This window comes from Streptomyces laurentii (assembly GCF_040635425.1).
In the GTDB taxonomy this organism is placed as follows: Bacteria; Actinomycetota; Actinomycetes; order Streptomycetales; family Streptomycetaceae; genus Streptomyces; species Streptomyces laurentii.
The window spans coordinates 1-56,848 of sequence record NZ_JBEYHT010000035.1 but is presented as its reverse complement, the minus strand read 5'-3'; the positions used below and the strand labels follow the sequence as shown (position 1 = coordinate 56,848).

At 72.5% G+C, this 56,848-nt stretch carries 49 protein-coding genes (1 of these 49 cut by a window edge); 24 read left to right on the top strand and 25 right to left on the bottom strand.

The window, feature by feature from the left end; translation table 11 throughout:
- The 3 genes in view from ABZ693_RS21725 to ABZ693_RS21715 are tightly spaced (at most 7 nt apart) and all read left to right on the top strand, a layout consistent with a single transcriptional unit that may run on beyond the window.
- Positions 1-51: the end of an albusnodin/ikarugamycin family macrolactam cyclase gene (locus ABZ693_RS21725; protein ID WP_359879662.1), read on the top strand. It extends 1,764 nt beyond the left edge of the window; 51 of the gene's 1,815 nt are visible here — the last part of the coding sequence; its start codon lies beyond the left edge, outside the window; its stop codon occupies positions 49-51.
- Positions 44-775 (top strand): lasso peptide biosynthesis B2 protein, encoded by a 732-nt coding sequence (locus ABZ693_RS21720; RefSeq protein WP_359879659.1) that lies wholly within the window; start codon positions 44-46, stop codon positions 773-775. Before ABZ693_RS21725 ends, ABZ693_RS21720 begins: the two co-directional genes overlap by 8 nt.
- A 7-nt stretch (positions 776-782) precedes the next feature.
- Positions 783-1,334 (top strand): GNAT family N-acetyltransferase, encoded by a 552-nt coding sequence (locus ABZ693_RS21715; protein ID WP_359879709.1) that lies wholly within the window; start codon positions 783-785, stop codon positions 1,332-1,334.
- Positions 1,335-1,375: 41 nt separating this feature from the next.
- On the opposite strand, the gene ABZ693_RS21710 is transcribed toward ABZ693_RS21715, so the two are convergent.
- From ABZ693_RS21710 to ABZ693_RS21695, 4 genes are all read right to left on the bottom strand, one after another.
- Positions 1,376-2,371, bottom strand: a complete 996-nt coding sequence (locus ABZ693_RS21710; protein ID WP_359879656.1) for a helix-turn-helix domain-containing protein — start codon at positions 2,369-2,371, stop codon at positions 1,376-1,378.
- Positions 2,372-2,691: 320 nt separating this feature from the next.
- Positions 2,692-3,378 carry a hypothetical protein gene (locus ABZ693_RS21705; RefSeq protein ID WP_359879652.1) on the bottom strand — a complete coding sequence of 229 codons (687 nt, stop codon included), beginning with the start codon at positions 3,376-3,378 and terminating at the stop codon, positions 2,692-2,694.
- Positions 3,375-3,971, bottom strand: coding sequence for an RNA polymerase sigma factor (locus ABZ693_RS21700; protein ID WP_359879649.1), 597 nt, complete (start codon positions 3,969-3,971; stop codon positions 3,375-3,377). Before ABZ693_RS21700 ends, ABZ693_RS21705 begins: the two co-directional genes overlap by 4 nt.
- Before the next feature lie 704 nt (positions 3,972-4,675).
- Positions 4,676-5,215: a hypothetical protein gene (locus ABZ693_RS21695; RefSeq protein ID WP_359879647.1), complete on the bottom strand. Its 540-nt coding sequence runs from the start codon at positions 5,213-5,215 to the stop codon at positions 4,676-4,678.
- 129 nt (positions 5,216-5,344) lie between these two features.
- On the opposite strand from ABZ693_RS21695, the gene ABZ693_RS21690 reads away from it, so the two are divergent.
- Positions 5,345-5,959 carry a hypothetical protein gene (locus ABZ693_RS21690; RefSeq protein ID WP_359879644.1) on the top strand — a complete coding sequence of 205 codons (615 nt, stop codon included), beginning with the start codon at positions 5,345-5,347 and terminating at the stop codon, positions 5,957-5,959.
- Here the strand turns inward: ABZ693_RS21690 and ABZ693_RS21685 are convergent.
- Genes ABZ693_RS21685 through ABZ693_RS21675 form a run of 3 tightly spaced genes read right to left on the bottom strand, consistent with a single transcriptional unit; the run spans position 5,956 to position 8,365 of the window.
- Entirely contained in the window at positions 5,956-6,744 is a 789-nt protein-coding gene (locus ABZ693_RS21685) for an enoyl-CoA hydratase/isomerase family protein (RefSeq protein WP_359879641.1), read from the bottom strand. The two genes, ABZ693_RS21690 and ABZ693_RS21685, sit on opposite strands and share 4 nt — an antisense overlap.
- Positions 6,741-7,166 carry a Zn-ribbon domain-containing OB-fold protein gene (locus ABZ693_RS21680; protein ID WP_359879639.1) on the bottom strand — a complete coding sequence of 142 codons (426 nt, stop codon included), beginning with the start codon at positions 7,164-7,166 and terminating at the stop codon, positions 6,741-6,743. The genes ABZ693_RS21685 and ABZ693_RS21680 overlap by 4 nt, the downstream gene beginning before the upstream one ends.
- A 44-nt stretch (positions 7,167-7,210) precedes the next feature.
- The gene (locus tag ABZ693_RS21675; RefSeq protein ID WP_435842495.1) at positions 7,211-8,365 is read right to left on the bottom strand and encodes a lipid-transfer protein; all 1,155 of its coding nucleotides are present in this window, start codon (positions 8,363-8,365) and stop codon (positions 7,211-7,213) included.
- A gap of 89 nt (positions 8,366-8,454) precedes the next feature.
- Here ABZ693_RS21675 and ABZ693_RS21670 point away from each other — a divergent pair, with 89 nt between their 5' ends.
- Entirely contained in the window at positions 8,455-9,996 is a 1,542-nt protein-coding gene (locus ABZ693_RS21670) for a FadD3 family acyl-CoA ligase (protein WP_359879633.1), read from the top strand.
- 306 nt (positions 9,997-10,302) lie between these two features.
- Here ABZ693_RS21670 and ABZ693_RS21665 read toward each other — a convergent pair whose 3' ends face one another.
- The 3 genes from ABZ693_RS21665 to afsR form a co-directional block, all read right to left on the bottom strand.
- Positions 10,303-10,452, bottom strand: coding sequence for a hypothetical protein (locus tag ABZ693_RS21665; protein ID WP_359879631.1), 150 nt, complete (start codon positions 10,450-10,452; stop codon positions 10,303-10,305).
- 306 nt (positions 10,453-10,758) lie between these two features.
- Complete coding sequence (locus ABZ693_RS21660; RefSeq protein WP_359879628.1) at positions 10,759-10,962, bottom strand: hypothetical protein; 204 nt, start codon at positions 10,960-10,962, stop codon at positions 10,759-10,761.
- Positions 10,963-11,196: 234 nt separating this feature from the next.
- Complete coding sequence (gene afsR / locus ABZ693_RS21655; RefSeq protein ID WP_435842497.1) at positions 11,197-14,292, bottom strand: SARP-family global regulator AfsR; 3,096 nt, start codon at positions 14,290-14,292, stop codon at positions 11,197-11,199.
- A gap of 310 nt (positions 14,293-14,602) precedes the next feature.
- Between afsR and ABZ693_RS21650 the strand changes: the two genes are divergently transcribed.
- Positions 14,603-15,820, top strand: a complete 1,218-nt coding sequence (locus ABZ693_RS21650; protein WP_359879623.1) for an amidohydrolase family protein — start codon at positions 14,603-14,605, stop codon at positions 15,818-15,820.
- A 62-nt stretch (positions 15,821-15,882) separates the two neighbouring features.
- On the opposite strand, the gene ABZ693_RS21645 is transcribed toward ABZ693_RS21650, so the two are convergent.
- Positions 15,883-16,020, bottom strand: coding sequence for a type II toxin-antitoxin system VapB family antitoxin (locus ABZ693_RS21645; protein ID WP_359879707.1), 138 nt, complete (start codon positions 16,018-16,020; stop codon positions 15,883-15,885).
- 706 nt (positions 16,021-16,726) lie between these two features.
- Here ABZ693_RS21645 and ABZ693_RS21640 point away from each other — a divergent pair.
- From ABZ693_RS21640 to ABZ693_RS21615, 6 genes are all read left to right on the top strand, one after another.
- Positions 16,727-17,647: an LLM class F420-dependent oxidoreductase gene (locus ABZ693_RS21640; protein WP_359879620.1), complete on the top strand. Its 921-nt coding sequence runs from the start codon at positions 16,727-16,729 to the stop codon at positions 17,645-17,647.
- 13 nt (positions 17,648-17,660) lie between these two features.
- Positions 17,661-18,422: an SDR family NAD(P)-dependent oxidoreductase gene (locus tag ABZ693_RS21635; RefSeq protein WP_359879617.1), complete on the top strand. Its 762-nt coding sequence runs from the start codon at positions 17,661-17,663 to the stop codon at positions 18,420-18,422.
- A gap of 130 nt (positions 18,423-18,552) precedes the next feature.
- Positions 18,553-19,677, top strand: coding sequence for an LLM class flavin-dependent oxidoreductase (locus tag ABZ693_RS21630; protein ID WP_359879616.1), 1,125 nt, complete (start codon positions 18,553-18,555; stop codon positions 19,675-19,677).
- A gap of 153 nt (positions 19,678-19,830) precedes the next feature.
- Complete coding sequence (locus ABZ693_RS21625) at positions 19,831-21,582, top strand: N-acyl-D-amino-acid deacylase family protein (protein WP_359879613.1); 1,752 nt, start codon at positions 19,831-19,833, stop codon at positions 21,580-21,582.
- Entirely contained in the window at positions 21,579-23,057 is a 1,479-nt protein-coding gene (locus ABZ693_RS21620; protein ID WP_359879611.1) for an aldehyde dehydrogenase family protein, read from the top strand. Before ABZ693_RS21625 ends, ABZ693_RS21620 begins: the two co-directional genes overlap by 4 nt.
- A gap of 287 nt (positions 23,058-23,344) precedes the next feature.
- On the top strand, positions 23,345-24,910 hold the full coding sequence (locus ABZ693_RS21615; protein WP_359879608.1) for an APC family permease: 1,566 nt from the start codon (positions 23,345-23,347) through the stop codon (positions 24,908-24,910).
- An 83-nt stretch (positions 24,911-24,993) separates the two neighbouring features.
- Here ABZ693_RS21615 and ABZ693_RS21610 read toward each other — a convergent pair whose 3' ends face one another.
- Together ABZ693_RS21610 and ABZ693_RS21605 are read right to left on the bottom strand one after the other, a co-directional pair.
- Positions 24,994-25,197 (bottom strand): hypothetical protein, encoded by a 204-nt coding sequence (locus tag ABZ693_RS21610; protein WP_359879605.1) that lies wholly within the window; start codon positions 25,195-25,197, stop codon positions 24,994-24,996.
- 156 nt (positions 25,198-25,353) lie between these two features.
- Positions 25,354-26,112, bottom strand: a complete 759-nt coding sequence (locus ABZ693_RS21605) for a GNAT family N-acetyltransferase (protein ID WP_359879603.1) — start codon at positions 26,110-26,112, stop codon at positions 25,354-25,356.
- Positions 26,113-26,148: 36 nt separating this feature from the next.
- Between ABZ693_RS21605 and ABZ693_RS21600 the strand changes: the two genes are divergently transcribed.
- The 4 genes from ABZ693_RS21600 to ABZ693_RS21585 all read left to right on the top strand — a co-directional run bounded on the left by ABZ693_RS21600 (position 26,149) and on the right by ABZ693_RS21585 (position 31,479).
- On the top strand, positions 26,149-26,616 hold the full coding sequence (locus ABZ693_RS21600) for a hypothetical protein (RefSeq protein ID WP_359879600.1): 468 nt from the start codon (positions 26,149-26,151) through the stop codon (positions 26,614-26,616).
- 94 nt (positions 26,617-26,710) lie between these two features.
- Positions 26,711-27,544 (top strand): LLM class F420-dependent oxidoreductase, encoded by an 834-nt coding sequence (locus ABZ693_RS21595; protein WP_359879598.1) that lies wholly within the window; start codon positions 26,711-26,713, stop codon positions 27,542-27,544.
- A 182-nt stretch (positions 27,545-27,726) separates the two neighbouring features.
- Entirely contained in the window at positions 27,727-30,363 is a 2,637-nt protein-coding gene (locus ABZ693_RS21590) for a bifunctional FO biosynthesis protein CofGH (RefSeq protein WP_359879595.1), read from the top strand.
- Between the two features lie 150 nt (positions 30,364-30,513).
- Positions 30,514-31,479: a hypothetical protein gene (locus tag ABZ693_RS21585; protein ID WP_359879592.1), complete on the top strand. Its 966-nt coding sequence runs from the start codon at positions 30,514-30,516 to the stop codon at positions 31,477-31,479.
- A 30-nt stretch (positions 31,480-31,509) separates the two neighbouring features.
- Here the strand turns inward: ABZ693_RS21585 and ABZ693_RS21580 are convergent, their stop codons facing one another.
- The gene (locus ABZ693_RS21580) at positions 31,510-32,571 is read right to left on the bottom strand and encodes a helix-turn-helix domain-containing protein (protein WP_359879590.1); all 1,062 of its coding nucleotides are present in this window, start codon (positions 32,569-32,571) and stop codon (positions 31,510-31,512) included.
- Positions 32,572-32,823: 252 nt separating this feature from the next.
- Between ABZ693_RS21580 and ABZ693_RS21575 the strand changes: the two genes are divergently transcribed.
- Positions 32,824-36,519, top strand: a complete 3,696-nt coding sequence (locus ABZ693_RS21575) for a S8 family peptidase (protein ID WP_359879587.1) — start codon at positions 32,824-32,826, stop codon at positions 36,517-36,519.
- Positions 36,520-36,747: 228 nt separating this feature from the next.
- Positions 36,748-37,866, top strand: a complete 1,119-nt coding sequence (locus tag ABZ693_RS21570; protein WP_359879584.1) for an ADP-ribosylglycohydrolase family protein — start codon at positions 36,748-36,750, stop codon at positions 37,864-37,866.
- 209 nt (positions 37,867-38,075) lie between these two features.
- Here the strand turns inward: ABZ693_RS21570 and ABZ693_RS21565 are convergent, their stop codons facing one another.
- From ABZ693_RS21565 to ABZ693_RS21555, 3 genes are all read right to left on the bottom strand, one after another.
- On the bottom strand, positions 38,076-38,276 hold the full coding sequence (locus ABZ693_RS21565; protein ID WP_359879581.1) for a DUF397 domain-containing protein: 201 nt from the start codon (positions 38,274-38,276) through the stop codon (positions 38,076-38,078).
- A 233-nt stretch (positions 38,277-38,509) separates the two neighbouring features.
- Complete coding sequence (locus ABZ693_RS21560; RefSeq protein WP_359879580.1) at positions 38,510-39,382, bottom strand: helix-turn-helix domain-containing protein; 873 nt, start codon at positions 39,380-39,382, stop codon at positions 38,510-38,512.
- A gap of 387 nt (positions 39,383-39,769) precedes the next feature.
- Entirely contained in the window at positions 39,770-40,477 is a 708-nt protein-coding gene (locus ABZ693_RS21555) for a GOLPH3/VPS74 family protein (RefSeq protein ID WP_359879576.1), read from the bottom strand.
- A gap of 219 nt (positions 40,478-40,696) precedes the next feature.
- On the opposite strand from ABZ693_RS21555, the gene ABZ693_RS21550 reads away from it, so the two are divergent.
- Together ABZ693_RS21550 and ABZ693_RS21545 are read left to right on the top strand one after the other, a co-directional pair.
- Positions 40,697-43,078 carry a D-alanyl-D-alanine carboxypeptidase family protein gene (locus ABZ693_RS21550; protein WP_359879574.1) on the top strand — a complete coding sequence of 794 codons (2,382 nt, stop codon included), beginning with the start codon at positions 40,697-40,699 and terminating at the stop codon, positions 43,076-43,078.
- Positions 43,079-43,204: 126 nt separating this feature from the next.
- Positions 43,205-45,070 (top strand): DUF8823 domain-containing protein, encoded by a 1,866-nt coding sequence (locus ABZ693_RS21545; protein ID WP_359879571.1) that lies wholly within the window; start codon positions 43,205-43,207, stop codon positions 45,068-45,070.
- A 9-nt stretch (positions 45,071-45,079) separates the two neighbouring features.
- Here the strand turns inward: ABZ693_RS21545 and ABZ693_RS21540 are convergent, their stop codons facing one another.
- On the bottom strand, positions 45,080-46,663 hold the full coding sequence (locus tag ABZ693_RS21540) for a sensor histidine kinase (protein ID WP_359879568.1): 1,584 nt from the start codon (positions 46,661-46,663) through the stop codon (positions 45,080-45,082).
- 5 nt (positions 46,664-46,668) lie between these two features.
- The gene (locus tag ABZ693_RS21535; RefSeq protein ID WP_359879566.1) at positions 46,669-47,352 is read right to left on the bottom strand and encodes a response regulator transcription factor; all 684 of its coding nucleotides are present in this window, start codon (positions 47,350-47,352) and stop codon (positions 46,669-46,671) included.
- A gap of 94 nt (positions 47,353-47,446) precedes the next feature.
- Between ABZ693_RS21535 and ABZ693_RS21530 the strand changes: the two genes are divergently transcribed.
- Positions 47,447-48,880, top strand: coding sequence for a DUF2079 domain-containing protein (locus tag ABZ693_RS21530; RefSeq protein ID WP_359879563.1), 1,434 nt, complete (start codon positions 47,447-47,449; stop codon positions 48,878-48,880).
- Positions 48,881-48,883: 3 nt separating this feature from the next.
- Here the strand turns inward: ABZ693_RS21530 and fxsT are convergent, their stop codons facing one another.
- On the bottom strand, positions 48,884-50,833 hold the full coding sequence (gene fxsT, locus ABZ693_RS21525) for an FxSxx-COOH system tetratricopeptide repeat protein (RefSeq protein ID WP_359879706.1): 1,950 nt from the start codon (positions 50,831-50,833) through the stop codon (positions 48,884-48,886).
- 172 nt (positions 50,834-51,005) lie between these two features.
- Positions 51,006-51,440 carry a hypothetical protein gene (locus tag ABZ693_RS21520; RefSeq protein WP_359879560.1) on the bottom strand — a complete coding sequence of 145 codons (435 nt, stop codon included), beginning with the start codon at positions 51,438-51,440 and terminating at the stop codon, positions 51,006-51,008.
- Positions 51,441-51,651: 211 nt separating this feature from the next.
- Here ABZ693_RS21520 and ABZ693_RS21515 point away from each other — a divergent pair, with 211 nt between their 5' ends.
- Positions 51,652-52,104 carry a nuclear transport factor 2 family protein gene (locus tag ABZ693_RS21515; RefSeq protein WP_359879557.1) on the top strand — a complete coding sequence of 151 codons (453 nt, stop codon included), beginning with the start codon at positions 51,652-51,654 and terminating at the stop codon, positions 52,102-52,104.
- 97 nt (positions 52,105-52,201) lie between these two features.
- Here ABZ693_RS21515 and ABZ693_RS21510 read toward each other — a convergent pair whose 3' ends face one another.
- The 4 genes from ABZ693_RS21510 to ABZ693_RS21495 are packed head-to-tail and all read right to left on the bottom strand — an operon-like array spanning position 52,202 to position 54,736.
- Positions 52,202-52,351, bottom strand: a complete 150-nt coding sequence (locus ABZ693_RS21510) for a hypothetical protein (RefSeq protein ID WP_359879555.1) — start codon at positions 52,349-52,351, stop codon at positions 52,202-52,204.
- A 51-nt stretch (positions 52,352-52,402) separates the two neighbouring features.
- The gene (locus ABZ693_RS21505; RefSeq protein WP_359879554.1) at positions 52,403-53,362 is read right to left on the bottom strand and encodes an MBL fold metallo-hydrolase; all 960 of its coding nucleotides are present in this window, start codon (positions 53,360-53,362) and stop codon (positions 52,403-52,405) included.
- The gene (locus ABZ693_RS21500; protein WP_359879552.1) at positions 53,359-53,898 is read right to left on the bottom strand and encodes a flavin reductase family protein; all 540 of its coding nucleotides are present in this window, start codon (positions 53,896-53,898) and stop codon (positions 53,359-53,361) included. The genes ABZ693_RS21505 and ABZ693_RS21500 overlap by 4 nt, the downstream gene beginning before the upstream one ends.
- A 52-nt stretch (positions 53,899-53,950) precedes the next feature.
- Positions 53,951-54,736, bottom strand: a complete 786-nt coding sequence (locus ABZ693_RS21495) for an SDR family NAD(P)-dependent oxidoreductase (protein WP_359879550.1) — start codon at positions 54,734-54,736, stop codon at positions 53,951-53,953.
- A gap of 263 nt (positions 54,737-54,999) precedes the next feature.
- Here ABZ693_RS21495 and ABZ693_RS21490 point away from each other — a divergent pair, with 263 nt between their 5' ends.
- Positions 55,000-55,557, top strand: a complete 558-nt coding sequence (locus ABZ693_RS21490; RefSeq protein ID WP_359879549.1) for an SRPBCC domain-containing protein — start codon at positions 55,000-55,002, stop codon at positions 55,555-55,557.
- The gene (locus ABZ693_RS21485; RefSeq protein ID WP_359879547.1) at positions 55,554-56,726 is read left to right on the top strand and encodes an acyl-CoA dehydrogenase family protein; all 1,173 of its coding nucleotides are present in this window, start codon (positions 55,554-55,556) and stop codon (positions 56,724-56,726) included. Before ABZ693_RS21490 ends, ABZ693_RS21485 begins: the two co-directional genes overlap by 4 nt.
- Positions 56,727-56,848: the final 122 nt, after the last annotated feature.

Here is a 56,848-nt window from a genome sequence, read left to right as displayed (position 1 = left end):
GACGCCTCCATGTGGACAACCAGCCCCGCAAGGAGCGAGCCTCATGACTGATCTGCCCGCCTCCGCCGCCCTGCCGCCGCAAGTCCGTGCCGCTGACTTCGGGCACGTCCTGGTCCTCGTCGATTACCGCACCGGCCACGTCCAGGGCCTGCTGCCCGCCGCCGCCGAACGCTTCCGCGAAGCTGCTCGCACCGGCCGGCCCGCACCGCTGCCCGACATATTGGCTGCCCAGCTCCTGGACGCCGGACTCCTTGCCCCCGCACCGGTGGCACGGCCGTGGAAGGTGATCGAGGCTGCCACCGCGCCCCCGAGCTGGGGCGGCACCGAGCACCCCGCCGGCACCACCCGCCCCGCTCCCGTCCCTCAGCGAGCCCTGCTCAGCGCTGCGGGAGCCCTCGCTGCGGTCGCCGCCGTCAAGACGGCCGGGAACTCCCGCACCACGATGCTCCGGGTGCTGCGTGCCGTTCACCGGGCCGCGTCAACCTGCCGCCGCCCGGCCACTCTCGAACAGGCGACGGCCGCCGTCCTCGCCGTCCGCGCCGCCGGACGGCACTCCCCGGGCCGGGCCGCCTGTCTGGAGGAGTCCGCCGCCGCCGTGCTGCTGCTGGCCGCCCGGCGTCTGGCTGTCACCTGGTGCCACGGGATCGCCGCTGACCCCGTACGGCTGCACGCCTGGATGCAGACTATGGACGGCACCCCGGTCGCCGAGCCGCCCTCGACGCTCGCCTACACGCCCATCCTCACCATCGGAGGCCGCCATCAACGCCAGCCCTGAACCTCTCATCTGGGTCCGCGACGCGACCTGCGGCCTTGGCCCCTACCGCGCCGACCTCGTGGAGACCTATTGGCGGTGGGAGCAGGACCCCGCCCTGCTCGTCGGCTACGGCCGCCAGCAGCCCGAAGCCCTGGAAGCGCGCATGGAAGGCATCGCCCACCAGCTCCGCGGCGACAACATCCGCTTCACCGTCTACGACCTCACGGGCGACACCCCTGTCCCGGCCGGGGTCACCACCCTGCTGCCGGACCCGTCGGTGCGAACCGCCGAGTACGTGGTGATGCTCGCCCCCGAAGCCCGCGGCAAGGGCCTGGGTACCGCCGCGACCCACCTGACCTTGGACTACGCCTTCCACATCACGAACCTGCGGATGGTCTGGCTCAAGGTCCTCGCCCCGAACAAGGCAGGCGTCCGTGCCTATGAGAAGGCCGGCTTCCACCCTGCCGGCACGCTGCGCGAAGCCGGGTACTGGCTCGGCAAGGTATGCGACGAACTGATCATGGACGCCCTCGCCGCCGACTTCACCGGCCCCTCCGCGATCCTCCCCCTCATGCGATAAACGACTGGCCAGTAAGCCGTTCCGAGGCATCACCTGGGGATCTAAGCGGCGGGGAGGGATTCCGCTTCGAGGCGGCAGTCGCGGCACAGGCCCGGTTCGGGGGCGCGGAAGACGCGGTCGCAGCCGTCGCAGTCCACCCAGTCGTCAGGGGTTGGGGCCGCCGCCCGGGTGGCCGGGAGCGGGGGCGGGAGCAGGACGGTGAGGCGGTGGGCGAGGAGGGCCGCCGGGCTGTGGAGGGGCTCGGGCAGGCAGGCGGAGAGGGTGCGCAGGGCCGCGTCCGGGTGGGCGCCGTTGTCGAGCCAGGCGGTGAGACCGGGAGCCAGACGCTCGATGTCGCGGGCGGAGAGCAGCAGCCGGGGGTCGTGGAGCCGGAGGCGCGCGAGCAGATCGGCGGCGGGGCGGTGGCGCGAGGGGAGCGGGGTGGGCTGTACGGGTCGGGGTTCGGGGTCGGGGTCGGGCACGGGCGCGGGCTCCGGCGAGGGCGCGGCTTCCGGTGTCTGCTCCGGCCCGTCGTGCTCCGGCCCGTCGTGCTCCGGCTCGTCGTCCGGCTCCTCCGGCTCGGGCTCGAAGTCCGGCTCCCAGACGGGTACGGGCTCGGCCTCCGGCTCCGGTGCGGGCGGGGGCGCGGGGGTCTCGCGTACGGCCTCCCGTACGACGTCTCGTACGGCCTCCCGTACGGTCTCGCGTACGGCCTCGGGCTCAGCCTCCGGGAAGTTGTACGAGGTCGTGCGCGGCACGATCCGGCCGTCCGGCAGCCGCTCGCGGGTACGGCCGAGGTAGCCGTACGTCTCCAGCTCGCGCATGGCCCGGGCGACGCGCATCTCGCTCTCCGGGAAGCGCGACGCGATGGCCTTGATGCCGACCGAGGCGCCTTCGGGCAGCGACTGGAGGTAGACCGCCAGCCCGATCGCGATCAGCGACAGCGCGCGGTGCTGGGCGAGGTGGTTGCCGACGATCGTGAAGCGGCTCGTGTGGCGGACCTTCACGTGAACGAGGCCGAAGGCGTGCGAGGGCACGCTAATGTGCGGGGAAGCCATCGGGAAGTTGTGACCTTCCTCGGTGGTCAGGCCCTCGATCGGGATTCGCAGTCCCGGCCGGGGGCCGACGCATGTCTGGGGTTGTCGCGGTGAGCATATGCCCGACAACCCGCTCCAAATCCAGTCCACTTGGCCTAAATCACCCGTCAGGGTGACGGGGTCTCTGGGGTTGCCGGGGAGGCTGGAGGGGAAGGGCGGGGTTCTTCCCCACGTACTTGAAGTCATTTACGTCGTGGGCATCCACGTCGCGATTCCCCGCGTCGTGAAAACCCGCGACGCGGATGGCATATGCCCTCGCGCTCGCCCCAAGTGACGTGTTCCTACGGATTGGTGCCCGGGGCGACGTACCCCGCGCCGATGCCGTTGTCGGACTCCGGGACGCACTCGGGGACTTCGGTCACCACCGACATCGAGAGCGTGCCGATCCCGCCGTCGCCCGTCAGCGTCGGCACGAACAGCAGGTGGTCGCCCTCCGGGACGGCGCTCGGCCTGATCAGCGAGAAGCGCCCGTCGATCCCGCGGCCCCCGTCCTCTCCGGGTTCGGGGAACACCTTCGAGGAGTCGAAGCCGACGTCGTAGGGGACCTTGGTCGTGCACGAGGCCGAGAACGTCGTCACCACCGCGGGAACACCCGCCTTCCGCAGGGTGGCCTGCAGCCCGGCCACCCCCTTGGCGCTCATGACCTTCACGGCGATCATGCCGTCCGGGGCGGACTTCACCACGTAGTCGGCCGTGACGATGTCGATCTTCTGCCCGCCCGACGGACCGGCGGGGGTCCGCTCGCCGGACGTCCCGCCGGCCAGGGGCACGGCGACGGCCACGGCCGCGGCGGCCGCCGCGGCGCCGATGGCGAGGGTCAGCCGGGGGCGCCGGACGAGGGCCGGGGCGCGGCGGCCGGTCGGGGCGGTGGCGTCGAGAGCGGCCAGGGCGGCCGCGCGGGCGGCGAGTTCGCCGGCGAGCTGCTGCTTGAAGTGCGCGGGGCGCGGGGGGCGCGGGTGGGTGTTCACTGGGCGGCCTCCAGAACGGAATCGCGGCGGTCGGGGTGCTCGGGGTGCTCGGGGTGGTGCGGGGCGGTGGCGCGCAGTGCCTTACGGGCGCGGTGCAGCCGGACCCGGGCGGTGGCCGAGCTGATGCCCAGCGCCCGCGCCGCCTCGCGGACGGTCAGCCCGTCCAGGGCGACCAGGCCGAGCAGCTCGCGCAGGGGTTCGGACAAGGAGGCGTGGGCGGCCGCCATGTGCCGGGCGGCGCGGGCGGCGTCGATCCGGCCCTCGATGGCGCTGATGTCCTCGTCGTCCAGCAGCCGCCGGCCGCCGATCCGGGCGACCGCGCGCTGTTCACGGGTGCTGCCCCGGAAGTGCGCGGAGAGGGTGTTGCGGGCTATGCCGTACAGCCAGGCGACGGGCGTACCGCGCCGGGCGTCGTAGGTGTGCGCGTTCTCCAGCGCGGCCACGAAGATGTCCGCCGTCAGGTCGGCGGCCAGGTGCGGACTGTCGACGCGCCGGGTGACGAAGCCGAGCACCGTGTCGAACTGCTGCTCGTAGAAGGCGGCGAACCCGGCGGGGTCGCGCGCGGGTGGTGCGCTGGGATGCTCCGCTGGCACAGAGGGCTCCTAGGGGCAGTGCGGCGTGTAATGCCTTACACCCCTACTTGGACGCGGCGCTCCGAAGTGTTACATCACCGGCCGAGAGCCCGTCGTTCGCCGGAGCCGGAGCCGGAGCCGGAGCCGGAGCCGGAGCCGGAGCCGGAGCCGGAGCCGGAGCCGGACTTGACGGATGTCCGTCCGGACCAGGCCAAGGGCCGGGCGTCGCGCACAAGCCCTCTATACCGGGTTCCTGATGGGCGGCCGGTAGGCCCTTCGCCGGTCAGGGCTACTCGATGTCCGTGACCAGCTGCGTGCGGGCCGTCTCGAAGAGTTCCCGCTGTCGGGTGAGACGGTCGCCGCCAGCCCTGCGGGAGGGCGGGCGGCGTCGACGGGGCCGCGGAAGTCGCCGAGGCGGTCGAAGTTGTTGAGGGGGTCGGGGAAGTCGAAGGATTCACGGAGGCCGTGGCGGGGGAGCGCGCATCCGTGTGCGGGCGCGGCGCCGACGCGCCGTGGAAGGGCGGCACTCCGAAGATGCCGAGCAGGATGCCGGCCACCGCCGCCATCGCCGAGATCAGGGCCGCGATCTCCCCCAACCGCCTTACGGGAGTGCCGCCTTGTCCCGGATCATCCGCCACCTGCCCCCCGCTCACCGTCGCGCACACGAGTGCCTCGGATCATCATTGAACGGGACGGCGGCCCGCGCCGGAAGACGGCGGCTACGGCTACGGCTGCGGCGGCCGGTAGTCCGATGGCGGTGACGGCGGGGGCGGCGGCGGGTTCTCGTCGTACCGGGTGCCGGTCGCCGGGGGTACGGAGTCCACCCGGCCCGCGTGCCGCGCCCGGTACGACGGGCGGCGGCCGGACATGACGGCCGCGCCGACGAGCAGCAGCACGCCGCCGCCGACGGCCATCGCGACCCCGTCGCCGAGTCCGCGCCCCTGGGAATCGAGGGAGAGTCCGTTCTGGACCTGGGCCACGCGCACCATCCACAGGACGGTGAACCCGAGCACGATCAGTCCGGCGAGCGCGACGGCCAGGCGCGAGCGCAGGACCACGCCGACCACGGTGACCAGGACGGCGAAGGCGTACGGGAGAAGAATCGAGCCGATGACCTCGGCCCGGACGTCCGTGATGCCCCCGAACAGATCCTGAACGCGGTAGTCGCGGCCGGGACGGCCGTCGTACCAGGCACGGAAGGGGCTCCATACGGCGGCCGTCGCTCCTGCGAGTGCCAGGACCGAACCCACGATGTTGCGGATCACCGTGCGGCCTCCCTTCGGTCGGCTCTCGGTCACGACGCTACGCCGGGTCCTGGGGGGTGTCCTGTCGAGCGGACGGCGACGCTAGGGTGACGCGTACACGTCTTATCGAGCGGGTGGGGGAACGGGGAAATGATCCGCACCAGGCTGAAGCTCGCGGCGACCCTGACGGTGGTCGTCCTCGCGCTGACCGGCTTCCAGACCGGACGCGGCGGTCACGGCAGTCACGGCGGCAGTGGCGGCGGCAGCAGCGACCACGGCAAGAGCGACGACTCGGGCGGCGGCTGCTCGACGTCGAGCAAGAAGAACCACTACGACGACGATGACGACGACTACGGATCGGGGTCCGGCTCCGACTCCGGGAACGGCGACGACAGCTCCTCGTCCTCGCCCTCGCCGACCGCCTCCGTCGCGCCGGACGTCGAGGTCGTCGTGGTCGACTGCGTGAAGCCGGCCGAGAAGAAGCGGAAGAACCGGGCGGCCCGGAAGGCCGACACCACCGCCACCGTGCGGGTGAAGGCGAAGCCAGGGGTGACGGGCCTGTACCGGGTCGCCCTGACCTTCCAGGAGCGCGAGAACGTGCCGGTCGACAGCGGCGAGATCCTGGTCTCCGTCGACGGCACGAGCGAGAAGCTGTACGACGTCAAGATGAAGAACCCGGGGTCCGTCGACAAGGCGAAGATCTGCACCGTGGGCAACGTCTGGGAGGACGAGACGGCCACGATCCCGCCCGCCCAGCCCCGCTAACGGATCCTGACCCCGGCTTCCTCTCCCTTGACGCGCCGGGTGAACAGTCCGGCCTGCCGTTCCGGCGGCAGGTTCCCCAGCGCGATCAGGTGCGGGGCGTGCGCCAGCGCCTGGGACCTGGTGGGCTCGCGGGCCGACCACAGGGCCCGTACGGTGCCCTGCACGGCCTCGGTCGGGTACGCGGCGAGGGTGGCGGCCGCCTGCCGCGCCGCCGCCAACGCCCCACCCCGTACGGTCAGTTCGGAGACCAGCCCGATGGTGTGCGCGCGCTCGGCGGAGATCCGTTCGGCGGTGCCCATCAGTGCCATCCGGGCGGCCTCCCCGTACGGCATCCGCTGCGCCATGAGGATCGACTCGTAGGCGCTGACCATGCCGTACGTGGTGTGCGGGTCGAAGAATTCGGCGCCCTCGCCCGCGATCAGGAACTCGGCCTCGCCGAGCAGGTAGAAGGCCCCGCCGCAGGCCATGCCCTCGACGGCGGCGATGACCGGCTTCCACAGGTCGTTGGACTTGGGTCCGATGGCGAGGAGTGGATCGTCGATCGTGAACGGGGAGGCGGGCTGCGGCAGTTCGGCGACCGAGGTGCGATCGACGCCGGTGCAGAAGGCTCGTTGGCCGGCGCCGGTGACGACGATCGCGCGGACGTCGTCCTCGTACCGGAACCCCCGCCAGGCGTCGGAGAGTTGGCGGGCCATGGCGAGGGTGAGGGCGTTGTGCCGGGCGGGCCGGTCGAGGGTGACGACGGCGACTCCGGTGCCGGTGTCGCGTTCCACCGTGATCGTCATCCGCGCTCCAGGAGCCAGCGCGGCACGGTGATCCCGTCGATCTCGGCGAAGACCACCTTCACGGGCGCGCCGATACGCAGCCGGGCCGGGTCGACGGAGTCGAGCGGGGCGTCGGGGGCGGCGACGACGTTGCCGGCGAGACGGATGCGGGGAGAGTCGGAGAGTTCGACGAGGACCGCGTTGTAAGGGGCCTGGGCGGCGTAGTCGGGCAGCAGCGGCGGGTGGGGGACGACGAACGACCAGATCCGGCCGCGCCCGGACACCCGGCGCCAGGTGCTGTCGAACGACTGGCAGTACGGGCAGCAGGGGCGGGGCGGGAAACGCGGCTCATCGCAGGCGCCGCAGGTCTGGACGCGCAGTTCGCCCCGGGCGGCGTACTCCCAGAAGGGCGCGCCGTCCTCGTCGATCACGGGTGTGAGCATCGGGAACTCCTCGATTCTTCAAGCATGATGCCGGGGCGGGGGCCTCAGGTCCGGAGGAGGACAGCCGAGGTGGGGACGCCCTCGCCGGCGGTGACCAGGCAGGTCGAGGCGCCGGGCACCTGGGCGGTGGAGTCGCCGCGGAGCTGCTTGACGCCTTCGGTGATGAGGTTGAAGCCGTGGACGTACGCCTCGGACAGGCCGCCCCCGCCGGTGTTGATCGGCAGCCGGCCGCCCGTCTCCAGGGCGCCGCCCTCGGTGAACGCACCGCCCTCGCCGCGCCCGCAGAAGCCGTAGCCCTCCAGGGAGAGCGGGACGAGGGGCGTGAAGGCGTCGTAGATCTGGGCGACGTCGACGTCCGCCGGTCCGAAGTCGGCTTGTTTCCACAGGTGCCGGGCGGCGGTCCAGGCGGGGCCGGAGAGCGGGTCGTCGGTCCAGTAGTTGACCATGCCGTGGTGCTGGGCGGGCAGGCCCTGGGCGGCGGCGTGCACGTAGACCGGCCGGCGGCGGCAGTCGCGGGCGCGCGCGGCGGAGACGATCACGCAGGCGAGGGCGCCGTCGGTCTCCAGGCAGTTGTCGAAGAGGCAGAGGGGTTCGCTGATCCAGCGGGAGGTCATGTACATCTCGCGGGTCAGCGGGCGCTCGTACATGATCGCGTCGGGATTCTGGTTGGCGCGGTTGCGGCAGGCGAGGGCGACGTTGAAGAGATGGTCGCGGGTGGCGCCGTACTCGTACATGTAGCGGCGCGCGAGCATGCCGATCTCGTCGGCCGGCCGCAGCAGCCCGAACGGCCGGGTCCACTGCCCCGGGGTGGCCAGCTGGGCGCTGGTGTTCGTCCAGGGGCGGGGGCCCGAGCCGCGCTTGCGGGACCGCCAGGCGACCCCCACGGTGGCCTGCCCGGTGGCGACGGCGGCGGCGAGATGGCCGATCGTGGCGCACGAACCGCCGCCCCCGTAACCGACCTTGGAGAAGAAGGTGACGTCCCCGGCGCCGATGGCCTTGGCGACCTCGACCTCGTCGGTCTCCTCCATGGTGTACGAGGCGAAGGCGTCGACCTCGGCGGGCGCGATGCCGGCGTCGTCGAGCGCGGCGAGGATCGCCCGGCAGGCCAGGGTCTTCTCGGACTCGGGGAGATGTCTGGCGAAGGGCGTCTGGCCGATGCCGACGATGGCTGTGCGGTCCTTGAGCACGGCAACCCCCACGGTGCGCCTCATTGCTGACAGTCCGTCAGGCTACCGTTAATCTGACGATGAGTCAGGTAGCTGGTGTCGGTGACCGGAGGTGGGCGGCCATGGAGTGGGAACCCGGTTCGGTGGGGGAACTGGTGCGGCGGGCGGCGGCGCGGTACGGGCCGCGTGAAGCGGTCGTCGAGGGCCGTACCCGGATCACGTACGCCCAGCTCGGCGCCCGGGTCGAACGCGCGGCGGCCGCCTGCCTCGCCGCCGGGATACGCGCCGGCGACCGGGTCGCCGTCTGGGCGCCGAACTCCCTGGACTGGATCGTCTCCGCACTCGGCGCGGTCACGGCCGGCGCCGTCCTCGTCCCCCTCAACACCCGCTTCAAGGGAACCGAGGCGGCCGACGTCCTGGCCCGCTCGCGCACCCGCCTGCTGTTCATCACCGGCACCTTCCTGGGCACCTCGTACGTGGCCTCCCTGCGCCGCTCGGGCGTCGAACTGCCCGCGCTGGAACGGGTGGTGGTGTTCGGCGACACCGCACCGGACGAGCCCGGCTACACCACTTGGCGTTCCTTCCTCGCGGGTGGGCGGGGGGTGGACCCGGCGCGGGTACGGGCGCGGGCGGACGCGGTGATGCCCACCGACCCCTCCGACATCATCTACACCTCCGGCACCACCGGCCGCCCCAAGGGCGCCGTCATCACCCACGAACAGTCCCTGCGCTGCTACACGGTGTGGAGCGAACTCGCCGGCCTGCGCGAGGGCGACCGCTACCTGATCGTGAACCCCTTCTTCCACACCTTCGGCTACAAGGCCGGGGTGCTCGCCTGCCTGCTGCGCGGCGCGGTGATGATCCCGCAGCCCGTGTTCAGCGTGGAGACCGCGCTCGCGCACATCGCCGCCGAACGCGTCACCGTCCTGCCCGGCCCGCCCACCCTCCACCAGTCCCTCCTCGACCACCCCGCCCGCGCCGCCCACGACCTGTCCAGCCTGCGCCTGGTCGTGACCGGCGCGGCCGTCGTCCCGCTGCGCCTCGTCGAACGGCTGCGCACCGAGCTGGGCGTCGGCACCGTCCTCACCGCGTACGGCCTCTCCGAGGCGAGTGGACTGGTGTCGATGTGCCACCAGGACGACCCGCCCGAGACCGTCGCCCACACCTCCGGCCGCGCCATCCCCGGCACCGAACTCCGCCTCTCCGAGGCGGGCGAGATCCTGGTCCGCGGCCCGCACGTCATGCGCGGCTACTTCGAGGACCCGGAGGCGACCGCCGCCGCGATCGACCCGGACGGCTGGCTGCACACCGGCGACGTCGGCGTCCTGGACGAGGCGGGCAACCTGCGGATCACCGACCGGATCAAGGACATGTTCATCGTCGGCGGCTTCAACGCCTACCCCGCCGAGATCGAACAGCTCCTCGGCCTCCACCCCGACATCGCCGACGTCGCCGTCATCGGCATCCCCGACCCCCGCCTCGGCGAGGTCGGCAAGGCCTTCGCGGTCCGCCGCCCCGGCGCCCGCGTCACGGCCGACGACCTGATCGCCTGGTCCCGCCGCGAGATGGCCAACTACAAGGTCCCCCGCGAGGTCGAATTCCTCCCGCACCTGCCGAGAAACGCGAGCGGAAAGGTGCTGAAGGGGGAGCTGCGGGCGCGGTAGGGGAGGGGGCGGGGTGCGCCCGGGAATGAGTGGCGGCCCGAGACGCCAAGAGGCCCGGACCGGTCACCCGGCCCGGGCTCTCCCCCTTGGGCGCGCGCATGCGTGCGTCTTCCCCCACCCCGGTGACGTCCGGTCCCCACCGTTCGCCCCCGAGGTGCGCCGATCATGCCGCAGGCGCGGCGGGGGCGCGAAGCGGAGGGGGCGAATTCGTCAGGTTGCCGCTGGTTTCCGAGCGGGCGGGTGCCCCATGTGGAAGAGCCCTGAACCTGCGAAACAGGTCAGGGCTCTTCCACGCGGCGCGACAACTCAGTCGCCGATGCCGGCGACGGTGGCGTGGAGGTCGTACGTGGACGCGTCGTTCATCGCGTGCATGTCGGCCAGCGCGGGCGTGGCGGTACCAGCGGCGACGGCGACGGCCAGGGCGATTCCGGCCAGAAGGCGCTTGGTGCGGGTCATGTCGGACTCCTCGGAAGTGTGTATCCGTACAAAGCGACCCTCGCACGCGCGGGTCAGGCAGAACAGCTGATCCGCTTCGCTTTGTCGGATCATCCACTGGCAGTGGCCGAAACACGACGGAGGGGCCGGGCTGATGCCCGACCCCTCCGTTCCGGTCTTCCGGTCGCACCCACCCCACGTGCCCGGCAGGTCCCCCAACCCCCTCGGGCATCCCCCGTAAGGGACACGGCGCGCTCATGTCCGGATGACCACGGCCCCGGCGACTCCCCCGATGGCGACGCCGGAACCGTCCTCGTGTGGTGCGGTCTACTTGGCCGGCTCCGTGGTGGCGTGCATGTCCATCGTCGTGATGGCCGCCTCGCCGTCGCCGACGACCTTGGCGGTGATCGCGTCGACCGCCGGCTCGGACGTGGCGTGCATGTCCTTCGTGACGATGGCCTCCGCGGTGCCGCCGGTGGCGTGCATGTCCTGAGGCTTCACGGACGCGTCCTTCTCGAGCGAGTCGCTCATCTCTTCAACTCCTGCATCTCATACCTGGAATCCGGTGCGACCCATCCGGCCGCTCCCCCGTGACCAGCCGGAATGAATCACTTTTGGCCGCTCACCCTAGTTCTCCGAGGTGAGGGCTGTGCCGGCGACCCGTCTGCCCCCCGACGCGGCGGATCGACAAGAAGAACGATGCCCGACGGCGATAAACGAATGATGAACGCCCAGGCGAGTGAGGCGGTGCGTGTCCGTCGGGGCTCAGGCCGCGGCGGCGGGCGTCAGCAGTCGACGGACGCCGGCCGCCTCCGGTGCGCCGAGGGACTCGAAGGTATCGAGTGCCTCCTGCCAGCAGACCTGCGCACGGCCCGGCTGTCCTATGCCCTGAAGCGCGTGCCCGAGCACGGTCAGGACGTTACCGCGCCGCCACGCACCGCCGATTCCGCTGAGGACGGTGAGCGCCATTTCGGCGTTGGAAGCCGCCTGGGCATGGCGCCGCGCCGCGATGTCCACCTCGGACAGCCGGAAGAGCGTCATGCCTTCCCACAGCCGCTGCCGGCTGTCGCGGAAGACCTCCAGGGCCTCGCTCAGCCGCTCCACGGCCTTGTCCAGACGCCCGGCTTCGGTGAGTGCGAGGCCCAGCGCGTAGCGGCCGTTGGCGCCGCGCAGCGAGTGCCCCATCGAGTCGTAGATATGCGTGCCCTCCTCGGCGAGGGCGATGGCCCGCGCCGTGCGTCCCGTGGCCAGGTGGATGCGGGACAGGTTGCACAGCGCGCTCGCCTCGCCGGGCAGGTCACCGACTCCCCGGAACCGTTCGATGGCGTGGGCGAGGTGCACCTCGCCCTCCTCGAACCGGTTCTGGTACAGCGCGATGATGCCCCGGGCGTTCGCGGACCAGCAGCCCGGCACGGGGTCACCGGCTGCTTCCGCGTAGGGAAGAGCCAGTTCGGCATCGCGGTCGGCCTCGGTGAACCGGCCGGCGGTGTGGTGGACACCTGCCAGCGCCGTCAGCGCCCGGCCCTCGGCCCGCGCGTCACCGAGAGCGTGGGCGGCTTCCCGGACGAACGAGCCCACTGCCTCGAACTCCTTGGAGTTGGCGCCGGACTCGCCGAGATCCAGCGCTGCCCACAGGAGGTCGACCGCCCGGCGCACCGTGCCGGGGGCGGACGCCGACTGGCGGACGCAGGCGAGGAGGCAGTCGGCCTCGGCGTAGAGCCAGTCCTGGGCCGCGTGGCGGTCGGTGAAGGTGAGACCGTCGAAGGTCGTCGGCTCCAGGTGGTCGACGAGGCGGTCGCCAGGGCGCTCGATCGCGTACACGCGGGCCGCCGTCGACAGGTAGAAGTCCAGCAGCCGCGACAGCGCCAGCTCGCGCTCCACCGGGGGCTGTTCGTCGCGTTCGGCGCATGCACGCGCGTAGAGCCGGAGGAGGTCGTGGTAGCGGTACCGGCCCGGGGCGGCGGACTCCAGGAGGCTGGTGTCGACCAGGGCCTCCAGCAGGTCCTCGGTCTCCCACTCGGGCAGGTCGAGGACGGCCGCGGCGGCCGGCAGGGAGATGTCGGGGCCGTCGGCGAGGCCGAGGAGGCGGAAGGCGCGGGCCTGGGCCGGTTCCAGCTGGCCGTAGCCGAGTTCGAAGGTGGCCTTGACGGCGAGGTCGCCCGCCTGGAGTTCGTCGAGGCGGCGGCGCTCGTCGGCGAGCTTCGCGGCGAGGACGGAGACCGTCCAGGTGCGGCGGGCGGCGAGCCGGGAGGCGGCGATACGGATGGCCAGCGGCAGGAACCCGCAGGCGGCGACCACGTCGAGGGCGGCCTCCCGTTCGGCCCGCACCCGCTCCTCGCCCACGATCCGGGTGAAGAGCTGGAGCGCCTCCTCCGGCGACATGACGTCCAGGTCCACCAGATGCGCGCCGGCCAGGTCGAGCATGCGGATGCGGCTGGTGACGAGGGCGGCGCAGCCGGCCGTGCCGGGCAGAAGCGGCCGGATCTGTGCGGCGTCTCGCGCGTTGTCGAGGAGGACGAGGACGCGGCGGCCGTCGAGGGTGGAGCGGTAGAGCGCGGCGCGCTCGTCCACGGTGTCCGGAATGGCCGAATCCGGGGTGCCGAGCGCGCGCAGGAACGCGCCGAGCACCGTCTCCGGCGCCGCCGCCCGGGCGCCCGCACCCTGGAGGTCGACGTACAGCTGCCCGTCCGGGAAGTGCGGCCGGGCGGCGTGCGCCACGTGTACGGCGAGGGTCGTCTTGCCGACGCCGCCGATGCCCGCGACGGCCGAGACCGCCATGACGGAGCCCTCGGCGGTGGCGAGCTGGTCGCCGAGCTCGCGGACGAAGGCGTCGCGGCCGGTGAAGTCGGGGACGGTGGCCGGAAGCTGTGCCGGCCGGGCGATGGTGGCGGCGGCCGGGGCGGATTCCTCGACCGGGCGGGCCAGTTCGGCGTCGGCCTGGAGGATGCGCTGCTGGAGGCGGGAGAGTTCGGGGTTGGGGTCGACGCCGAGTTCGTCGGCGAGGAGCCGGCGGGTGTCGGCGTACACGGCCAGTGCCTCGGCCTGCCGCCCGGACCGGTAGAGCGCCAGCATGAGCAGCTCGCGCAGCCGTTCCCGCAGGGGGTGGGCGGCGGTGAGCGCGGTCAGTTCGGAGACGGCCTCGGCGTGGGCGCCGACCTCCAGGTCGAGGTCGAGCCGGGTCTCCAGGAGCCGGAGCCGCCACTCGTCCAGGCGGGTGCGCTGGGTCTCGGCGTACGGCCCGGGTACGGAGGCCAGTGCTTCGCCGTCCCACAGGGCCAGGGCGGCGTTGAGCCGGTCGCGGGCCTCGCCGCGCTGTCCGGCGGCGCGGAGCTTGTCGGCCTCGTTGGCCAGGTCCTGGGCCTCGCCCAGGTCGAGGGCGGTGGCGCCGGCGGTGGCGCGCAGCGCGTAGCCGCCGGACTCGCTGACCAGCACGCCCGGGCCGAGGACCTTGCGCAGCCGGGAGGCGTACGTACGGACGGCGGCCAGCGCCTGGGACGGCGGTTCCTCGCCCCAGATGGCGTCGATCAGCTCGGAGGCGGTGGCGGTGCGGCCCTCGCGCAGCAGGAGGGCGGCGAGCAGGGCGCGCTGCTGCGGGGAGCCGTTGGGCAGGGACTGGTCGCCGAGGGACACGCGGACGGGTCCGAGCACGCGGAAGCGCAGCGTGGCGGCGTCGTTCTCGCCACCCGCCGTCCTCGCGGCCTCGTCCGAGGCCACGCCCGTGGTCACATCCGTGCCCGTGCCCGCGTCGGCCGTCGTCTCCGCCGCCGCATCGCTGCCCGTGCCCGCGCCGGTGGCCGCGGACACCTGCGTGCCCGTGCCCGCCGTCGCACCGGACACGACCGGATCGGTCGCCTCCGCCATGCCCGCCGCCGTACCGGCCGCGCCCACGGAGGAAACCGCGGTGTCGCCCGCGGTGTCGCCCGCGGGGCCGTTCACGCGTGTGCCCGCGTTCCGGCCCGCTTGCCCGCCGGATTCCTGCTTCGGAGTCCGCTGTCCCGGAACTCGCGGCCCGTCCTCACGGTCCATAGCTCCCCCTGCCCGTACCGCTGGTTTCGCCCCCGACAGTCTGCCTTGTCCGGAGGGGATGCGTCAGCATCGGGTCGCGCCGTTCCGTGGGCGCGCTCCCGACCATTTACTGACGGATCGTCAGATCAGCGCTACCGTGAAGCGCATGGAGAGCTTCCCCACGATCATCTCGGTGGACGACCACACCGTGGAGCCCCCGCACGTCTGGCAGGACCGGCTCCCGTCCCGTTACCGCGACACCGGACCCCGTATCGTCCGCGCGCCGCTGAAGGAAATGACCTTTCTGGGGGGAAAGTTCGCCCCCGTGATGGGTGAAAAGGGGGACGAAGGCCCCCTCGGCGACTGGTGGGTGTACGAGGACCTGCACCGCCCGCTCACCCGCCTGGACACCGCCGTCGGCTACGACCGGGACGAGATCCGGCTGGAGGTCATCACCTACGAGCAGATGCGCCCCGGCTCCCACGCGGTGCCCGCGCGTCTCGCCGACATGGACGTGAATCACGTCCAGTCCGCCCTCTGTTTCCCCACGTTTCCGCGTTTCTGCGGACAGACCTTCACCGAATCCGCCGACCGTGAACTCGGACTCCTGTGTGTCCGCGCCTACAACGACTGGATGGTCGAGGAGTGGTGCGGCCCCGAGGCGCGGGGCCGGCTGATCCCGCTCACCCTCATCCCGCTGTGGGATCCGGAGCTCGCGGCGGCCGAGGTCCGGCGCAACGCGGCGCGCGGCGTGCGCGCGGTCGCGTTCTCCGAGATACCGCCGCACCTCGGGCTGCCGTCCGTGCACACCGACCACTGGGATCCGTTCCTGCGCGCGTGCGACGAGACCGGCACCGTGATCGCCATGCACATCGGCTCCTCCAGCCGGATGCCGTCCACCTCCGCCGACGCGCCGCCCGCCGTCGGCTCCACCATCACCTTCGCCAACTGCTGCTTCTCGATGGTCGACTGGCTGATGAGCGGCAAGTTCGAGCGCTTCCCGAACCTGCGGATCATGTACGCGGAGGGCCAGATCGGCTGGATCCCGTACATCCTGGAGCGCGCCGACATCGTGTGGGAGGAGAACCGCGGCTGGGGCGGCGTCGCCGACAAGGTGCTGCGCCCGCCGTCCGAACTCTTCGCGGGGCACGTGTACGGCTGCTTCTTCGACGACGCCTTCGGCCTGCGCAACCTCGACGCGATCGGGGTCGGGAACGTCCTGTACGAGACGGACTACCCGCACTCCGACTCCACCTGGCCGAAGTCCCGCGAGGTCGCCGAGAGGCAGATGGCCCACCTGACCCCCGATGTCGTCGAACGCATCGTCCGCGGCAATGCCATCGACCTGCTGGGACTCACGGCGGACGGCCTCTGGCACCCCTGAGCGGAGGGACCCTCGTTGTCCCGGGGGTCGGTGGGGGTTGTGTGCGCCAGGACGTCACGGTCTCACTGTTCGCCCAGGCCCTTGATGCGTGCCGCGCGCTCCTGTCGGTCGATGTAGAACCGGAGGGCGAGATCGACGGCCTCGTCCGTGGTTCTCGCCTTGGACTGAGCCATCACGCGGCGCAGCGCGTCCTCGTCGATGTCGATCCAATCCGTAGTCGCTTCGCACCTCTCTGTGACGCCGATGGCGCGTCAAGGGTCGCATACCACTGGGTCGCGCCGCTCTGGTCTCACGGCGGGCCGGGATGGGGTAGGCGGCCGTCTGACCCTTGCCCGATGAAGTGCGATGCCCTGGACGTCGTCGAGCGCATCGTCCGTGGCAACGCCATCGACCTGCTGGGACTCACGGCGGACGGCCTCCGGCGCCCCTGACCGGAGGCCGTCCCTCGGGTGCGGCCCAGTCCTGGGGCGTCCTCAGCCGCATCCGGAGTCAGGTCCTTCATGTAGCCAGGTCCTTCATGACATCGGCCCCTTCTCCATGTGAACGGGTGAGACGCACCCGACATGAAGGATTCCGGCGCTCAGAGCACACCAAACCGCCTGTGAGTGACAAGAGAGGGCGTTCCGCTCGAATAGCCCATGAGGGGGCGGCTCACGCGCGCCGTGCGCGCCGTGTGCTCCTGTCGCGCCGGGTCCATGTCACCGGCGATGCTCCTCTGCGTCACAGCCGTGTCACGCCGCGTCTCCCTGTGGTGGCCGTGGGTACATGGAGTCGCATGGCGTCACACCTCTTCGCGGAACCCTCCGCCACACGGACCACCCCTCCCCGCCTCTTGTCTGATGGAGAGTCAGGTACGAGCATGGCCCGCCTGGGTATATGACGTGGCGTCAGATAAGGGGGAGTCCCATGGTGGTCTACGGGATGCAGTTACCCGTCCAGTCGCAGAGCACTCTCTACGCCGAACCCTGGGAGGCCGATGCCGGGCCCGACGATCTGGTGGCCGTCGCGCGGGCCGCCGACGCTCACGGCTTCGACTACATCGCTTGCTGCGACCATGTCGTCATCCCGCGGCGGCTCGCCGGCGCGATGGGGACCGTCTGGTACGACCCGGTCGCCACCCTCGGCTACCTGGCCGCCGCCACCGAGCGGGTGCGGCTGCTGTCGCACGTCGCGGTCGTCGGACTGCGGCATCCGCTGCTCACGGCCAAGGCGTACGCGACCCTCGACCGGCTCTCCGGGGGCCGGCTGGTCCTCGGAGTCGGAGCCGGGCACGTGGCCGAGGAATTCGCGGCGGTCGGGGCCGACTTCGCGGGGCGCGGCGGCGTGCTCGACGAGACGGTCGACGCGTTGCGGGCCGCGCTCGGGCCCGAGGAGTACCCGGAGCACGCGGGCGAGCGCTTCGCCTTCCGGGATCTCGCCCTCGCGCCCCGGCCCGCCCAGGCGCGGGTGCCGCTGTGGATCGGCGGCTCCTCGCCCGCCGCCCTGCGCCGGGCCGCGCTCAAGGGGGACGGCTGGCTGCCGCAGGGAGACCCGCGCGACCGGCTGCCCGAACTGATCGGCAGACTCCGGAAGTTACGCGCCGAGGCGGGGAACGAGGACCCGGTCGTCATCGGCGCCATCACCGAGCCGCTGTACGTCGGCGTGCCCGGCTGGGACACCGGACGGCGCACCCTGAGCGGCGATGCGCACATGATCGCCGCATCCCTGCGCGCGTACGGCGCGATGGGCGTGGAACAGATCCAGGTGCGGTTCCGCTGCCGGAGCCGTAGCGAACTCACCGACCAGATGGCGGCGTTCGCCGCCGAGGTCGCTCCCCATCTGAACTGAGGAGTGTGGCTTCATGGGCAAGCTGGACGGGCGTGTCGTGGTCATCACGGGTGCGGCGCGCGGACAGGGTGAGCAGGAGGCGCGGCTGTTCGCGGCCGAGGGGGCGCGGGTGGTCCTCGGGGACGTGCTGGACGAGCCGGGCCGGGCGGTGGCCAAGGACCTGGGCGAGGAGCGGGCGGCGTACGTCCACCTGGACGTGACCCGCGAGGAGGAGTGGGCGGCGGCGGTGGCGGCCGCGAAGGAGCGGTTCGGCCGGGTCGACGGACTGGTCAACAACGCCGGGATCGTGCGGTTCAACGAGCTGGTGTCGACGCCGCTGGACGAGTTCCAGTCGCTGGTGCAGGTCAACCAGACCGGCTGCTTCCTGGGCATCCGCGCGGTCGCGCCCGAGATAGTCGCGGCCGGCGGCGGCACGATCGTCAACACCTCCTCGTACACCGGGATGACCGGCATGGCGGGCGTCGGCGCCTACACCGCGACCAAGCACGCGGTGCTCGGGCTCACCCGGGTCGCGGCCCTCGAACTCGCCGCCGGCGGCGTCCGTGTCAACGCGATCTGCCCCGGCGCCATCGACACCGCCATGAGCAACCTGGAGGGCGTGGACCCGGCGGCGACGGCCGAGCTGTACCGCACCCGGGTGCCGCTCGGCCGGATCGGACGGCCCGAGGAGGTGGCGTCGCTGGCGTTGTTCCTGACCTCCGAGGACTCCTCGTACATCACCGGACAGCCGTTCGTGATCGACGGGGGATGGCTCGCGGGTGTCAGTCTGTTCTGAGCGCCGGGCCGCCGGGCCGTGTATCTGACGAGCCGTCAGGTGTATTGACGGGTCAGGTACGCGGTGCGAGAGTCGGGCACATCAACGAATCTGACGGAGCGTCAGAAATCTGCGAGGGTGGTGAACTTCCTTGGAATTCGGGATCTTCGTTCAGGGATACGTCGGCAAGCGCGCCGAGACCGATCCCGAGGCCGAGCACAAGGCCCTGATGGAGGAGACCGAGTACGTCATCCAGGCCGACGCGTCCGGCTTCAAGTACGCCTGGGCCTCCGAGCACCACTTCCTGGAGGAGTACTCCCACCTCTCCGCCAACGACGTCTTCCTGGGCTACCTCGCCCACGCCACCGACCGCATCCACCTCGGATCCGGCATCTTCAACCCGCTCGCCCCGGTCAACCACCCGGTGAAGGTCGCCGAGAAGGTCGCCATGCTCGACCATCTCTCCGGCGGACGCTTCGAGTTCGGCTCCGGCCGGGGTGCCGGCTCCCACGAGATCCTCGGGTTCATGCCGGGCATCACCGACATGAACCACACCAAGGAGATCTGGGAGGAGACGATCGCCGAGTTCCCCAAGATGTGGCTCCAGGACGAGTACGAGGGGTTCCAGGGCAAGCACTGGTCGCTGCCGCCCCGCAAGGTGCTGCCCAAGCCGTACGGGAAGTCGCACCCGGCCATGTGGTACGCGGCCGGGTCCCCCTCCTCGTACGCCATGGCGGGCAGCAAGGGGCTCGGCGTCCTCGGCTTCAGCGTGCAGAAGGTCTCCGACATGGAGTGGGTCCTGGAGTCCTACAAGTCGGCGATCAAGGAGGCGCGGGCGGTCGGCGACTTCGTCAACGACAACGTCATGGTCACCTCGACCGCGATCTGCGCCGAGACCCACGAGAAGGCGGTCGAGATCGCCGTCGGCGGCGGGCTCAACTACCTCCAGTCGCTGCTCTTCCGCTACCACGACACCTTCCCGCGGCCCGACGGCATCCCGGAGTGGCCGGAGCTGCTGCCCGAGTACTCCGCCGAGATCATCGAACTCCTCATCCAGGAGGAACTGATGATCTGCGGCGACCCGGGCGAGGTCCTCGCCCAGTGCCGTCGCTGGGAGCAGGCGGGCGCCGACCAGCTGTCCTTCGGGCTGCCGATCGGCATCTCCGCCGAGGACACGAAGAACACGATCAAGCTGATCGGCGAGCACGTGATCCCGCAGATCGACACCGACCCGGTGCACCGGACGACCCGCTTCCGGCAGTCCGCCGGCAGCTGAGCCGCGGCTCGGCAGAGCACTCGGCGCGGGGCGGCGTCTTCCCGGACCGCCGCCCCGTCACGCCCCGGCCGGCGGCCGTTCCGCGGCGGCCACCGGTCCGGGGCACACCCACGCCATGGAGGAAGGGACACGGAAGGAAGGGAACGGCACGCCATGCTCGATCACCTGGTCAAGGGCGCCACCGTCGTCGACGGCACCGGAGCCCCCGCCCGCATCGCCGACGTCGGGGTCCGCGACGGCCGGATCGCCCTCATCGCGGAACCCGGAACCGGCGGCAGTGGCGCCGGGGTGGCGGCCCGCACCGAGGAGGACGCCACCGGACTCGTCCTCGCCCCCGGCTTCGTCGACCCGCACACCCACTACGACGCCCAACTCTTCTGGGACCCGTACGCGACCCCCTCCCTCCAGCACGGCGTCACCACCGTCGCGGGCGGCAACTGCGGCTTCACGCTCGCCCCACTGCACCCCGACCGTCCCGAGGACGCCGACTACACGCGCCGCATGATGGCCAAGGTCGAGGGCATGTCCCTGACCGCCCTGGAGGAAGGCGTCGACTGGTCCTGGTCGTCGTTCGCCGAGTACCTCGACGCCCTCGACGGCAGGACCGCCGTCAACGCCGGTTTCATGGTGGGCCATTGCGCCCTGCGCCGGTACGTGATGGGGGCGGACGCGATCGGCGGCGCGGCCACGCCCGAGCAGATCCGGCGGATGACGGACCTCCTCAAGGAAGCGATGGAGGCGGGCGCCTGGGGGCTGTCCACCACCCAGTCCGCCACCCACTCCGACGGCGACGGCGCGCCCGTCGCCTCCCGGCACGCCACCCCCGCCGAACTGATCGCCCTGTCCCGAGCGGTCGGAGAACACGAGGGCACCCAGATCGAGGCGATCCTGGCCGGCTGCCTCGACCAGTTCTCGGACGCCGAGATCGACCTGTTCGTCGAGATGAGCGCCGCCGCCGGGCGTCCGCTCAACTGGAACGTCCTCACCATCGACTCCGCCGTCCCCGAACGCGTCCCGCGCCAGCTCCTCGCCTCCGAACGGGCCCGCAAGTCCGGCGGCCGGATCGTCGCCCTCACCATGCCGATCCTCACCCCCATGAACATGTCGCTCGGCACCTTCTGCGCCCTCAACCTCATCCCGGGCTGGGGAGACGTCCTCGCCCTGCCCGTCCCCGAACGGATCGCGCGGCTGCGCGACCCCGAGGTACGGGCGGAGCTGCTGCGGCACGCCGTCTCCGAGGAGGCCGGCGTCTTCCGGCGCCTCACCGACTTCGGCCGCTACGTCATCGGCGACACCTACAGCGCCGCCAACGCCGGCCTGACCGGCCGCGTCGTGAACGACATCGCCGCCGAACGCGGCCTGGAACCCTTCCACTGCCTCGTCGAGATCTGCGCCGCCGACGACCTGCGCACCGTCCTGTGGCCGATGCCCACCGACAACGACCCGGCCTCCTGGGCCCTGCGCCGCGAGACCTGGCAGCACGAGGACGTCCTGCTCGGCGGCTCCGACGCCGGCGCCCACCTGGACCGGATGTGCGGCGCCCCGTACACCACCCGCTTCCTCGGCGACTGCCTGCGCGGCCGCAAGCTGGTCCCCCTGGAGCGGGCCGTGCGGATGCTCAGCGACGACCCGGCCCGCCTCCTCGGGCTGCGCGACCGGGGCCGGATCGCCGTCGGCCACCACGCCGACCTGGTCCTCTTCGACCCCGAACGGATCGACGCCGGCCCGGCCACCCTCGTCCACGACCTGCCGGGCGCGAGCCCGCGCCTCGACTCGCGCGCCCTCGGCGTCGTCTCCGTCCGCGTCAACGGCGTCGAGACCGTCCGCGACGACCGGCTGACCGGCGCGATCCCCGGCCGCCTGCTGCGCTCGGGCCGCGACACGAGGACGGTGAGCACCCGATGAGTCCGATCGAGGCCCTCTATATAGGAGGGGAGTGGGTCGCGCCGGACGGCGGTCATTACGCCGTCACGGACCCCGCCACCGAGGAGGTCGTCGGCCTCGCGCCCGAGGCCTCCCGCGCCCAGGTGTACGCGGCGGCCGAGGCCGCCCGCGCCGCCTTCGCCACCTGGTCCCGTACGGCACCCGAGGAACGCGCCGCGATCCTCGACCGGGCCGCCACCTTGATGGCCCGCGACGCCGACGCGCACGCCCGGCTCGCCCGCGCCGAGAGCGGCGCGACGACCGCGACCGCCCGCGGCATGCAGGTCGCCGTCGCCGCCGCCCGCTTCCGGCGGTACGCGCGCGGTGCCCTGGAACCGGTGGAGCAGGCGCTGCCCCCGCAGATCAACGAGGCCGGACCGATGGGCCCGTCCGGTGTGGTCGGCGCGCTGGCGGTACGGCGCCCGGTGGGCGTGGTCGCCTGCATCACCTCGTACAACAACCCCTGGGCGAACCCGGCCGGCAAGATCGCCCCGGCGCTCGCGATGGGCAACACGGTCGTGGTGAAGCCCGCCCCGCAGGATCCGCTGTCGGTGTACGCGATGACCCGCGCCCTCGCGGAAGCGGGCGTTCCGGCCGGGGTGGTGAACGTGGTGACCGGCTCCGCGCCCGCCGTCGGCGAGGCGGCCGTCGACTCCCCGGAGGTCGACATGGTCTCCTTCACCGGTTCCACGGCCGTCGGGCAGGCGATCGGCGCGGTGTGCGGGCGCGCGATGAAACGGCAGCTGATGGAGCTGGGCGGCAAGGGCGCGGCGCTGGTGTTCGAGGACGTGGACGACCGAGGACTCGACGCGGCGGTCCGTGGGATCGGCACGACCTTCTCCTTCTACAGCGGGCAGATCTGTACGGCCCCGACGCGGGTGCTCGCTCAGCGCCCGATCCACGACCGGCTGGTGGAGAAGCTGGCGGCGTACGCGCGCGTGCTCACGGTCGGGCCTCCGGCGGAGCGCGGCACGGTGGTCGGCCCGGTGATCTCGGCGGCCCACCGCGACCGGGTCGAGGGGTACGTGGCGCTGGGCCTCAAGGAGGGCGCGCGGGTGGTGGCGGGCGGCGAGCGGCCGGCCGGCCCCGGCCTGGAACGCGGCTTCTACGTGGCGCCGACCCTCCTCGCGGACTGCGCGCCCGGGATGCGGGTGGTGCGGGAGGAGATCTTCGGTCCGGTGGTCGTCGTGGTGCCCTTCGACGACGAGGAGGAAGCCGTCGCGCTCGCGAACGACACCGACTACGGACTGATCGACTACGTGTGGTCCGGCGATGTGGCCCGCGCGTTCCGCTTGGCGGGGCGGCTGCGGTCGGGCGGGGTCGGGATCAACACGATCGGCCGGAACATGGAGGCCCCGTTCGGCGGGTTCAAGCGCAGCGGGATCGGGCGCGACGTGGGCTCGTACGCGCTGCACGCGTACAGCGAACTGCAGGCGGTGGTCTGGCCCGGAGGGTGAGGGCGGGGGCCGGGGAACGACCGGGAAGCGGCCGGGGAGACGCGGCCGGCGGGCGTCCCCGAAAATTCCACGGGAAATTTTGGAAACGGACATTTGGGATGGTGCTGCGGTTCCCGCATATCGGACGTGAGGCTACCGACCTACCAGTTGGTCGGTCCGCTCGATCGTCGATCTTTCAATCGCTGGCGTTTGGGGGATTTGGGTCCCTCAATGCAAGGTGACAGTCGATCCGTTGAGCGGAACTTGATCTTCCGGATGTGGAAACCGCAGCATTTAACGTCCTGTTCATGACTCAGCTGGACATGCGGCCCCCGGCCGGAGACACGGTAAGGGGCGTCGCTGCCCAGGGCGACAACCACGGCGTGCGTACCAAGGGCCTCGGCGGCAATTCCGTCGGCCTTCTCGGCAGTGCCGTCATCGGCATCTCGACTGTCGCCCCCGTCTACTGCCTCACCTCGACCCTCGGCTCCACCGCCGGTGAGGTCGGCCTCCAGATGCCCGCCGTCTTCCTCGCGGGCTTCCTGCCGATGCTGCTCGTCGCGTTCGCGTACCGCGAGCTCAACAAGGCCATGCCCGACTGCGGCACCTCCTTCACCTGGACCGTGAAGGCCTTCGGCCCCCGCCTCGGCTGGATGTGCGGCTGGGGCCTCGTCATCGCGACGATCATCGTGCTGTCCAACCTGGCCGGCGTCGCGACCTCCTACTTCTGGCTGCTCGCCGGCGAGATCACCAACAACGCCTCGGTGGCCGCGCTCGACGGCAACAAAGCCGTCCACATCGTCACCTGTCTGAGCCTGATCGCCGCCGCCACCGCCATCAGCTACCGCGGCATGACCGCCACCAAGGGCGTGCAGTACGCGCTCGTCGGCCTCCAGCTCCTCGTCCTCGCGGTGTTCGTCGGGATGGCGCTGTCGAAGGCCGGCTCGCTGCCGACCTCGGTGGACTTCTCCTGGTCCTGGATGAACCCCTTCGCGGTGCAGTCCTTCGCCGCGTTCACCGCCGGCCTGTCGCTGTCGATCTTCATGTACTGGGGCTGGGACGCCTGCCTGACCGCGAACGAGGAGACGACCGGGTCCACCAAGACCCCCGGCCGCGCCGCCCTCATCGCGATGGTCGTCCTCGTCGGCTCGTACCTCGCCACCGGCATCGCCGCCCAGATGGCCGTCGGCTCCGGCGACACCGGCCTCGGCCTCGCCAACCCGGACACCTCCGACAACGTCTTCGCCGCGCTCGCCGGACCCGTCATGGGCCCCGCGCTCGGCATCCTGCTGTTCGTCGCCGTCCTCGCGTCGGCCGCGGCCAGCCTGCAGACCACGTTCATCCCGGTGGCCCGTACGGTGCTCGCGATGTCGACGTACGAGGCGCTGCCGGCCTCGTACGCCCGTGTCCACCCGCGCTTCAAGACCCCCGGCAAGGCGACCGTGATCGCCGGTGTCGCCACCGGGCTCTTCTACACGGTGATGACCCTGGTCAGCGAGCACGTCCTGGTCGACACGATCTACGCGCTCGGTCTGATGATCTGCTTCTACTACGCGCTGACGGCCTTCGCCTGCGTCTGGTACTTCCGGCGCGAGCTCACCGGATCGTTCCGCGATCTCGTCTTCAAGGGCCTGTTCCCGCTGGTCGGCGGCCTGCTCCTGACCGCCGTCTTCGGCAAGACGCTGTACGACATGTGGGACCCGGCCTACGGCTCCGGTTCGGCCGTCTTCGGCGTCGGGTCCGTGTTCGTCATCGGCGTCGGACTGCTGCTGCTCGGCCTGGTGATCATGCTGGTGATGCAGCGCCGGAGCCCGGACTTCTTCCGCGGTCTCGTGCTCACCAAGGAGACCCCCTCGCTGGTCGTCCAGGACTGACGACCGACAAAGCGGCGAGGGATACGGCGAGGTGGCGGGCCCGTGGGGGGTCCCGCCACCTTCGTCGTTTCCGCGGCTCTGGATCAGAGGTGCGGGAGCAGGTTCTCCACCAGCTGGTTCGTGGGCGGCATCTGGGCCGCCTGGGCCGGCTTCGGCTTCGGAGAGAGGAGGCCGCTGAGGGGGACGACGGTGGGGAGGTTGGTGTTGTCGGCGGACGCGGTACCGGCGGCGCCGAGGGTGGTCGCCGCGGCGGCGACGGTGAGGGCGGCGGCGAGGAACTTGTTCATGCCGGGCCCAACGGGTGGGGCGTGGGGCGGGTTACGCGGGGCGTGGGGTGCGGGGCGTGTGAGGGGGTGGTCGTGAGGGCGCGGGGACCTGTCCGGTGGTGGGGGAGAGGGGGATCCCGAGGGGTTGCCAGGTGGTGGCCCGGAGGGTTCCCCGCGTCATGCTTCCGGAGCGTCGGCCTCCGCGATGAGGGCCGTGGCGACCGTACGGAAGCCGAGGCGGGCGTACAGGCGGGCCACCGACGCGTCCGTGGCGGAGAGGAAGACCGTTTCCGCGCCCCGGGTCCGGGCGTCCGCGACCAGGGCCGCGGTGACCGCGAGGCCCAGGCCGCGGCGGCGGGCCTTTGGGCGGGTGCCGACGCCGACGACCTCGGTGACCGGCCCCGCCGACTGGAGCTGCCCGGCGGCGAGCGCGGTGCCGTCCGCGTCGACGGCCGCCACCAGACGGGTCAGGCCCGCCTCGATCCTGGCCGCCGTGTCGGCGGCGGCGCCCGGCGCGAGCGGGGCGTCGAAGGCGGCGCACTGGGCGGCGAGGGCGCTCTCCAGGGCGGGGTCGGCCGCGTCCACCACCCGTACGGTCACGCCCTCGGGCTCGGCGAACGGCCGCACACCATCCGGGTCCAGGACCATCAGCGGGTGCTCGCGCACCGGGAGACCGGTCGCCTCCACGGCCGCCCGCAGCGCCGGGGTCGTCTCGGCGACCCACTCGAACGCCTCCGGCACCCCCAGCTCCCGCTGCCGCGCCCGGACCCGCTCCACCGCCTCGACCGGCACCTCGCCGGTGTGCCCGAGCGTGGGCCGCGCGTAGTACGGCCAGCCCGCGCCCTCCCGTACGAAGAGCGTGATCGGGCCGAAGTCCTCGGCGCGGGAACCGGGCCTCGGCACGGCGTCGTAAAAGGTTTCGAGTCGTGTCAGCATGCGGCCACCGTAGGGAGATCGATCACAGGGGGACACATGATTTCGGGGAACGGACAGACCTGTCCGGGCTGCGGACGGGACGATCTGACCCAGGCGGTGCCCGCCGCGTACCTGGCCGGACGCACCGCCGTCACCAGCCGCGAGCGGGACATGGACGGCGACTCGCGGACGGTGACGCGGCGGGAGACCACCGCCCTCTCCGCGGCACTGGCGCCCGTACCGAAGGGGCCGACGTACGCCCTCGGCTGCCTCGGCGCCCTCGCCGGGGTCGTGGCCGTCGTGCTCGTCCGGCGGCGCAACGCCTTCGCCCGGCTGACGCGTGGCCGGCAGCGGGCGGAGGCGCTGTGGGCGCGCGGCTGGTACTGCCACCGCTGCGGCACGGCGCATTTCGCGGACGTCCCCGGGGAGGACGTACGGCCGCTCACGCTCCAGGAGTTCCGGGAGCGGGTGTGGGAGGCCGGCGGGTACGGCGACCTGGCGGCGCAGCGGCGGGCCATCGACTGAGGGCCGGGGCGGGGGAGCGCGCGGCGGGCACTCCGCCGCTCGGGTCCTCGACGCGCTCTCGGAAATCCGCGCCGTACGCCCTACCGTGCCGCCTATGCGGATCTCGACCACGATCTTCCTGACCGACGAGACCATCACGCCGGTACGGCTGGCCCGCGCGCTCGAAGAGCGCGGCTTCGGCGGGCTCTACCTGCCCGAGCACACCCACATCCCCGTCTCCCGCGAGAGCCCCTACCCGGCGGGCGGGCCGCTGCCCCGCGAGTACGCCCGCACGCTCGACCCGTTCGTGGCCCTCGGGCAGGCCGCCGCCGTCACCGAACACCTCAGGCTCGGCACCGGCATCACCCTGGTCGCCCAGCACGACCCGATCGTCCTCGCCAAGCAGGTCGCCACCCTCGACCACCTGTCGGGCGGGCGGTTCACCCTGGGCGTCGGCTACGGCTGGAACCGCGAGGAGGCCGCCGGACACGGCGTCGTCTGGTCCAGCCGGCGCGCCCTCGTCTCCGACCGGCTGGACCTGATGGGCGCCCTGTGGGCGCCCGCGCCCCTCGCCCACGACGGCGCGTTCGGCCACTCCTTCGGCCCCTCCGAGGTCTGGCCCAAGCCGCCCGGCGGCGCCCCGCGGATCCTCCTCGGCGGCGCGGCGGGGCCCCGGCTCTTCGCCGAGATCGCCGACCGCGCCGACGGCTGGCTCCCCATCGGCGGCCGCGGCCTGACCGAGACCCTCCCGGCCCTCCGCGCCACCTGGGAACGCGCGGGCCGCGACCCGAAGTCCCTCCAGGTCGTCCCGTACGCCGTCCTCCCGAGCCCCGGCAAGCTCGACCACTACGCCGAACTGGGCTGCGAGGAAGTCGTCCTGCAACTCCCGGCGGGCGACGAGAGCACGGTGCTGGGCGTTCTGGACGACTACGCCCGCTATCTGGCATAGGGGCGATACGGTCGGCTCACGGAGAGGAAGACGATCCGGGTCTCCACGGAGGCCCGTGATCACAGGGCCGTCCTCGCCGCCGGGCGAGGCCTGCCGCCGGGGCGGCTCGTCGAGCGCCCTCTGACCAGGTCCCTTGTCCCGGCCCCGGCCGATCGGCCCCGGGGCGCTCGTATGCTCGGTTCATGACGGATCACCAGGCATCACACGCGCCCTCCGGCTCCTCCCGGCCCACCGGGAACGCCATGCGCCGGGCTCTGCGGCGGGCCCGGGACGGGGTGGCGCTGGACGCGGGGGAAGCCGCCGTGCTGTTGCGGGCGCGCGGGGAGGATCTGGCGGACCTGGTCGCGACCGCCGGGCGGGTGCGGGACGCCGGGCTCGCCGAGGCCGGGCGGGCCGGGATCGTCACGTACTCGAAGAGCGTGTTCATCCCGCTCACCCGGCTCTGCCGGGACGTCTGCCACTACTGCACCTTCGCCACCGTGCCGGGCAAGCTGCGGCGGGCCGGGCACGGGGCGTTCATGTCGCCGGACGAGGTGCTGGACGTCGCCCGCAAGGGCGCCGCGCTCGGCTGCAAGGAAGCCCTGATCACCCTCGGCGACAAGCCCGAGGACCGCTGGCCCGAGGCGCGCGAGTGGCTGGACGCGCACGGGTACGACGACACGATCGCGTACGTACGGGCCATGGCGATCCGGATCCTGGAGGAGACCGGGCTGCTCCCGCACCTCAACCCCGGGGTGCTGTCCTGGACCGACTTCCAGCGGCTCAAGCCGGTCGCGCCCAGCATGGGGATGATGCTGGAGACGACCTCGCGGCGGCTGTGGGAGGAGCCCGGGCAGCCGCACTACGGGTCGCCCGACAAGGAACCCGCCGTCCGGCTGCGGGTGCTGGAGGACGCCGGCCGCTCGTCCGTGCCCTTCACCAGCGGGCTGCTGATCGGCATCGGCGAGACGTACGAGGAGCGCGCCGACTCGCTGTTCGCGCTGCGCCGGATCGCCCGCGCCTACCACGGCATCCAGGAACTCATCATCCAGAACTTCCGCGCCAAGCCCGACACGGCGATGCGCGCCATGCCGGACGCGGAGATCGACGACCTGGTCGCCACCGTCGCCGTCGCCCGGCTCATCATGGGTCCGTCCGCCTGCCTGCAGGCGCCGCCGAACCTGGTCGACTCCGCGTACGAGCGGCTGATCGCCGCCGGCATCGACGACTGGGGCGGGGTGTCCCCGCTCACCGTCGACCACGTGAACCCCGAACGCCCCTGGCCCGCCCTTGAGGAGCTGGCCCGGCGGTCCGAGGCCGCCGGCTTCGAGCTGCGCGAACGGCTGTGCGTGTACCCGGAGTTCGTGCGGCGTGGCGAGCCGTGGCTGGACCCGCGCGTGATGCCGCACGTCCGCGCCCTCGCCGACCCGGCCACCGGCCTCGCCGACCCCGACGCCGTGGTGCGCGGGCTGCCCTGGCAGGAGCCGGACGAGAGCTTCACCGAACTGGCCTCCGGACGCACCGACTTGCACCGCACCATCGACACCGAGGGCCGTACCGCGGACCGGCGCGAGGACTTCGACCACGTCTACGGGGACTGGGACGCGCTGCGCGAGGCCGCCGCGCCCGGTCTCGTTCCCGACGCCCTCGCGCCGGAGCGGATCGACGCCGACACGCGCGAGGCGCTGGCCGTCGCCGCCGACGACCCGACGCGGCTCACCGACGCCCAGGCGCTCACTTTGCTGCACGCCGACGGCCCGGCCCTGGACGCGCTGTGCCGGGTCGCCGACGACGTGCGGAAGTCGGTGGTCGGCGACGAGGTGACGTACCTGGTCACCCGCAACATCAACTTCACCAACGTCTGTTACACCGGCTGCCGGTTCTGCGCCTTCGCCCAGCGGCGCACCGACGCCGACGCCTACACCCTGTCCCTGGAGCAGGTCGCCGACCGGGCCGCGCAGGCGTGGGACGTCGGCGCCGTCGAGGTCTGCATGCAGGGCGGCATCCACCCCGACCTGCCCGGCACCGCGTACTTCGACATCGCGCGGGCCGTCAAGGAACGCGTCCCCGGCATCCATGTGCACGCCTTCTCGCCGATGGAGGTCGTCAACGGCGCCTCGCGCACCGGGCTTTCGATCCGCGAGTGGCTGACGGCCGCGAAGGAGGCCGGCCTCGACTCGATACCCGGCACCGCCGCCGAGATCCTCGACGACGAGGTCCGCTGGGTGCTCACCAAGGGCAAACTGCCCACCGCCACCTGGACCGAGGTCGTCACCACCGCCCACGAGCTGGGCATCCGGTCCTCCTCCACGATGATGTACGGGCACGTGGACCAGCCCCGGCACTGGCTCGGCCATCTGCGCACCCTGGCCCGCATCCAGCAACGAACGGGCGGCTTCACGGAGTTCGTGACCCTGCCGTTCGTGCACACCAACGCGCCCGTCTACCTCGCCGGCATCGCCCGACCCGGGCCGACGATCCGCGACAACCGCGCCGTGACGGCGATGGCGCGGCTGCTGCTCCACCCGTACATCCCGAACATCCAGACCAGTTGGGTGAAGCTGGGCACCGAGGGCGCCGCCGAGATGCTGCGTTCCGGCGCCAACGACCTCGGCGGAACGCTGATGGAGGAGACCATCTCCCGGATGGCCGGATCGAGTTACGGGTCGTACCGCTCGATCCGCGACCTCGCCGCCATCGCCGAGGCGGCCGGCCGACCCTCCCGGCTGCGCACCACCCTGTACGGGGAGGTGCCGGAGGAACGGCAGCGGGCCGCCCGGGACTCGGACGGGCACCTCCCGGAGCTGCTGCCGCTCCTTCCCGCGGAGGACGGCGCCTGACGTCCGCTGTCCGGTGTCCGCCGTCCGATGCCTGATGTCCGATGCCTGATGTCTGGTGGGAGCGGGTGCGGGGGCGGGCGGTGCGCGGGCATTGCCCGCGCGGCCGGCGCGGCGGCACCATGGGGGCACGGGACAAAGGGGGCGGAGCCGATGAGTCGTTCAGAGCTGCCGAAACTGTTGGCTCACCAGAGACCGCTGTCCGGACAGGGCGGCGGGCCGGTCCGCCCCGAGAAGGGCCGCGTCCACGTCGAGGCACGCCGCCCCCGCTGGCTCCTCGACCACAGCCCCTCCTTCTCGGTCCTCTTCTACGAGATGCGGACGCCCGCCTCGTACGAGGCGGGCGTGAAGTTCCGGATCGCTCCAAAGGGCGGCATGGTCCCGTGCTCGGCACGCACCTGCCGCCGCTGGGCCGAGGCCGCCGTCGCCTACGCCACCGCGGTGGACGAGGCCAGCACCGAACTGGTCGCCGCCCACCGGCACGCCCGGGCCCTGCCGGGGTGGCGGCTCGTCGCCACACGCCGTGCCCTGCGTGCCTGGGAGCAGGCCCGGCGGCGCTACGAGCAGGTCATGCGACAGGCCAGTGAGGAGTACAAGCCGGTCCGCCTGGAGATCGGGCAGGCGATCGAGGCGGAGATGCGCAAGAAGGTCCGGCACGAGGAGCGGGAGGCACGGGCCCGCCGCCACCGGGCCGAGCTCGCCCGCCGGGCCGTCTGGGGCTGGACGACGGTGGTGGACGGTTCGGCGGCGGAAGGCCCGGCGGCGCGCCTCTTCCGGCACGACGTACCCTCCGGCGGCGACAGCCCCGCGCCCGACCCGGCGCGGCAGAACCCTCCCGCCCCCTCCCTCCCGCCCGTCGACCTGCACGAACTGCGCCGGGCCCTCAAGGAGCTGAGCCCGGCCCGGCTGGAGTGGGACCACGCGGCCGTCGTCGCGACGGAACGCGAGCTGGCGGGCGTGAGCTTCGGTGGCTGGTGGCGGGAACTGTTCGGCGAGGACCACCTCACCTTCACCACGCCCCCGCCGCCACCGCCGAGGCGCCACGGCTACACGGGTGGCGGCACCGCCACCGGCGGAGTGGGCGGATTCGTCGGCGGCGGCTTCGGCGGCGGGTACTGACCCGCCGCCCCGCTCACACCCCACCACTCCTCACGCCAGCCAGCCCCGCTGCGCCGCCTGCCACACCAGCTGGGTCCGGGTCAGTGCCCCCGCGCGCTGCATCAGGACCTGGATCCGGCGCTGCACCGTGCGCTGGCTGACCCAGAGCTGCGAGGCGATCGCCTTGTCCGCGACCCCGGCGACGATCAGGGACAGCAGGTACCTTTCGTCATCGGCGAGATGGACGGCCGGCCCGGGGCTGCTGCCGCCGCCGGCGTCGGACAGTTCGCCGGAGTCCGTGACGTGCAGCGGGGACGCGGCCGTCCAGTGGCTTTCGAACAGGGCGATCAGCGCGTCCAGCAGGCTGCTGCTGTGGATGACGGCGGCCGTCGGCTCGCCCGGCCGGCCGGGCGGGGCGCCCTCGCCGTCCGCCGCGTCCTTGTGCCCGTACAGGAGCGGGCAGACGGCGATGGAGTCGTCCGCGATCACCAGCCGGACGGGCAGGGTCTCGCTGGCCCGGGCCTGTTCGCCGGCCCGGATGCTCCGGGCGACGTTGTCCACCATGCCGGGCTGTTCGAGGAGTTCCCGCTCGTAGATCGTCTTGTACCGGACGCCGCGGGCGAGCATTTCCCACTCCTCGTCGTTCTCCTCCGCCGCCAGGGCCACCGGGCGGGCCTTGCACAGCCAGCGCATCTCCCGGGCCCCGTACGCCAGATGGCGCAGCCGCTGCCGGATCACGCTCACTCCGGTGATGATCTCGACGAGCTCCCCGGCGTCGTGCCGACGGCCCCCGGCCCGGTACTCCTCGGCGAGCCGCTCCACACCCCGGCGCGCCGACTCCAGCGCCTCGTGCCCGCGCAGCAGCAGCGGCCGCAGCGCCGCGTCGGGTGCCACCGGCACGTACCGCGCGGGGCCGCCGTCCGCCGGTTCGGCGGCCCGCCCCACCAGGCCCTTGTCGTGAAGCGATGCGAGGAGCGTGTGGACCCGCCTTTCGTCGATACCCAACTGCACGGCCACCACGGCGGGTTCGGCCTCGCGCACCCCTACGAGGAAGCGGTACACCCGCTCCTCCCCGGCACCGACCCCTGCCGCCTCCAGCACGTTCTCTTCCATCACGACGCACCCACCCACCCCCGGCCGACGCATCAACCCCTGAGCACGGCGTGATCAAAGCACACCGGACCCATGAGAAACGAGAGCGCCTCATACCACGGGCGTCTCTCGGCCAGGGGAAGCGGAGGCCAAGATGGCGGCGAGTGGACATGTCGCTTCTTCGTCAGACGCGGCCCGTAGCGAAGGTGATCCTTCCTGCCGACTCTGGATCCGCCGGACCGGAACCCCCGCCGGCGGAAGGAGTGCTCTCGCATGCGACGACGCAGATCGACGACCGCACTGCTCGGCTTCGCTCTCGCCACCACCATGGCCGTGAGCGGTTACGCGTACGGTGCCGCCCCCCTCCCGGAGTCCGGGCAGGACGCGGTGACCGCCGCCGCGCCCAAGGACGCGGTCCGTACGGCGACGGTCACGCTGGTGACCGGCGACAAGGTCACCCTGGCCACCCGCGCCGGGAAGACGGTGGGCGTCGACGTCCAGCCGTACCGGGGCAGCGCCGCGGGGCTGCGGACGTACACCGTCGGCACCGACGTGTACGTGATCCCCCGCGCTGCCGAGGCCCTGATCCAGAACGGCCGCGTCGACAAACGGCTGTTCAACGTGACGCGGCTGGTCGCGCAGGGCTTCGACGACGCCCACCGCGCGTCGACCCCGCTGATCGTCCGCTACGAGGGCGAGGGCGACAGCGCGAAGACCGCGCCCGGCGGGGCCCGGCTCACCCGCAAGCTTCCCGGTGTCCGCGGGGCCGCCGTCAGCGCCGACAAGAGCAAGGGCGACGCGTTCTGGGAGGCGGTCGACGACGACAGCGCCCGGGCCGGCACCCCCAAGGCCCGTCTGTCGGGCGGTATCCGGAACGTCTGGCTGGACGGCAAGGTCGACGCGCTCCTCGACAAGAGCGTGCCGCAGATCGGCGCGCCCGAGGCGTGGGCCGCCGGATACGACGGCACCGGCGTCAAGGTCGCGGTGCTCGACACCGGCGTCGACGCCACCCACCCCGACCTCGCCGACCGCATCGCCGAGAGCCGCAGCTTCGTCCCCGGCGAGACCGCGCGCGACGGCCACGGCCACGGCACGCACGTCGCCTCCACGATCGTCGGCAGCGGCGCCGCCTCCGGCGGAAAGTACAAGGGCGTCGCGCCCGGCGCCAAGCTCGTGGTCGGCAAGGTGCTCGACGACGGCGGCTCCGGCTCCGAGTCCTCGATCATCGAGGGCATGGACTGGGCCGCGCACTCCGGCGCGAAGGTCGTCTCCATGAGCCTGGGCGGCGGCGAAGGCGCTGACGGCACCGACCCGATGGCCCTCGCCGTCGACGAACTCACCGCCGAGACAGGCGTGTTGTTCGCCATCGCGGCCGGCAACAGCGGCCCCGGCGCCAAGACCGTCGGCACCCCCGGCGCCGCCGCCGCGGCCCTGACGGTCGGCGCCGTGGACGCCAACGACGCCGTCACCAGCTTCTCCAGCCGCGGCCCGCGCGGCGACGGCGCGCTCAAGCCGGAGATCACCGCGCCGGGCGCCGGGATCGTCGCCGCCCGCGCCGCCGGTACGACCATGGGCACCCCCGTCGGCGACGGCTACACCCGGGCCAGCGGCACCTCCATGGCCACCCCGCACGTGGCCGGCGCCGCCGCGATCCTCGCCCAGCGCCACCCCGACTGGACGGCCGCGCGGCTGAAGAGCCAGCTGGTCAGCACGGCGAAGACCACCGCCGACACCTCCGTGTTCGCCCAGGGCGCCGGTCGTACGGATGTGGCGCGCGCGGTCCGGCAGCAGGTGTCCGCCGACGGCACCGTCGACTTCGGCCTGCGCGGCTGGGACGACTCGGCGCCCGTCGAGAAGAAGATCACGTACGTCAACGACGGCGACGCGCCCGTCACCCTGACCCTCTCGCTCGGCGAGGCCGGCGAGCAGCTGCCGGCCGGCGTGCTCGCGCTCGGCGCCTCCACGGTGACCGTACCGGCGCACGGCACCGCCGAGGTGCCCGTCACCCTCGCCACCGCCGGCGTCACCACCGGCTCGCACGGCGCGCACGTCACCGCCCGTTCCGCCGACGGCGCGACGACCGCCGTCACCGCCATCGGATTCGGCCGCGACGTGCAGCGCTACGACGTGACCATGAAGGTCCTCGACCGCGACGGCAAGCCGACCGACGGCCTGGCCGCGGTCAGCGTCACCGCCGTCGACAAGATGGAGTTCCCGGAGACCTACCCGGTCGGCGACGACGGGACCGTCACGGTGCGGCTGCCGCGCGGCGAGCACTCCTTCGTCGCGGAGATCTCGCACTACAGCCCCGACTGGAGCATGCTCCACGAGTTCACGTACGCGGCCCAGCCGGTCACCGTCATCGACTCCGACCGGACCCTCACCTTCGACGGCTCCAAGGCCGGCCCGGTCACCATGAACACCCCGCTGCCGACGGAGGCGAACCGCGTCCGGATCGGCATCACCGACCGCTCCCCGACGGTCGACGCGATCCACGGCCGCGAGACCTGGCTCGGCAAGGACACGGCCGTCTACTCCGTGCCCTCGCCGACGGCGGACCCCGGCCTCTTCGAGTCCCGTGTCGGCTGGTCGCTCGGCGCGCCCGCGCTCAAGGCCCGGCTCCTGGGCGAGGGCAGCCGCGCACTGAAGGTCTCCTATTTCGAGGGCTGGGTCGGCTCCGCGCGCTTCGACGGCACGCAGACCCTGCGCGTCGCGAAGCCCGGCGAGGACGTCCGCGGCAAGCTCGCGCTGGTGAAGCGGGACACCGCCACCACGACCTACGCACAGGTCGACGCGGCCGCCGACGCCGGCGCGCGCGCCGTGCTCATCGTCAACGACACCCCCGGCGGCTGGCTCGCCGGCCACTGGAGCCCGAAGGCGACCCGCATCCCCGCGATGACCCTCTCCGGCGCCGAGGGCGCACGGCTGCTCGCGCTGTCCGGCGCCCGGATCACCTTCTCCGGCACGGCCGTCAGTCCGTACGCGTACGAGTTGCTGAAGTACACCGACGGACGCATCCCCGCCGACCAGCGCTACCGGGTCCGGGCCGGGGAACTGGCCACCGTCGACTCCCGCTTCCACGGCACGACGGCGGGCGCCGAGGGCGGCTACAGCCGCCTGACGTGGTCGCCGGCGCAGACGGTCGCGTACTACTCCCTCGGGCGCAGGACGCAGCAGAGCACCCTGACCGAGTACGTCACCCCGGGCGTGCGCACCGCCGAGGTCACGAAGCTCGGCCCGGTATGGGAGGCCGGGGGCGCCTCGCGGACGACGGCGGACTCGAAGCTCGGCGCGGGACAGCGGCTGGTCCGCGACTGGAACAAGGCCGTGGTCCGCACCGGGCTGCCGGACGCCCTGGCCAACAGCGCGGTCCGCAGCGGTGACACGGGTGTGCTGATGGCCTCCGGTCTGCTCGACAGCGGCACCGGCCAGCAGATCCTCAGCCGCGACGGCGCCGACAAGGAACTGGCCACGGTCTACCAGGACGGTGCCCTGCTCGGCTCCGCCCCCAGCGCGGCCGTCGCCTTCCCGATGACGGCCGGACGCGCCGAGTACCGGGTGGTCACCGACGTGCGGCGGGACTCCGCCGACTGGGCCACCTCCACCAAGGTGCGCACCGACTGGCGCTTCCACTCCACGCGGGGCGAGGCGCTGATGCCGGCCCTGACGGTCGACTACCGGGTCGCCGCCGACCTGTCCAACAGCGTGCGCACCGGCTCCCGGACGACGGTCGGCCTCGGCGTACGGCACCCCAAGGGCCTGGCCGGGCCGAAGGTCACCGGGGTGAAGCTGTGGGCGTCGTACGACGACGGCGCCTCCTGGCGGCAGGTCCGCCTGGACGGCTCGCTGAACGGCACGATCGACAACCCGTCGGCCGCCGGATTCGTGTCGCTGCGGGTCACCGCCACCGACGCCGACGGCAACTCCGTCGACCAGACGGTGACGCGGGCGTACCGGGTCCGCCGCTGACGGTCCGTCTCTGAGAACTGCCGGGGTGCCCGCGTGTGGTGCGGGTGCCCCGGCCCTTTCGTGTCCGTACATCCGCCCTTCCCCCGCCGGAGCAAGTGCGGTCAGAAGCGGGCGGAAAGGTGTCGCGTCACATAACGGTCCGGGCCCCGATCGGACGCATCTGGTCCACTACAGTGCTGGACGGACGGGAGACAGGCGTTCGGGCAGCTCGCAGGGGGAGGGCACGTCGTGACCACCACAGCCGCGGCCGTGTGGGGCCGGACCGAACAACAGGACTTCCGCGCCCGGGTACGGGGCTGTCTCCTCGGTGGCGCCGTCGGCGACGCGCTCGGCGCGGGCGCGGCGAGCCGCACCCTGGCCGACCTGCGCGAGGCGTACGGCCCCGAGGGCCTGGCCGCCCTCGTCCCCGCGTACGGCCGCCGGGGCGCCGTCACGGCCGCCACCCAGATGACGCTCTTCACCGTCGACGGCCTGATCCGCGCCCAGGTCCGCCGCGACACAGGCGCCTGGCACCCGCCCACCGACGTCCACCGGGCGCACCTGCGCTGGGCCGCCACCCAGCGCGACTGGGGCCCCGACGAACGGCGCCCGGACCTCGGCTGGCTGGCCCGCGAGGAGTGGCTGTACGCCCGCCGCGACCCGGCCCAGGCCTGTCTGACCGGCCTCGGCGACGACATCCTCGGCACCCTCGGCAAGCCCAAGAACCCGGAGGCCGCCGACAGCGGCGCGCTGGTCCGCTCGGCGCCCTTCGGCCTGCTCGTCGGCTGGGAGCCGCAGCTGGTGTGCCAGCTCGCGGTGGAGTGCGCGGCGCAGACCCACGGCGCGCCCGCCGCTTACCTCGCCGCCGGCGCCTTCGCCGTCGTCGTGCACGGCCTGGCCCGCGGTGACAGCGTGGAGGGCGCCGTGGAGACGGCGTCGGAGCGGATCGCCTCGCACGCCGGCCACGAGCCGGTGACGGAGGCGCTGCGGGCCGCGCTGACGGCCGTACGGGAGGGGAAGCCGGACGCGGAGCGGGTGACGGCGCTCGGGGCCGGCGAGGACCGGGCGGAGGGGCAGCTGGCGGCGGCCGTGTACGGCGCGCTGGTCGGCGAGGACGTCCGGCACGGGCTGCGGCTCGCGGTCAACCACGACGGCCCGTCGGCGGCGACCGGCGCGCTCACCGGGGCGCTGCTCGGCGCCCTGCACGGGGAGACGGCCCTGCCGCCCGCCTGGCTGGCCGAACTGGAGGGGCGGGGCACCGTCCTGGAACTCGCCGACGACTTCGCGATGGAGATGACCCAGGGGCCGGCTCTGCACGGTCCGTCGGATCCGTCGCCGGGCTGGCTGACCCGCTATCCGAGGGACTGAGGGGCGGGGGCTTTCCGCGGCGGTCGGTTCCGGTTCCGGGTCCGGTTCCTGTGTCGCGTCCGGCTCCGGTTCCCGTTCCGGGAAAGGGCCGAGCCCCCTCGGCCAGGACGGCGGACCGGTCGAGAGGGCTCTGATGCGCTCCGTCACACGACGCGCGGGGCGCGCCGGGGGATTTCAGGGGATCCGATGGATCCGGCGGATCCGGGGGATTACAGACCCCGGGCGCTCACGTCTCCCACGAACGCGTTCCACGAGTCCGGTCCGAAGGAGATCGAAGGGCCCTCGGGCGCCTTCGAGTCCCGCACCGCGATCGCGGTCACGAGCGGGGACTTGACCTCGACGCAGGCGCCGTTGCCGCCGGAATACGAGGACTTCGTCCAGGTGTCGGTCGCGCCCTGAATGATGGCCATGATGTTCAACTCCGGTTCTGTGCATGGGAGGGGGTCTGCGAACTGGAACGTGCCAACGACTTTCCCTTGGCAAGATCGACGCTACCCGCCCGGCCCCGCCTAGCGGGACCGTCGTTCACTCGACCGGATGGCATGTACCAACTGTGCCTTCACCGGGGCGAGTCGGGGGTGTACCGTACGGGCCCTCTCCCCGACCCGCCGCCGATTTGACGGCATTCCGGACAGGGTCGTTCCTAAACGTCCGATTCCCCGTCGGCGTACCGCTTCGCCATATTCATGATGAACACCCGGGTGTCCTCCGCATTCATCGCCTGTGCCCTCAAGTGCTCGTACATCACGCTGTACTTGCCGACATCCTGCGCCTTCTCCAGATAGAGGTCGCTTGTCACGCCCTCGATGTAGACGACACTGGAGTCGGAGGCGTCGGGGAATTCGAGAATCGCGTAATGCCCACTGATGCCCGGATGCGCGCCCATGTGGAACGGCAGCACCTGGACCGTCACATGCGGCAGACCCGACTGCTCGGCCAGATGCTCCAGTTGCTCGGCCATCAGCCGCCGGCTGCCGACCTGGCGGTGCAGCGCGGCCTCGTCGATGACCACCCAGAGCCGCAGCGGGCGTTCGCCGTTGCGGATGCGTTCCTGGCGGCGGGTACGGACCTGGACCCGTTTCTCGATGTCGTTCGGCGTCGACTCGGGCAGCGCGCCCGCGATCACGGCCTCCGCGTACGCGTGGGTCTGCAGCAGACCCGGGATGATCTGCGGCTCGTACACCCGCAGACTCTCCGCGTCCGTCTCCAGGCCGATGTAGACGCTGTACGGGATGTCGCCGAAGGCATGCCACCAGCCCTGCTGGCGCGAGTCCTTGGCCATTTGCATGAGCGAGTCGACGAGCCGCTCGTCCTCGACCTCGTACACGCCGCAGAGGTCCCGGACATCGCGCTGGCTGATCGAACGGCGGCCGTTCTCGAGGCGGCTGATCTTCGACTGGGAGACGAGCAGTCGCTCGGCGACCTGCTCGGCCGTCATGTTCTTCGCCTCCCGGAGCCGGCGCAGCTCCTGGCCCAAACGGCGTCGCCTGACGGTGGGGTTGACACTGGACGCCACGGAAACTGCACCTCCGGCTGTCGGCCTGCGTAGCTGTGAGTATCTACTGCTTGGCAGACTGCCACCAAAAGTGCCGTGTGCGCTGGGAAACGGCCAGAGATGCGGGCGCGGGACGGTCGTGAGGACGACCGTCCCGCACACGTATGCGGCTCCCGGTGATGATCAGGGTGGTGCGTCACGTCGTGCTGGTCGAGCGGGTGGTGCGACTGCCGCGGGTGCCGCGTCGGTCGTACGGGTGGCGCGCCGGTCCCGCGGGTGACGCCCTGACGGTGCGCCGGTCCCGCGGGTGACGCGGGTGGCGCGCCGGTGGTGCCGTGGTGCGGGTGACGCGCGCGGGTGCGTACGGCCGAGGCGGCCGGACGCGCGTACGCACGGTCACGGTCGCGGTCACATGGCGGCGCGCGCCATGCTCCCGCGGTGCGGCTGGGACGGCACGCCGCCACCCGCCGTCGTGCTCCGACGGGGCTGGGCGCCCGCGCCGTTCTGCACGTCGAGGACGGCATGCGCCACGAGGCCGCCCATCGGGTCGTGCCGGATCAGGTCGCGCAGCCGCGACCGCGACGACCTTCCCTCGTTGCCGGGGTACAGGTGCTTGCCGAGACCGACCGCGTGGGCCAGCGCGGCGAGCGCCGCGGTCCGCGGGTCCGGCGGGACGCCGGTGCGGATCGCACTGTCCAGCCGGGACCTGATCTCCCGGCTGATCGCCGTGTCCGTCGCCTGATAGCGAGTCGTCGGCAGCACCCCGCACATCTGGCCCTCCACGGCACAGACCATGCCGCAGCGCTCCAGATGCGAGAGATACGTCTGGCGCAGCCCCAGTCGGGGCCCGCCGATCCAATGGACGGCCCGTACCGGAGTGCCGCGACGGCGCAGCAGTTCCAGTGCGGAGTCCAGAGTCGGATCTCCGGTCGGCCGTGGCATCACCACGGCGATACGATCCCCGTCAGGGGCTATCCGTCCTGCCAGAGCCAGCTCCACTAGCTGTGCTCCGGCCAGGCCGAGGTCGAGCGACTGCGGCTGCGCTGTGGTACCCGTGGCCGGGTCCAGAGCGAGCAGCAGAAGCTCCTCCGGAAGTGTTCTGCGGCTCCTGCCCATCCATGCCTCCCCGCGTGGATGAATGACAGGGTGACCCCTCTCACATTCATCTGTCGAGAGTGCCCGGGCGGTTCGTACGGGAACCTCTAGGTATGTCGTTCTCGTCTAGCACGGGGGCCAAGGGGTCCACACAGGACACTGGTACATGGTTCGGACGTCCGGACGACTCCGGGCGCTTTTTGTTGGGTCGTTTACGGCATGCGGCATGGAGGAGGCACGGTGGCGGGCGAGTCCCCCGACAAGGCGGAGCAGAGCGAGAGCCGCGACCCGCGGCTGTCGGTCGTCGAGACCGTCGAGATCGTCGAGGACACGGCGGACACCGCGGGCGCCGCGGACACGGAGGACCACGCGGGCCGCACGGCCCGCGCGGAGCACGTGGATCGCGTGGACCAGAAGACGGCGGTTTTCCGGGCGTTGTCCCCGCGCACGGCGCCGGACGACGAGCCGGCGGAGCCCAAGGCGCCGAAGGAGCCGGTGGATCCCCGGAAGGCCGGTGCCGAGTCCGCCGCGTCGGGCCAGGAGTCCCAGGAGCCCCAGGGCGTGGCGAAGGCGGCCGAGGCCGACTCCGAGGCCGGTAAGCGCGCTGACGGCCCGTCGGAGCCCGTGACGGCCGAGACGGCCTCCAGGGCCGCCTCCTGGGCCGCCCGGGAGCCCGAGGGGGCCCCTGAGGCCGCCGCCGGGGCCGGGGCCGCCGGGAAGCCGGAGCCGAAGCCGGTGTTCGCGCCGGAGGCCGGGACGGCGTCCGCGGCGGCGGAGAAGCCCGCCGCGAGCGAGTCCTGGTTCGCCACGCGCAAGCCCGCCCCGGCCAAGACCGAGGCCGAGGCCACGGCGGCTGCCGAGGACGGCGCGAAGCCGGAGCCGGAGTCCGCGTCGACGCCGGAAGCGAAGCCGGAAGCGGAAGCGAAGCCGGAATCGACGCCGGAAGCGAAGCCGGAGCCCGCGGCCGGGAAGAAGCCCGAGCCGGAGCCGGAGCCGAGGACCGCGCCGAAGCCCGCCGTCGAGGACGAGCCGGTCGACCAGCCGACCACGGTTTTCAAGGCCGTCAAGCCGCCGGTCGTCGACCAGCCGACGACCGCCCTGAAGATCCCCCCGTCCACCTTCCGTCCGCTCCAGGGCGACATCACCCAGGAGCAGCCGAAGCCGCCGAAGCAGGCGAAGGCGTCCAAGGAGCCGAAGGCGCAGAAGCCCGCGGCGAAGCCGGCCGGCCCGGAGGAGCCGAAGCCCGCTGCCGCCCCCGGCTTCACCGCCCCCGTCCCCGTGGCGGTCCCGGTGTCGCTCACCGAGGCCGAGCGGACCAAGCAGCAGCCGCTGCCGCCCCGCCCGCCGCTGGAGATCCTCGCCGAGCTGACCAACACCCCGCCGCCGCCGGAGACGGCGATGCGCACGACGGTGCGCCGGGTGAAGATCTGGACCCCGCTGATCCTCCTCCTGCTGGTCGCCATTGCGGTCGCACAGATCGTGCGCCCGCTCCCGGCCCCGCGGCTCGTGCTCTCCGCCGCCCCCGCCTACACCTTCGAGGGCGGCGCGCTGAAGATGCCGTGGCCGAACGAGGGCCAGGGCGCGGTCGAGGTCGAGGGCGTCGGCTCGATGGGCACGTACGGACCGCAGAAGCCGGCCCCGACCGCGTCCGTCGCCAAGACGATGACCGCGTACGTGATCCTGCGCGACCACCCGATCAAGGGCTCGCAGAAGGGTCCGCAGATCGAGGTCGACAAGATCGCCGCGGAGCAGGCGAAGGCGCCGGACGAGTCGACGGCCCCGATCAAGGAGGGCCAGAGCTACTCCGAGAAGGAGATGCTCCAGCTCCTCATGATCCCGTCCGGCAACAACGTGGCGCGGCTGCTGGCCCGCTGGGACGCCGGTTCGGAGGCCGCCTTCGTCGACAAGATGAACGCCGCCGCCAAGGACCTCGGGATGACCGGCTCGACGTACACGGACCCGTCCGGCCTCAAGTCGTCGACCGTCTCGACCCCGCTCGACCAGCTGAAGCTGGCGAAGGCGGTCATGCAGTACGACGTGTTCCGCGAGGTCGTCGACATGCCGAACGTGACCATCGACGGCATCCCGAACCGGATCGAGAACAACAACACCATCCTGCTGAAGCCCGGTGTCGCGGGCATCAAGACCGGCTCGTCGACGCCGGCCGGCGGCAACCTGCTGTGGGCGGGCTACACCGTCGTCGACGGCGAGAAGCGGCGGATCCTCGGCATCGTGATGGGCGCCCAGGACGCGCAGCTGCTGGCGCAGAAGCTGGACCTGGCCATCGCGAACAGCTACACGCTGATCAAGAAGGCGCAGGACGTGGTCACCTCCGCCACCGTGGTGAAGAAGGGGCAGGTGCTCGGCTACGTGGACGACGGCCTCGGCGGCCGTACCCCGGTCGTGGCGACCAAGGACATCAAGGCCGTCGGCTGGCCGGGCCTGGAGGTCGCGCTGAAGCTCGGCGACGGGGGCAAGGCCCTGCCGCACACCGGCAAGGCCGGTGACGTCGTCGGCGAGGTGTCGATCGGCACCGGCACCGGGCGCGTGAGCGCGCCGGTCGCGCTGGAGACGGACCTGGCGGAGCCCGGCTTCGACAAGAAGCTGACCCGACTGGGCTGATCCGGCGGGCGCCCGGGGGGACCCCCGGGCGCCCTGCTGTTAGCGTGCACGGGGGGCGCGGAAGGGCGGGGAAGGCCCGCGAGGCAGCCACAGAGCACGAGCAGGCAGCACGGGAAAGGGCCGCAGTTGACCACCGCCGAGCCGACACGCGCCGCCGAGGCCACCCCCATGGACACTCCTCCCCCGTCTTCCTCCGCTGATTCGCCTTCGCGAATAAATCTTCCGGCCCCGCGGCCGTCGGCCGAGGCCCCCGCCGCGGGCGCCCGCCGCGACTGGCGGCACACCCGCCGTTTCACGGTCCTGGTGGCGGCCGCCGCGGCCGCCCTCGTCCACCTCCTGTGGGTCCTCTTCCTCGCCAACAGCGGCGGGGACCTGGCGGCGCAGGACGCCTGGGCGGAGTTCGTCGGCCGGCATCCGGACTCGGCGTACAACCTGGCCTGGTACGGCGGGATGCACCCCGTCTCGTACAGCGTCGTGTCCCCGTACCTCATGTCCGTGCTCGGCGTGCGGACGACGATGATCGTCGCCGGGACGCTGTCCGCCGGACTGACCGCGCTGATCCTGGTGCGGGTCCGGGCGGTGCGCAATCCGCTGGCGTGCGCGCTCGCCGGGGTGTTCGCCTTCCTGTGCAACGCGCTGTCGGGGCGGGTCACCTTCGGCCTCGGCATGATGTTCGCGCTCGGCGCGGTCGCGGCCGTGTTCTGCTGGCCGCACCGCTGGCGCCGGCGCCGCTGGGCGAAGGCCGCCGTCGCCGCGCCGCTCGCCGGGCTCGCGACCGCGTGCAGCCCGGTCGCCGGCCTGTTCCTGGGCGTGGTCGCGGCGGCGCTCTTCCTCAACAAGCGGCGCCCCGGCGCGTACGCCCTCGGGCTCGCGCCGGTCGCGGTGGTCGCGCTGTCGGCGTGGCTGTTCCCGTTCTCCGGCACCCAGCCGATGAGCCTGGCGTCGACCTCCCTGCCGTTCCTCTTCGGCGTGCTGGTGCTCGTCCTGGTCCCGAAGGACTGGCGCACGGTGCGCGTGGCGGCCGCCGTGTACGCGGCGGGCACCCTGCTGACCTGGCTGATCGACTCGCAGATCGGCTCCAACGTCTCGCGCATGGTGATGCTGTTCGCGGGCGTGGTGCTGCTGGCCGCCCTGCCGTACGCCCGGCCGCGCACCCTGCGCTGGTACGCGCTCGTGCTGGCCTTCGTCGGCCTCAACGGGTGGATCGGCTTCAAGGCCGTCGACGACGTCATCCGCACCGCCCCGGACGCCTCCTGGGCGCGCGAGCTGGCCCCGCTGGTCAACCAGCTCCAGGTGCGCGGCGCCGAGAAGGCCCGGGTGGAGGTAGTACCGGCCTCCAGCCACCGCGAGTCCTCGGCCCTCCTCCCGTACATCAACCTGGCCCGCGGCTGGAACCGGCAGGCCGACATCGAACGGAACCCGCTCTTCTACGACGACACCCTCAACGCCGCGAACTACCACGAGTGGCTCGACCGCTGGGCCGTCCACTACGTCGTCCTGCCGACCGGTGCCCCGGACTCCGGCGCGCTGCGGGAGACCGAGCTGGTCGACGGCGGACTGCCGTACCTGAAGCAGGTGTGGTCGGACGCCAACTGGCGGCTGTACGAGGTCGCCGACCCCGCCCCGCTCGCCGACCCGCCCGCCCGCGTCCAGCGCGCCGGCGAGAACGAGGTCGTGCTCAGCGTCGACACCCCGGGCCGCGTCCGCATCCGCGTCCCCTACTCGCCGTGGCTCGCGCTCCTCGACGAGAACGGCAACCGGATCGAGGCCCCGGAGGAGACGGAGGCCTCGAAGCGGGCCCGCGAGACGGCTGAGGGCGAGGAGCCCCCGAAGCAGTACGCCAACCCGCACGGCTGCCTCCTGCGGGCCACCCCCGACGCGGCGGGCGACGAGTGGACCACCCTCCTCGCCCCGAAGCCGGGCACCTACCGCCTGGGCTCGCCGTACGACTTCCCGTCGCGGGGGACGCCGTGCCCGGAGGAACTGCGCTGAGGGCTGCTCTCAGGGGTGACGGGGGAGACTGAGGAGGAGGCGGGCGCCGGTGGGGCGCTCGCCTCCTTCGTCGTCGGGGCCGGTGGTGCTGGTGGTGGTTTCGGTGGTGTCGGTGTCCGTGACGAGGAGGGTGCCGCCGTGGCGGGTGGCGATGTCGCGGGCGATGGGCAGACCGAGACCCGCGCCGCCGTCGGCGCGGGCGCGGGCCTCGTCGAGCCGGGTGAAGCGCTCGAAGACCCGCTCGCGGTCGGCAGGCGGGATGCCGGGGCCGTCGTCGGTGACCTCGACGACGACCGTGCCCGGATCGGTCGCGGAGAGGGTGACGGGCAGGGTGACGGTGAGCGTGACCCGGTGGCGAGCGTGGCGGCAGGCGTTGCCGAGTAGGTTGCGCAGCAGCCGTTCCAGCTGCCCGGCATGACCGCGGACCAGGGCTCCGGGCGGCGCCGCGCAGGTCAGGCCGAGGCCGTGGGCGACGGGCAGGTGCCGGTGCTCGCGGACGAGATCCTCGGCGAGGGCGGACAGGTCGACCGTCTCCGTACCGGCCTCGTGGGTGCCGTCGAGCTGCGCGAGGAGGAGCAGGTCGTCGGCCAGGGCCTGGAGCCGTACGACATCGGCCGCCGCCCCGCGTACGACGGCGGGCCAGTCGACGCCCCGCGGATGCCGGAGCGCCGATTCGAGCTGCGCGCGGACGGCGGCCAGCGGGCTGCGCAGCTCGTGGGCGGCGTCCGCGACGAACCGCCGCTGCCGGACGGCGGACTGTTCGAGCCGGTCGAGCGTGTCGTTGGTGGTGAGGGCGAGGCGCGCGATGGCGTCGTCGGTGGGCGGCACGGGAACACGCTGGTCGAGGGAGTGGCTGGTGATGTGCGCGAGGCGGCGGCGGATGGCCTCGACCGGCCGGAGCGCGTGGTCGGCGGTGAGACGGGTGAGCAGACCCGTGAGCAGACCGACGGCCGGGGCACCGGTGGACAGCGCCACCCAGTAGACGATCTCGATGTCGCCCCACTGGTACTGCACTTTCCGCAGCAGGAACACGGCGAGGGCCAGCAGCGCCGCGCTCGTCGCCGCGGCCGTGAGCACGAGCCGGCCGCGGAACGGGATCCGGGCCGCGCCCTTGCCGAGCGCCGTCCACGCGGCGGTGGCGGTGAGCAGCGCCGTGGTGGGCGCGGCGAACTTCAGCGCCCACGAGAGCGCGGCGTGGGCGGTCTCGTGAGGAGTGAAGGAGTTGTAGCGCGCGACCCAGCTCAGCTGCGGGAAGTACAGCGCCGCCGCCACCCCGCCGGCCACGGCCGTCGTGCGCAGCCGTACCGCCGTCGGATGCCCTCGCGTGGCCGGCCAGCAGGCGGCGGCCACGCACACGGCCGCGAGGACGAGTCCCGGAAACCGCAGCCACTCGATCTGCGGGCCGACGCGGTCGGTGCTGAAAAGCCGGGGACCGAGCGGCGGGAGCGGCCCGGCGAGCCGGTCGGCGTACCGGAGCCACCCGGCCGCGACGACGACCACGAGCCCGGCGACGAGGCCGGTGACCCAGGCGGGGCGCGGCGGCAGCCGGCGGGCCGGTGGCCGCTTGCTCCCGGCGGCGGGCCGTCCGGGCACGGCCGCTAGCCCCGACGGGAGGACGCGCGGATGCGGTAGCCCTCTCCGCGTACGGTCTCGATGGATTCGGCGCCGAAGGGGACGTCGATTTTGCGGCGGACCGCGCTGATGTAGACCTGCACGATGTTCGGGTCGCCGGCGAAATCCGCCGACCAGACTTCTTCGAGAAGGTCGAGTTTGGTCGCCACGTCTCCGCCGCGCCTCAACAGGCTTTCCAGAACGCCGAATTCCTTCGGCGTGAGTGCGATGGCCGTCTCGTTCCGCCCGCAGGCCCGGCGGGCCGGGTCCAGCCAGAGGTCGCCCGACTCCAGGACCGCCGGGGTCCGCGAGCCGCCTCGGCGCAGCAGGGCACGCAGCCGGGCTTCCAGGACGACGTACGAGAACGGCTTGACCAGGTAGTCGTCGGCTCCCGTGTCCAGTCCCTCGGCCTCGTCGTGCACCCCGGACTTCGCCGTCAGCATCAGCACGGGCACAACGTTGCCCTCGGCACGGAGCCGGTCGCAGATCCGGTAGCCGTTGAGGCCGGGGAGCATGATGTCCAAGATGACGGCGCTGTAGGGGAATTCACGCGCCAGGTGGAGTCCGGTGATGCCGTCGTGGGCCACGTCCACCGCGTAGCCGGACGCGGAAAGGCCGCGCTGGAGCGAAGCGGCCAGGCGTTCCTCGTCCTCGATCACCAGAATGCGCACGACGGCAGTATGGCCCGGCCGGGTGTGCGAAAGCTGAGGAAATCCTCAGCTTCCCTCAGCCCCTCTTCAGCGGGTGCGCCGCACGCTTCCACGCATGCTGTCGATCACCACCGTCACCACCGTGACTGCCGTCACGGCCGTTCATCCCGTCGGCCTCGGGGGCCGGAAGCGGAAGACTCGGATCTCGCCGGCCGCCGCCGTGGGGATGGCGGTGTTCCTCGTCCACGCGGTCTACGCCCTTCGGGAGCACGCCCGCTTCGGCACCACCGGCTACGACCTGGGCATCTTCGACCAGGCCGTCCGCTCGTACGCGGAGGGCCGCTGGCCCGCGTCCGAGATCCGCACAGCCACGGCGGGCCCCGGCTTCACGGGTGACGCGTACCCCCTGCTTGGCGACCACTTCCACCCGATCCTCGCCCTTCTCGCCCCTCTTTACGTTGTCGTGCCGCACGTGGAGACCCTGCTCGTGGCCCAGGCGGCACTCGTCGGCTTCTCGGCGTACGTGCTCACGGATGCCGCCGCCCGGCACCTGCCGCGCGGGCGACGGTGGGCGGCGGGGCCGCTCGGGCTCGCGTACGGCTTCTCCTGGGGGCTCCAGCAGCTGACGGCCTTCGACTTCCACGAAGTCGCTTTCGCCATACCGCTGTTGGCGCTGGCAGGACGTGCCTACCTCGACGGCCGGTGGGTGGCTTGCGCCTGGTGGGCCGGTGCGCTCTTGCTGGTCAAGGAGGACCTGGGTGCCACGGCGGCGGTCCTCGCCGTGCTGCTCTGGCGCCACCACCGGAGGGCGGGACTTCTGCTCGGAGCGGCGGCGGTGCTGGGGACGGCCCTGACGGTCCTGGTCCTGCTTCCCGGCATGGCCCCGGACGGCCGCTACGGCTACTTCGACCAGTCGCAGGCGTACGGCATCTCCGACGGCTGGTCGACCAAACTCCTCATGCTGGGGGGACTGTTGGCGATCAGTGGTGGGGTTGCTCTCCGGAGCCCCTTCGCCCCGCTGTTGCTGCCGACTCTGGGCTGGCGCCTGACCTCGCCGAACCCGGCTTACTGGGGAATGGAGTTGCACTACTCCGCTGTGCTGATGCCCATCGCCTTCGTCGCGTTGATGGATGCCCTGCGCCGGGACGGTCGTCGGGTCTGGGTTGTTGCCCCGTTGGCGGTCGCGGCTCTGCTGCTTCCTATCCAGCCGCTGGCCGCCCTGGCGACCCCGTCTTTCTGGCGCGACACCCCACAGCAGACGGCGGCCCGTGCGGCACTTGCTCTGATCCCACCGGGCGCCCACGTCACGGCGAGCAACAGCCTGGCGCCGCACCTCACGGACCGGGCCACTGTGTACCTCACTACGGCGACCGGCTCGTCGTCCGGGGCTGGAGCGGTCGACTGGCTCATCGCCGTTCGGAAGGATCCGTTTCCGGTGGGGGGTGTTGAGGATTCCATTCGCCGGGCTGAGCGATGGGGGTGGCGCGTGGTCTATGAGCGAGATGGTGTGGTGGTTCTGCGGTCCGGTGGTGGGGACGGAGGGGCGTGAGGGCTACGAGGGTGGGTGCTGTGCGGCCTCGGCGGCCTTCCTTGCGCAGGCGAGGTTGTTGCGGCTGATCAGCGTCTTGGGGTGGGTGGGGCCGAGGGTCTGTTCGCGTTGGGCGAGGGTGGCCTCATAGAGGGCGACGGCACCGTCCAGGTCCCCGGCGTCCTGGTACGCGGCGGCGAGGTTGTTGCGGCTGACGAGTGTGTCAGGGTGAGTGGGGCCGAGGGTCTGTTCGCGTAGGGCGAGGTTGGTCTCGTGGAGGGTGATGGCGCGGTCCAGGTTTCCGGTGGCCTGGTAGGCGCTGGCGAGGTTGTTGCGGCTGACGAGTGTGTTGGGGTGGGCGGGGCTGAGGGTCTGTTCGCACTGGGCAAGGTTGGCCTCGTAGAGAGGGATGGCGCGGTCCAGGTCCCCGGCGGATTCGTAGGCGTTGGCGAGGTTGTTGCGACTCATCAACGCCCTGGGGTGGGTGGGGCCGAGGGTCTGCTCGAACTGGGGGAGGTTGGCTTCGTGGAGGGCGATGGCGCGGTCCGGCTCCCCGGCGTCCTGGTAGGCGTTGGCGAGGTTGTTGCGGCTGACGAGTGTGTTGGGGTGGGTGGGGCCGAGGGTCTGCTCGAACTGGGGGAGGTTGGCTTCGTGGAGGGCGATGGCGCGCTCCGGCTCCCCGGCGTCCTGGTAGGCGTTGGCGAGGATGTTGCGGCTGACGAGTGTGTTGGGGTGGGTCAGGACCAGAGCTTGCTCGCAGTAGGTGAGGACGGCCTCGCAGAGAGGGATGGAGCGGGCCATGTGGCCTTGTTCTTCCAGGCGCTCGACGGCGGTGATGTACGCCCTGACGAGCGGAGAGTCGACATCGCTGGCGGAGAAGGTGGTCGCGAGGGCGATCAAGTGGGGGATGAGGGCGTCCCATTGATCGCCCGTGGGGTTGTCCTGGTCGGGGCGCGGGGGCAGGGCGTCGAGTAGCGCCCGTTCGGCCTGTGCGCGGCCCAGAAGGTGAAGGGGTGGTTCGGCGGTGTCGAGGGGCCGCGGGGTGCGGAGGACCGTCTGGACCAGGCGGTGGACGCTGACGGTCTTGCCGGTGTCGGTGGCCATGCTGTAGGCCGCCAGGGTGCCGATGGCCTCCGCCACGTCGTCCGGGTCGGTGCCGGGCGGGGTGAGCAGGGCGTACGGGATGGCGTCGGGGGCGAGCCAGGCGGCGGTGTGCAGAAGGTCCACGGCCAGGGGGTTCTCCTGCTCCAGGGTGTGGAGCGTGACGTTCCAGACGCGGGCGATGGTGCGTTCGGCGCCGATGCCGTGCGCGGTCTTGGCCAGCTTGGTGTCGAGGCGGCGGCGGTAGGCGGCCATGCTGACGCCGCGGTTCTGGCCGAGGTAGGCGCCGGCCTGCTTGATCGCCAGGGGAAGGTGGCCCAGGTCCTCGGCGAGGGCGTGGGCGTCGGCCTGATCGCTCGGTGAGGGCGTGCCGCCCTTGAGAGCGAGGCGGCACAGCAGCTCGGCCGCGTCGTCGGGGGACAGGGTGCCCAGGATCAGGGTGGGGGAGTCGTCCGGCCAGCCGGTGCTGCGGCGGCTGGTGGCCAGATGATGGCCCCGGTGGAGCGCGCCCGTGTAGGGCGTGAGGTCGTCGGGGTCCTCGACGTTGTCGTAGACCAGCAGCCAGTCCGGGTGCCACGTCAGCCACTGCTTCGCCCACTCCACCTGTTCCGTACGGCCGACCGTGCCGACCCAGCTCGGGACCAGGAGGCGGGTGAGGCCGATGAGGGAGGTCTCGATCTCCTCCGCCGAGGCGGCGTTGATCCACCAGATGAGCGCGTAGTCGTCGCGGTGGCGTGGGCGTAGTGCAGGGCCAGGGTGGTCTTGCCGATGCCGCCCAGGCCGCTCACCGCACCGCTCTGGGTGATCGCGCCCTCGCGCCGGCCGGTCAGCATGCGGCGCAGCTCGGTCAGTTCCTCCTCGCGGCCCAGGCAGAGCCCCGCCCGCGGGAGGTTCGAGGTGCCCCGGGCCGCGGTGACGTCCTTCGGCGTGTGCAGTGCCTCGGGCGGAAGGACGTCCCCCGTGTGGACGGAGTGGATCCGTTCTGCCGCCACCGAACGGTCCCCGCTCGCGTCGAAGCGCTGCCGGGGGACCGTACCGTCCTCGGTCACCGCCGCGGCGGCAGCGTGTGGCCGTCGCCGGTGATCACGGTGCCGCTGATGTGCTGGGCCGCGACGGAGCGGTCGCCGGAGGCGGTGACGTGCACTGTGGTCGTCGTCGGGGCGGGCAGCAGGGCGGCCAGGTCCCGGCGCAGCTCGGGGTCGTCCTCCAGGGCGCGCCGCAGCAGCCTGCCCAGGGTGACGCGGCTGAACTCCTCGTCGTTCTCGTCGGCGGCCTCGTCGACCACCCGCTCCAGTTCCGCCTGGCCCGCCTCGTCCCGGCGTCGCCACACCGCCTGGAGGATCCGCTGGCCCAGGCCCACCGTGGCGTCGGCCGCCGCGCTCTCCGCGCGGGTCAGGACCGCCGCCCCGTACGCGCCGACCGCGGCCGTCATGGCCGGTCCGGCCTGCGCGACCCACTGGGTGATCTCCGCGCTCGCCATCTGCAACCCCCCGCTGCGTGACTGCCGGTTCCATGCGCCCTCGGGCGGGCGCCTGGTGCCACAGGATAGATCCCCGCATCCCTCCGCGTAGGCGACATCGCCGTGTCACCCGCAACGGCGGCCCAGCCGGTCTCCAGTGGGGCTGCAGTCGCGCGCGGCAGGGTGATGGTGACGGCGCGGCCAGGGGGGTCGGGTCGTGAAGGGAGTTGCCATGTCTCAGTCGGTCGGGACCCTCCACCAGCAGGTGACGGGGGACCTCTACGCGGAGGTGCAGACGTTCTACGCCCGTCAGATGCGCCGGGTGGACGCCCTGGACATCGAGGGGTTCGCCGAGACGTTCACCGAGGACGGGTCGGTGACGCACGCGGGCGGGCAGCGGCAGAGCGGGCGGGCGGAGATGCTGGCCGGGATGCGGGCCAACCTGCCGCGGTACAAGGACATCGCCGTACGGCACTGGTTCGGGCATCTGCTCATCGAGACCGACCCGGCGGACGAGGACACCGTGCGCGTCTCGTACTACACGCTGGTCACCCAGACCGACCGCGAGGGCAAGGTGTCCTTCCAGCCGACCTTCACCGTCGACGACGTGCTGGTCCGCCGTGACGGCCGGCTGCTGACCCAGTCCCGGGTCATCCACCGCGACAGCCCGGCGGCCGCTTCCTGAAGCCGCGGGCCTGGAATGGTGTCCGTCATGGGAAGAGGGGCCCGCACCAGGGCCCCTCTTCCCATGAGTGACATCGCCGCCGTCGGCGCGTGCCCGCTCAGTCGATCCCCCGCCAGATGTGCGACTCGCTCTCGTCGTCGTCGAAGTCCCCGGCCGGTACCAGGGCCGCCCGTAGCGGCAGTTGGTCGAGCGCGGCGGTCAGGCGCTCGATCGTCTCCCGGTCCTGCGGCGATGTCTCCGTCGTCATGGTCCGCATGGTCCGCTCCTTTCGGTTTCCTCTCGATCGGTACGCGGATGCTCAGGCGTGGCAGGTGGGCAGGCCGCCGTGGTACGCGACCATCTCGGCGAACGACGCGCCCACGTCGATCCGGGCGCCCGGCGCGAGGCCGTCGAGCTCCGCGTACGCGCGGTGCAGGTTGCCGACCAGGCGCTCGGCGTCGAGGAGGCCGGCGAAGCCGCCGAGGTCCGCCTCGCGGGCGGCCTGGAGGGCGGTGCGCCCGCGCCGTTTCCCGTCCTCGGCCAGCCGCTGGAGCATCCGGAGGTACGCCTCGGTCTCGTCGAGCAACTCGGGCCCGCCGAACGGCCCGTGGCCCGGGACGACGACGGCGGGACCGAGGGCCCGCAGCCGTTCCAGGGCGCGCAGGGAGCCCGTCACGGAGCCCATCAGGACGTACGGGGTCACGCCCGACCACACCAGGTCGCCGGTGAACAGGACACCGCGGGCCGGTACCCACGCCACCACGTCGTTCGCGGTGTGCGCGGGCCCCACGTGCAGCAGTTCCGTGCGCAACGACGGGTCGTGGATGGTCAGTTCGTCGCGGAAGGTGAGCGTGGGGAGGGTCAGCGGGGTCTCGCCCCACTCGACGTCCGGCCACAGCCCGCGCAGGCCGAGGCCCGCCTCCGCGGTGTCGGAACGGGTGCCCTCGTGGGCGACGATCACGGAGTCGGGCGCGAACTGCCCGTTGCCGAAGGTGTGATCGCCGTGGAAGTGGGTGTTGACGACGTACTCGGGGCCGCCGGGTACGACCCGTCGGACCTCCTCCTTCAGTCGTCGTGTACGGGACTCGGTGGCCGCCGTGTCGACGAGGACGGCGACGTCCGCGCCCACGATCAGGCCCGCGTTGTTCAGGCACCAGCCGCCCTCCGGCTGGACGAAGGCGTACACCCCGTCGGCGACCGGGCGGAGCGAGCCCGGCGCGGCGACCTGCCGCGCCGGGGACGTGGCCGGGGACATGGCAGGGGACGTGGCCGTACTCATGCCGCCTCCGCCGTCGGCTCGGCGGGCAGCCGGCCGAAGCGGCCCCGGTGGAAGAGGAGCGGGTCGGAGGCGGTGGTGTTCTGGCCCAGGGCGACCACGCGGCCGATCAGCAGGGTGTGGTCGCCGGCGCGGTACTCCGCGTCCACGAGACACTCGAAGTAGGCCTCGGCGGTGGGCAGTACGGCGTTGCCGGTGACGCCCTCCTCGGCGGCCAGCCGCAGCATCGCGGCGTGGCCCTCCGGCCGGTCGGGGCGGCAGAACTCCTGTGCCAGGTCCCGCTGCGGCTCGGTGAGGACGTTCACCACGAAGCTGCCGGCCCGCGAGATCCGGGGCAGCATCCGGCCGTCCGCCTTGACGGACACCAGGAGGAGCAGCGGATCGAGCGAGACCGAGGTCAGGCTGTTGAGGGTCATCACGATGGTGTCCTCGCCGCTGCCCTGGGTGAGCAGGGTGACTCCCGTCGGGAAGCGGCCCATCGCGGTGCGGAAGGTGGTCACGTCGGGTTCGGCCAGCAGCGCACCGGTCACAGCGGTCATGGTCAGGACTCCCTTTCTGCTCTTGCCTGGTGATCCGTCCGTCTCCGGGACATCAGTAGTTGCCGAGCCCGCCGCAGACGTTCAGCGCCTGCGCGGTGATCGAGGCGGCCGTGTCCGAGACGAGGTAGCCGACCAGTCCCGCGACCTCCTCCGGGGTGGAGTAACGGCCCAGCGGGATCTTGGCGTTGAACTTCTCCTGGATCGCCTGCTCGGTCACGCCGTAGTGGCCGGCGTAGCCCTGCCGTACGCGCTGGGCCATCGGCGTTTCGACGTATCCCGGGCAGACGGCGTTCACGGTGATGCCGCTCGCCGCCAGCTCCTTGCCGACCGCCTTGGTGAAGCCGACGACCCCGTGCTTCGACGCCGAGTAGGGGGCGGCGAGTTCGACGCCCTGCTTGCCGCCGGTGGAGGCGATGCTGATGATCCGGCCCCAGTCGCCGTCCCGCATCCGGCCGGTGCTCAGGACTTCGCGGGTCACGCGGAAGGTGCCGTTGAGGTTGGTCTCGATGACGTCGTCCCAGAGGGCGTCCGGGAGTTCGGCCGTCACACCGCCACCGCCCCGGCCCGCGTTGTTGACGAGGATGTCGATCCGGCCGTACTGGGCCACCGCCGCCTCGACGGCCTCCTTGATCTGCTCCGGGCTGGTCACGTCGCAGACCGTGCCGGACACTTCGAGGCCCTGCTCGCGCAGTTCCTTCACCACGGTGCGTACGTTCTCCGCGTCGCGTGCCACTCCGAACACCGCGATGCCCTGCCGGGCGAGCAGTTCGGTCACGGCCAGACCGATCCCGCTGGTCGCGCCCGTGACGAAGGCAACTCGTCGTCCCGCGTCCGTCATCGTGCTCTCCCCATCACTCGTGCCGGCGGCCGTGCGTGGGCCGGCCGCCGCGTCGAATTCCCCTGCGAGTCCCGCCCGATGCCCCGGCCGAGTGGGTCGACGGTGGGCCGGTCACCTTGCGGGTGCCTGGGCCGGCGGTGGAGCCCCGCCGGAGCGGGCGGCGTCGAGCCGTACTCGACAGGAGTCCTAGCGCGACCGGTCAGCGTGGGCGTATTCGACGCGGCGACCGGGCGGACGGACACCCGGCTGAACGAGGAGGCCCCGTGCCCGAACAGACGCAGGCGCAGACGAAGACACAGACCCTGCCCGACGTACGCAAGACGGTGACCGTGGCGGCGACCCCGGACGACTGCTTCAAGGTCTTCACGGAGCGGCCGGCGCGGTGGTGGCCGCCGACCCACATCCTGGTGCGCAAGGAGCGGGCCGGCCTGGCCTTCGAGGAGGGCGTCGGCGGCCGCTACTACGAGTGGGACGTGGAGGGCACCGAGGCCGTCTGGGGCCGCGTGCTCGAATGGGTGCCCGGCCGGCGGCTCTCCATGACCTGGCGCATCGACCCCGACTGGCAGTCGATCCCCACCGACGAGGGCGCCAGCCAGATCGAGGTCGACTTCGAGGCCGTCGACGCGGAGCACACCAAGGTGTCGCTCGCCCACGTGAAGCTGGACCGGCACGGACCGGGCGCCGAGCGGATCTTCAAGGCGCTCGACGGGCCGAGCCCGGGCGAGACCCTGGAGCGCTTCGCCCGCGCGATTGCCGAAGTGGCGGCCGAGGCCGTGGCCGAGGCCGAGGCGGCGTCCGTGACCGAGGGGGCCGGGGCATGAGCGTGAACGGCAGCGTCGTCGAGGCCCAAGCCCCGGTGACCGCATCAGTGGCCCCCTCGGTCGCCGGCGACACCGGGCTGTTCCCGGCGGCCGAGAAGCTGCGCGCGCTCGCCGCGCGGCACGCGGCCGACGTCGACACCACCCGCGTCCTGTCCCGCGAGGTCACCGACGCGATCCGCGAGGCCGGCTTCGCCCGGCACTTCGTCGCCGCCCGCTTCGGCGGCACCGAGGGCACCTTCGACGAGCTCACCCGGGCCGTCGTCGCCGTCGGCGAGGGCTGCGCCGCCTCCGCGTGGTGCGCCTCCCTCGCCGCGTACTCCGCCCGCTTCGCCTCCCACCTGCCCGAAGAGGGCCACCAGGCCCTCTGGGGCGCGGGTGCCGGGCCCGACACGGTGGTGGCGACCGGCCTCATGCCCGCCGGGCGGGCCAAGGCCGCGGACGGCGGCTGGCGGGTCACCGGCCAGTGGGCGTACGTCAGCGGCGTCGACTTCGCCGACTGGGTGATGGTCTGCGCGGCGGTGGCCGGCCAGGACGGGCCCCCGGCGCTGCGCTTCTTCACCCTGCCCCGGGGCGCGTACACCGTGCGCGAGACCTGGGACAGCGTCGGCATGCGGGCCACCGGCAGCCACACCGTCGTCGTGGACGACGTGTTCGTGCCGCGGCACCTGTCCTTCGACCGCGCCGACATGCTCACCGGACGCAACGGCGCCTCCACCGTGCCCGCCCACAACGTGCCCTTCCAGGCCGTCGGCGGTCTCACCTTCATCGCCCCGGTCGTCGGCGCCGCCGCCGGCGCGCTGGCCGCCTGCGCCGGGTCGATCACCGGCCGCCGCCGCAACCAGACCGCCGAGCTGACCGTCGTCCGCGCCTCCGGCCGGATCGACGCCGCCCGCCACCTGGTGACCGAGAACGCCGCCGTCCTGGACGGCCGGCTGTTCACGCCCGAGCACATGGCGCGCAACGAGCGCAACGCGACCTTCGCCGCCGAGATGCTCCGGGAGGCCGCCTCCCTGCTGGTCGGGGCGGCCGGCACCGGCGGCCTCGGCGAGAAGCACGAACTCCAGCGTTTCTGGCGGGACATCACGTCCGCCACCAGTCATGTCGCGCTCCAGTACGACACGGCCGCCCGCAAGAACTACGCGGCGGTGCTCCTCGGACCGGAGGAGTAAGGCGTAAGAGAGAAGCGCGCATACGAGCCGCGGGGGCGCCCGGGACCAGAGGGGCCCACCTGACGATAGAGTCACAGGAACCCTCTTGTTTTCCGGCCGTCGCCGTCGCCGTACAGAAAGGT

Coding starts and splice junctions, on each gene's coding strand:
- ABZ693_RS21720 (WP_359879659.1), top strand. CDS start 44: ATGACTGATCTGCCCGCCTCCGCCGCCCTGCCGCCGCAAGTCCGTGCC.
- ABZ693_RS21710 (WP_359879656.1), bottom strand. CDS start 2,371: ATGGCTTCCCCGCACATTAGCGTGCCCTCGCACGCCTTCGGCCTCGTT.
- ABZ693_RS21690 (WP_359879644.1), top strand. CDS start 5,345: ATGATCCGCACCAGGCTGAAGCTCGCGGCGACCCTGACGGTGGTCGTC.
- ABZ693_RS21685 (WP_359879641.1), bottom strand. CDS start 6,744: ATGACGATCACGGTGGAACGCGACACCGGCACCGGAGTCGCCGTCGTC.
- ABZ693_RS21680 (WP_359879639.1), bottom strand. CDS start 7,166: ATGCTCACACCCGTGATCGACGAGGACGGCGCGCCCTTCTGGGAGTAC.
- ABZ693_RS21670 (WP_359879633.1), top strand. CDS start 8,455: ATGGAGTGGGAACCCGGTTCGGTGGGGGAACTGGTGCGGCGGGCGGCG.
- ABZ693_RS21665 (WP_359879631.1), bottom strand. CDS start 10,452: ATGACCCGCACCAAGCGCCTTCTGGCCGGAATCGCCCTGGCCGTCGCC.
- ABZ693_RS21660 (WP_359879628.1), bottom strand. CDS start 10,962: ATGAGCGACTCGCTCGAGAAGGACGCGTCCGTGAAGCCTCAGGACATG.
- afsR (WP_435842497.1), bottom strand. CDS start 14,292: ATGGCGGAGGCGACCGATCCGGTCGTGTCCGGTGCGACGGCGGGCACG.
- ABZ693_RS21650 (WP_359879623.1), top strand. CDS start 14,603: ATGGAGAGCTTCCCCACGATCATCTCGGTGGACGACCACACCGTGGAG.
- ABZ693_RS21640 (WP_359879620.1), top strand. CDS start 16,727: ATGGTGGTCTACGGGATGCAGTTACCCGTCCAGTCGCAGAGCACTCTC.
- ABZ693_RS21635 (WP_359879617.1), top strand. CDS start 17,661: ATGGGCAAGCTGGACGGGCGTGTCGTGGTCATCACGGGTGCGGCGCGC.
- ABZ693_RS21625 (WP_359879613.1), top strand. CDS start 19,831: ATGCTCGATCACCTGGTCAAGGGCGCCACCGTCGTCGACGGCACCGGA.
- ABZ693_RS21620 (WP_359879611.1), top strand. CDS start 21,579: ATGAGTCCGATCGAGGCCCTCTATATAGGAGGGGAGTGGGTCGCGCCG.
- ABZ693_RS21615 (WP_359879608.1), top strand. CDS start 23,345: ATGACTCAGCTGGACATGCGGCCCCCGGCCGGAGACACGGTAAGGGGC.
- ABZ693_RS21610 (WP_359879605.1), bottom strand. CDS start 25,197: ATGAACAAGTTCCTCGCCGCCGCCCTCACCGTCGCCGCCGCGGCGACC.
- ABZ693_RS21605 (WP_359879603.1), bottom strand. CDS start 26,112: ATGCTGACACGACTCGAAACCTTTTACGACGCCGTGCCGAGGCCCGGT.
- ABZ693_RS21600 (WP_359879600.1), top strand. CDS start 26,149: ATGATTTCGGGGAACGGACAGACCTGTCCGGGCTGCGGACGGGACGAT.
- ABZ693_RS21595 (WP_359879598.1), top strand. CDS start 26,711: ATGCGGATCTCGACCACGATCTTCCTGACCGACGAGACCATCACGCCG.
- ABZ693_RS21590 (WP_359879595.1), top strand. CDS start 27,727: ATGACGGATCACCAGGCATCACACGCGCCCTCCGGCTCCTCCCGGCCC.
- ABZ693_RS21585 (WP_359879592.1), top strand. CDS start 30,514: ATGAGTCGTTCAGAGCTGCCGAAACTGTTGGCTCACCAGAGACCGCTG.
- ABZ693_RS21580 (WP_359879590.1), bottom strand. CDS start 32,571: ATGGAAGAGAACGTGCTGGAGGCGGCAGGGGTCGGTGCCGGGGAGGAG.
- ABZ693_RS21575 (WP_359879587.1), top strand. CDS start 32,824: ATGCGACGACGCAGATCGACGACCGCACTGCTCGGCTTCGCTCTCGCC.
- ABZ693_RS21565 (WP_359879581.1), bottom strand. CDS start 38,276: ATGGCCATCATTCAGGGCGCGACCGACACCTGGACGAAGTCCTCGTAT.
- ABZ693_RS21555 (WP_359879576.1), bottom strand. CDS start 40,477: ATGGGCAGGAGCCGCAGAACACTTCCGGAGGAGCTTCTGCTGCTCGCT.
- ABZ693_RS21530 (WP_359879563.1), top strand. CDS start 47,447: ATGCTGTCGATCACCACCGTCACCACCGTGACTGCCGTCACGGCCGTT.
- ABZ693_RS21520 (WP_359879560.1), bottom strand. CDS start 51,440: ATGGCGAGCGCGGAGATCACCCAGTGGGTCGCGCAGGCCGGACCGGCC.
- ABZ693_RS21515 (WP_359879557.1), top strand. CDS start 51,652: ATGTCTCAGTCGGTCGGGACCCTCCACCAGCAGGTGACGGGGGACCTC.
- ABZ693_RS21510 (WP_359879555.1), bottom strand. CDS start 52,351: ATGACGACGGAGACATCGCCGCAGGACCGGGAGACGATCGAGCGCCTG.
- ABZ693_RS21505 (WP_359879554.1), bottom strand. CDS start 53,362: ATGAGTACGGCCACGTCCCCTGCCATGTCCCCGGCCACGTCCCCGGCG.
- ABZ693_RS21500 (WP_359879552.1), bottom strand. CDS start 53,898: ATGACCGCTGTGACCGGTGCGCTGCTGGCCGAACCCGACGTGACCACC.
- ABZ693_RS21495 (WP_359879550.1), bottom strand. CDS start 54,736: ATGACGGACGCGGGACGACGAGTTGCCTTCGTCACGGGCGCGACCAGC.
- ABZ693_RS21485 (WP_359879547.1), top strand. CDS start 55,554: ATGAGCGTGAACGGCAGCGTCGTCGAGGCCCAAGCCCCGGTGACCGCA.